Below are 55023 nucleotides of genomic sequence, written 5' to 3'. Positions count from 1 at the left end.
TTATTCAGAATATTTTTTGATATTATTCCTTCAATGGTTTTTAGTAGGAGTAATTCTATAATTAATCGCCCAAGAGCAAGCATGCAGACGGATTAGGATGAGTCGATCGTAATGATACCAGTGATTTCTAATTCACCCAGGCGTGCTACATTATGGGCAACCCCGGTTTCAGAACGCGAGGAGGCGTATGGCTATGACCAATGAGTTTGTGCGAGTCAGAACCGGGGAACATATCTTTTTTTAAAAACCATTAAACACCGATATAATATGATAAAATGAAATGGTGAATTATTGGTTAGCAAAACAAGAGCCTAGTGGGCCAAGAGGCTATAATTTTGAACAACTCAAAAAAGAAAAAACAACCGTATGGGATGGCGTTCATAATAATTTGGCATTAAAGCATATGCGGGAAATGAAATCAGGCGATTTAGTATTTTTTTATCATACAGGGGATGAAAGACAAGCCGTTGGAATTATGCAAATTACTTCAAAACCATATTCCAATCCTAAAGAAGATGTAGAGAGATTCATTGTAGTTGATGTGAAATATAAAAAAACATTGAAACGTCCAGTAACCCTTGATGAAATGAAAAAAGAGAAAAAATTCAAAGATTGGGAGTTAATTAGAATTTCAAGATTATCTGTTATGCCAGTACCCAAGCCCATCTGGGATGCAATTGTAAAGATGTCTCAAACCTAACAAAAATCGCTTTATTGATATAGTCGATTTATCTAATTTCTGTATGGCAACAGCTTATGTTTTAATAAACTGTGAACTAGGTTCTGAAGAAGCTATTATCAAGCAACTAAAGGGCTTAGAAGGTGTAAAAGAAGTTCATGGAACTTTTGGTGCATATGATATTTTGGCCAAGATCGAATCTGACACTGTTGAAAAACTTAGAGAAACAATTACCTGGAAAATCAGGAAAATTGAAAAGATTCGTTCAACTCTTACCTTGATGGGTATTGAAGGTCAAACATAAACACCTTTTTTTCTTATTATGATTCTGCATTTCATTTTTGTGGTGCCTGAGGAAGATCGTGAGAAACGACAATTTGAATTTGAATATGTTAAAAAAATGAGCAAATTTTTTCAGGTTTGGTTAAAAGAAAAATTTGATCAAGATTTTGAAATTCAATGTGATGAAATGATCACATCTCCTAGAAGCATTCTTCAACGACTTGATACACATACGTTAGTACGAGATCATCACCAACGAGGGGATGACATATACCATTTCTATCTAACTCATTTCAAACCTTGGTGGACTGATTGCACTTGTGATGGATACCATGCAGAAAATTTTGGAATGGCTTTTTGGCAATCTCCGAAAGAATCTAATGACACTTTATTCCTTGCAGAAAAAAATTGTACTACTGTATCACATGAATTACTTCATGAAATGTTAAGAATTACTGGACATAAAAAATTCATTCAGGATGTACATGATGTGTGGACCAAACATCTTTTTGAACAGTTAGAATTTGAACAGTATGGTGAAGATTTTAAAAAAACTAATGGTAAGCCGATGTTTTTAGCAATGGATACTTCTCAATTTAATTTAAAATAAAAATATTTACAATTAACATTTGGTTACTGAGTAAATGTTGTTTTCAAAATTTGCAGTTTTAAAATCTAATTTGTTTTCTGGATCATTGTTTCTTGATTTACTTAATGTTTCAAGTTCTACAAGAGCATCTGCTCTAAATCCTATTGAAGAACCATAAATTCCATCAGTTAACATAGTACCGTGATCTCCTTTTTTGATATCATCTACCATCTCATAAAATCTGGCTGTCTCTTTTTTGTTTACTGGATTTCCTTTTGCTTTGTTAAATGCAACTGCAATGTACATTCCATTGTTTTTTACTGCGATAGGAACTTTATGATTTTTACCTGAAGCACCTGGAATAGTATCGTTGACTATGACCTCACATTTATGATACATACTTGAAACATATGCGAAGAATCGATATTGAGCATATTTTCCTGCAGAATCTTCTTCACATCCGACAAAAACTTTGTGTAATAATTCTAAAGCATCATCATTCATACTTTGCAATCTGTCATCTATTCTTCCTCTTTCAAGCAATTCTGATTTGCATTCTTTTGCAATTAAAACTAAAATAAAATCAGGTAAATTGTAATTTTTGAGAGCTGCAACAAATGCCCCTGCTTGCGACATGCCAAATTTTGGGAATCCTTTATTGACCATAATTATACCTCAATTTAGAAAATTTACTACTACTCAGCACTGTATTAAAAAGCAGTATTTGGCTTATAATTGTTGAGAATTTGTATGCCTATTGAAAGAATTTTTTGAATTTTTCAATTGCAAATATTAAATTTGGGATTAATTTATCATGTTTTGTGGAAACTGACACTACTGAAGAACTTGTTTCTAATGTTTATTTGAAATTAAAAAATAATATTGTAAAATATAGAAATCTAGTTGGGAGACCATTAACACTTTCTGAAAAAATTTTATCTGGACATCTAAATGAAATTGACGATACTGTTTTCACAGGTGGAAAAGACTATGTCTTTTTAAAACCTGATAGAGTTGCATTACAAGATGTTACAGGCCAAATGGTAATGCTTCAATTTATGCAAGCAGGATTAAAACAAACCGCATTGCCTACAACTGTACATTGTGACCATCTCATCAGAGCCGAAGTTCAAGGTGATGTTGACATGAAAGTTTCCCTTGATGAAAATAGTGAAGTTTTTAAATTTTTACAATCTGCATCTGCAAAATATGGATGTGGTTTTTGGAAACCTGGTGCAGGAATTATTCATCAAGTAGTTCTTGAAAATTATGCATTCCCTGGTGGATTGATGATTGGTACTGATTCTCATACTCCTAATGCTGGAGGTCTTGGAATGATTGCAATTGGTGTTGGCGGATTAGATGCAGCAGAGACCATGGCTGGCTTGCCTTGGGAATTACTTTATCCTAAAAAAATTGGTGTAAAATTAACTGGAGCACTTACTGGATGGACTGCTCCAAAAGATATTATTTTAAAAGTTGCTGAGGAGCTAACAGTCTCTGGAGGTACAAACGCAATCGTAGAATATTTTGGACCTGGAACAAAATCTATCAGTTGTACAGGCAAAGCTACTATTACTAATATGGGAGCTGAAATTGGTGCTACTTGTTCGGTATTCCCATATGATGAAAGAATGGAGACCTATCTCAAATATACAAACAGAGAAGGTATTGCTCAACTAGCAAATCAAAACAAAGAATCTCTTATTGCAGATCCTGAAATAGAATCAAATCCAGAAAAATTCTTTGACAGAGTTATTGAAATCAATCTTTCAACATTAGAACCACATATTGTTGGTCCTCATACTCCTGATTTGGCAAGAACTATATCTGAATTATCTGATGATGTAAAATCTAATGATTACACTGATCCAATTTCTGTTGCATTAATTGGTAGTTGTACAAATTCTTCTTACGAGGATATGTCTCGAGCTGCAAGTTTAGCTGAACAAGCTAAATCTAAAGGCATCAAAGCAAAAATCCCTCTATTGGTAACTCCTGGTTCTGAACAAATTCGTGGTACTATAGAAAGAGATGGACAAATGAATTCTCTATTGGACATAGGTGCAACTGTTTTAGCAAATGCATGTGGTCCATGCATTGGTCAATGGAATAGACCCGAACTTGAAAAAGATCAACAAAATACTATTGTTACCACATTTAACAGAAATTTCCCAGGACGAAATGACGGTAAGAGAAATACTCTGAATTTTATTGGTAGTCCTGAAATGATTATTGCTTTAGCGTTAGGTGGTAGACTTTCATTTAATCCCTTAAAGGATGATCTAATTGCATCTGATGGAACAAAGTTCAAACTTGAACCTCCTAAACCTGCACCAGAAGTTCCTGAAGAAGGTTTTATGAGACCTGAAGGGATTTTCATTGCACCACCAAGTAATTCTGATGATATTGAAGTCATCATTGATCCTAACAGTAAAAGATTACAGCGTTTAGAGCCATTCTCAAAATGGGATGGTAATGATTTTGAAAACCTTCCGATTATGGTAAAGGCTAAAGGTAAATGCACTACTGATCATATTTCTCCTGCAGGAGCTTGGCTTTCTTTACGAGGACACTTGGATAATCTTAGTGATAACATGCTTTTGGGAGCAGTAAATGCTTTCAATGATCAAGTTGGACAGGGCAAGAATATTCTAAATAATAAACAAGAATCATTTTCACAAATTGCTAGACAATACAAAGAAAAACAAATGAGATGGGTAATTGTTGCTGATAATAATTATGGTGAAGGAAGTAGTAGAGAACATGCTGCAATGACTCCTCGCTTCTTGGGATGTGCAGCAGTTATCACAAAAAGTTTAGCAAGAATTCATGAAACAAATTTGAAAAAGCAAGGCATCTTGGCATTAACATTTAGTAATCCAGAAGATTACGAAAAAATTCTAGAAGATGATAAAATTAGTTTACTTGAACTAAATGAATTAGCTCCAGATAAACAAGTACGATGTGTCATTTCTCATCCTACTGGAGAGAAAGATGAAATTCTTCTAAATCATTCATACAATAAATCACAAATTGAATGGTTCAAGTCTGGATCTGCACTAAATGTATTGAGAAATAATCAATAGAATTTTCTAAAGTGGGCCCGATCGGATTTGAACCGACGATCGATGGTTTTGGAGACCATCGCCCTACCAGGCTAGGCTACGAACCCACAAGAACCGAAATATTTTGCTTGAATTTTAACCATTACTAAGATTTATTTGCAAATTGGCAGTATTTGCAGTGAAATGGTAAAACCAATTTACATTGCATTGGGTGCAATTCCAGTTATTGTTGCTCTTTTGCTTTCTACTCCCTTATTACTCAAAAATGAAATCCCTACATCAGCTGCTAATTATACCGATAATGTTGAAATTGAATATACTAAACATCAGTTAAAAAAAATTTCTTATGGTGTAACGGAGCGTGTTGGTGCACAAAAAACTGAAATTCTTTATATCAAAAATAATGGTGACATAAAATATTCTGTAACTGAACAAGGGTATCTAAGACCTGACGTTAGCTCAAAACTGGACGAAAACAAACTTAACAAAATTAAAGCACTCATTAAAGAAACTGGTTTTATTTCAATTCCTTCTGAGTCTTTTAAGATAATGGAAAATGCAACTGAATACCAAAAATCAAATGTTAAAGTTACACTAAACGGTCGTGTCAATCAAATCCATTGGCCACAACAAAATGTAACTGAAGATTTTATTCCACCAATAATCACTATGGTTGAATCTGAATTAGATTTGATTATGTCTGAATTTAGTGAATAGATACAAATAGTCTTTAGGAAAAATTAACACATGCTTCCCTTATCTGGTGAACGACTTGATGCTAAAGGAATAGTTTCAGATAAAATAAATTCAATTGATACTTTACGCGGTTCTTCCACTGTTAAACGTGGGTTTGCTCACATGCTTAAAAATGGAGTTGTAATGGATGTTACAAATGTAGAACAAGCTCAAATTGCTGAAGAAGCTGGGGCTGTCTCTGTTATGGTATTAGATAAACTACCATCTGAAGTTAGAAAAGCTGGCGGTGTTGCACGAACTGCAAGTATTAGAATAATTGAAGAAATTATGGATTCTGTTACAATTCCTGTGATGGCTAAATGTAGAATTGGTCATGTCAATGAGGCATTAGTTTTACAAGAAACTGATGTAGATATGATTGATGAATCTGAAGTTTTAACACCTGCAGATGAACTTCGTCATATTTGGAAATGGGACTTTACTACTCCAGTTGTTAATGGTGCAAGATCTTTGGCAGAAGCACTAAGACGAATTGAAGAGGGTGCATCCATGATTAGAACAAAAGGAGAACCTGGAACTGGAAATGTTGCAGAAGCTATCAAGCATATCAAAAAAGTAAATGACGAGTTGAGAACCATCAAATCAATTTATGATTCTGGAGATAATCAAGAATTAGTTAGAATGGCAAGAGAATTCAAAGTCTCTTATGATATTGTTGAACAAACTGCAAAACTTGGACGGTTACCTGTTGTTAATTTTGCTGCAGGTGGAATTGCAACACCTGCTGATGCTGCATATTTGATGTCTTTAGGCTGTGATGGTATCTTTGTTGGCTCTGGAATCTTCAATTCAGATGATGCAAAAGAAAGAGCAAGAGCAATAGTTTTGGCTACCACTTTCTGGAATGAATCAGACAAAGTCAAAGAAGCACAAAAAATGATTGATGAAAGACAATCTATGATAGGATTAGATGTTAACACTTTAGAATTACGTATGCAAGATCGTGGTGGCTCAGCATGAGTCTTACTGTTGGTGTATTATCCATTCAAGGAGATGTACAAGAGAATGTTTTGTCAGCTAAATCTGCAATTGATGAATTAGGACTAGATGGAAATGTTGTTGATGTTAGAACTCCTGAAGAAATTTCTCAATTGGATGGTTTGATCATTCCTGGTGGAGAAAGTACTACAATTGGTCACTTGTCTTTGGTAAATGGCTCTCAAAAGGTGATGAAAGAAAAAATTCAAAGTGGCATGCCTGTTCTTGGAATTTGTGCAGGAATGATTATGTTATCAAATACTGCAAAAGATAGGATAGTTGGTAAAACTGATCAGCCACTTTTAGATATTTTGGATATTAAATTGGAGAGAAATTCATTTGGAAGACAAAAAGAATCATTTGAATCTAATATCTCCATGGATTCTATCAACATTCCAAAGTTTAATGGAGTATTCATCAGAGCACCATCGGTATCTGATGTAGGATCTGATGTAGAAGTTTTATCAAAATTTAACGAACGAATAGTTGCAGTCAAAAAAGGCAATGTAATTGGTACTGCTTTTCATCCTGAATTAACTAAAGATACAGCATTGCACAAGTATTTCATTAATCTTGTGAATACATCAAAAAATTAATTCGTATAAGATGAATGCTGAGCAATTCTTTTTAAGTATAGTTTAGTCGAGCTGTTAAATGAACAAAAATTTTATTTTCTTTGGAATTTTAGCCTCAATTTTGATTGGTAGTTCTTTTGGACTATTTTCAATTGAAAATTCATTTGCAGAAGAAGATTTTTCTGAAAATCAAGAAAACTCAAAGGCATATCAAAAACAGTTAGATAAACAAGAAAAAGAAATCAAAAAAGCTGATGAACGAAAACAAAAACTAGAAGATAAACAAGAAAAAGAAATCAAAAAAGCTGATGAACGAAAACAAAAACTAGAAGATAAACAAGAAAAAGAAATCAAAAAAGATGATGAACAAAAACAAAAACTAGAAGACAAAAAAGCAAAATTAGATTCTGATAGAAAAAAACTTGAAGAAAAATTATCCAAAAAAATAAACAAATATGAAGAAAAATTAAAAGAAATTAAATTAAAATATCAAAATAAGATTGAATCTGGTTTTACAGGGGATGTTGAAAAACTTTCTGACAAAACTGCAAAACTAGAAGATAAAATTGCTAAAAAAACAGATCAAATTCGTAAAAAATTATTAGAAAAACAAGAAAAATTAGATTCTAGAACTCAAAAAATTCTTGATAAAATCAACAATGATGATTACTTGGGTGATAAAATTTCCACTTTAAATTCATTTGAAACATACGAATTAAAATTTGATTCAGTAACCCTTACTGGAATTCGTGATAAAACCCAATTATCTACGCTTGAAGGTTTTATGATTTTCAATACTTTTGACAAAAGTAAATCTAATCTAAAATTGGAATTAGAAGAATGCGGAATTACTGTGGATAGTATACCTTTCAACTGTGGATTTGGAAAAGCTCGAACAACTTCATCAGGTGATTCTGGCTTAAAGGATTCTTTGGTAGTCTTAGCCTTTTTAGAAGATGATGTGCTTGCGGAAGTTTATTCTACGCTCAAAATTTCATTAAATGCTGATTCTCCTATAAATGAAATTACTGATTCAACTCAAGTTTCGATTTTGAATCCTCAAAGTAAAATTTCTGGTATGTGGTTTCTTGATGGAACTGGTACACTAACAAAAACTGTTTCAACAACAGATGACACAACAGATGACACAACAGATGACACAACAGATGACACAACAGATGACACAACAGATGACAATTCAGCAGGAAATGATATTTCTGTAGAATTAACAGAAGATCTAACTATTGCTGGGAACTAAAGATGAACCATAAAAACTCATTATATCTTTTGAGTTCTCTATTTGTTTTGATTCTTTTTACATCGTTTCCATTCTCATATGGGGATGTTGGAACCGTTTCTGTTAATTCATTTGATGTAGATTATAATATTGAAAATGGAATTCTTGATACAATTTTTTTGGATCCTGATTTTGTTGAATTAATTCTCACAATGGATACTTCTTCTGATGGGACAGTTGAGATCACAATTCCAAGATCACTATTGGATGCAAAATTTGACACATTTGACGATGAATTTTTTATTTTAGTTGATGGTTTTGAAACAGATTATGCTGAAATAGATTCTACATCAGAATCTAGAACTCTTGTAATTCCATTCTTTGGAGGTGATTCTTTTATTGATATTATTGGAACCGATGCACTCAATCCTTTTTCTCTAGAACCTGAAATTCCACCTTGGATTAAGAATAATGCTGGCTGGTGGGCAGATGGTCAAATAGATGACACTGCGTTCATTCAAGGAATTCAGTATTTGATAACTGAGGAAATAATGAATATTCCTCAAACCGAGTCTGGTGAGATATCTGGAAATGAAATTCCACCTTGGATTAAGAATAATGCTGGCTGGTGGGCAGATGGTCAAATAGATGACACTGCGTTCATTCAAGGAATTCAGTATTTGATCACAAATGGTATTTTGCAGGTATAATCAGGCTCAACCCAACAAATTATGCATGGATTTCAAATCTTTCTTGAATGGTTCTAAAGATTTTGGAATTTCAATTTTGATTGAATCTTTTAATGATAGATTTTGAGATTTCTTCTCATTCCATACTTTGGAATTGAATTCTGAAATTTCTTTTGTAACATTACTTTGCTCTTCAATATTTTCAGGTTCAACATGTTTTTGTTTGTGAATGCTATCTTTTGAATACAGTTCTTTCCAAAGATGTTCTGTAATAAATGGAGTAATTGGTGCTAATAATTTTAAAATTGTTGATAATGTTTTATGTAATGTGAAGATTGCACCATCTCTTTCTTCATCTGAGAATTCAATTCCATAAGCTCTTGCTTTTACCATTTCAATGTAGTGAGCCGCAAATACATTCCAAGTAAATTCTCTAATTGCAATTGCTGGAATAAAAAAGTTATATTCTTCATATCCTTTTTTACATTCTTTAACTAACTTGTCAAGCTCTGATAAAATCCATTCATCTGTTGCAGAAGGTTTTCCTGATTCAATTACTGGAAAATTAGACAAAAATCTTGACACATTCCACAACTTACTGAGGAATTTTTTTGTTGATTCAATTTTTTGCTCGTTACATCTAAAATCATATCCGTGGTTAATTTCACTTGCACTCCAAAATCTAAAAGTATCTGCACCTAATTTCTCAATTACAGGTAGAGGATCTATTGCATTGCCTTTACTTTTACTCATCTTCATTCCTTTTTCATCTAGACCATAACCCATGATCCAAGCTTCAGACCATGGTTTCTTTCCTGTTAACTGTTCACATCTAAGAAGTGTATAGTACAACCACGTTCTGACAATATCTTTTGCTTGAGGTCTAATTGATGCAGGATATACTTTTTTGAAAAATTCCTCATCTCTGTTAAATTTACTAATGAAAAGTGGAGATACGCTAGAATCCATCCATGTGTCAAATGTTCGCTCTTCCCCAACAAATTCTGTGGAATCACACTTGGTACAATTATTGATTGGACATTTCTCATTCCAGGGTTTATAGTATTTTCCAGGCTCAGGAACATGAGGTTCTGAGCATTTTTTACAGTACCATATTGGAATTTCAGTGCCATAGTACCTTCGTCTTGAAATTGGCCAGTCAATGTTGATGGATTCCAGCCAATTCATCAGGATTTGCTTATGCATTGGCGGATGAAATTCTATTTCTTCTCCTAAACTCTTAATTTTTGGAACTGCTTCTTTTTGTTTTAGATAATATTCCTCCATTGGAATAATTTCAATTGGTGTTTTACTTCTCTCTGATACTGGAGTTCGGTGAACAATATCTTCAGTTTTTTCTAGAAATCCTTTGGTTTCCAAATCTTCTATAATTTTTGTTCTTGCTTGTTTTGGTTTTAATCCTGTATATTCACCTGCAGCTTCAGTCATTCTTCCATCTAACCCTATTGCAACAATTTCTTCTAACTCTAATTCTCTAAATAATGCAACATCGTTTTGATCACCATAACTACACACCATTACAGCACCTGAACCAAATTCTTGTTGGGCTGAATGATGTGTTCTTAATTCAACTTCTGCATTAGTAATTGGAACAATTATTTTCTTTCCAATGTATTGTGCATATCTTTCATCTTCAGGATTTACAATGATGGTTCTACATGCACATAGTAATTCTGGCCTTGTACTTGCAATGATTATCTCTTTATCTGTATCTTTAATTTTGAATTTCATGTAAACTAGTTTTGTAGATAAATCTTCATAGATTATTTCTGCATCTGCTATTGTTGTACCTGATACCCAATCGTAATTGTTTGGTCTGTTTGCAAGATACACTTGTCCTTTTTTCCATAAATCAATAAATGTTGATTGAGTTAGTGTCCTGTATTCTTGTGAATCTGTTCTATAGTAATTTGCAAAATCTCCACTAAGCCCTAAACTTTTCATAATGAGAATCATCTCTGCTTCCAAATCATCTAGTGCTTCTCTACATAGATTCAGAAATTCACCTCTTTCTGTTTCCCTCATTCTAATTTTGTGTTTTTTTTCAGTGTAGAGTTCTACTGGAAGTCCATTCCTGTCAATTCCTATAGGGAAATAGACATTTTTGCCTGCCATCCTTGCAGTTCTTGCAATCATGTCGATCTGTGAATAATGTGCTGCAGCACCAATATGCCAAGGCCTACCTGATGGATATGGAGGAGGCGTATCTATTGTAAAATTGTCCTCTTGTGGTATAAAATCATAAATTTTTTCTTCTTCCCATTGTTTTAGAATTCCTTTTTCTAATTCTGGGTTCCATGCTTTCTCTGATATTTTAGGTTCCATTTTCTAATTATCTTTCTATGTTTGAAATAATATGAGATCCTTTGTTGTAACCTTCATAGATGTAAACACCTACTGCCTCTACATTTGATGGCATTTTTGGTACTAGCAATTTAATAATTTCACTTGAAAGGTTTTCAACTGTGGCCTCACCTTCTAACAGATATGTTGTATTTTTTGGAACTTGTAATTCAAACATTCCTTTAGGTCCTTCAAATTGAATTTGATAATGTGAGTCATCTTCTTTCTTTAGATATTTTCTGTTTATGAAAAATTTATGATCAAATACATTGACTACTTCTTTGATGATTCTTTTAGCTTCGCCAAAATCTAAAAGAAGATTGTCTTTCATTTGTCCTACAAGTTCAACCATTACTGATGATGTATGTCCATGTAGGATGGAGCATTTTTCAACTAGGGGAAGAATATGTGCATAATCAAATGAGAATGATGCATCCTCTAAGAATATGGAACCTGTCTGTGGAGTCTTATCATAAAATACAACATCTTGTAATTCTTTAATCTGTGCAACATATTTTGCATGTCCTATTGCCATTACTTTATCTTCAGGAAAATCTTCTTTGACTTGTTTGTATTTTTCAATATCCTCATCTGTATCAATTACTTCTATCAATCCCTTTTCAGTTTTGAAATCAATTACAACATCTGTTCCATTCTTTAGTGTAATTTTGTGATTGTATTCATAATCTTGTTCAAGAAATGTAAGCATCTGTGCTACTGTTAACTCAGTTCGAGTTTTGAGCAAGTTTCCTTTCTTGTCGATATATCGAAAATCTGAATCTAATATTGTAGGACTTGAAGCCATGTGAAGTCAACTGACTTTGGATATAATATAAATTCTGTAATGATTGTGCCTAAAATTCTTCATTTACAGCTATTCCAAAGAATTTAGAATTTTAGCCAGATTGACATCGTTTTTTGTTATGCCTCCTGCATCATGAGTTGTTAATTCTATGGTGATTCTATTATACACGTTAAACCACTCTGGATGATGATTCATTTTTTCAATTTCCATTGCTGCCCTGGTCATAAAACCAAATGCTTGATTGAAGCTCTCAAATTGAAATTCCTTGTGTAGTTTTTCATTTACAACACTCCAGCCGGAGAGATTCTTTAATTGCTCCTCGATGTCTAGTTGTGATAATCGCATCATACTGTATCACATTTAATCTTAAATTAAAAGATTGATTCATTACCCTTTATGGGAAATGGGGAGTAAGTCAAAATGGATGATATGAACAAAGAGTTACTTGAGAATATTAAGAATTCTATTTCTGAAACTGTCCAAGTAAAGAAAATTGGAATCGCTTTTTCTGGTGGTGTTGATAGTACATTAATATCAAAAATTTGCTCCGATATGGATTTTGATATATCATTACTTACGATTGGATTTTCAGAATCCCATGATATTTTATTTGCAAAACATGTCAATGAATTTCTAAAATATCCTCATCATGTTTTAGAAATTGATCCAGACAAATTTTCATCTATTTCTTCAAAAATTAATCAAACAATAAAAACAGACAATCTATCTTGGAATGAAAATTGTATTGCTTTTCATTATGTTTCAAAACTTGCAAACTCTTTAGATCTTGATACTGTAATTACTGCAAATGGTATAGATGAATTATTTTGCGGCTACAATGCGTATAGAGAAGCATATTCTGGTGGAGAATCGCAAATCAATGAAGTGATGCTGGCTAAATTAGATAATGAACTAAAAATGATGAAGGCTGTAAATCAAGTTGCATCTGAATTTGGAGTGACCATACTCCAGCCATTACTCTCAGAAAAATTCATCAAATATGCAAAAACTGTTCCTATATCTGAAAAAATTCATGACTCTGAAGATCTATATCGTAAACACATTATTCGTAAATTAGCAAGTGAAGTCAACGTTCCAGAACTTTCTTGTACAAAACGAAAAAAGGCATTACAGTATGGTACTAAAATTCACAAAGCTTTGTTAAAAACTCGATAATGAAATAGAGTTCTTGAGAATGATTCAAGCCTTTTTGGGCCCTGAACTAAAACAATGATTCCCTTTGACGGACTTGAATCATATGATTTGTGCCTATGTTATTTGAAATAACATACAGTACCTAATGTATGAAAATCATAATTAAAATTCATTGAGACGTAGTACATTCCTAATCCGTATTGGAATAGTCTTATTGATTGCAAATACGGTTTTGGCATTTTTCTTCCCAACTGTATCATCTTCAATGAATGTTGATTTTAGTGGAAATGATTCTACAATATTTCAAAATCTATCTTCATATCTCTTGTTTATTGTTAAGATTATTACTAATTTAGCTGGATTTGGCTCTTTGATAGCAGGAATTGCAATATATTTACAAGACAAACGAACAGGGACGGTTAGTTATTTTTCTGTCCCAAACAGACCAGTTGATATAACTCGACAAACAATTTTTGCATTTATCCCTGGATTGGATTTGTATGCTTCTTACAAAGTAAAAAAATTAACAATCTATATCCTCGTAATCTTTGGAATTGCAATTCCTGCAATGATCTTGGTGTCATTTTTACCAGATTCTCAATATAATTATCTCCTTGTAGAAAGTATTGTACTACCTGTTGCAATTTATCTAATTAGGAAATGGTCAAAGAAATGGAACGATGACTTTATGAAACAATCACGGAGTAGTGCTATTCAATGACATTAGAAAATAGAAAAAAACGTAGTCCCTTATGGTATGAATTACCGATATTGTTTTCTATTCTTGGAGGATTGATCTCTTACTTTGCAATTCGAAAAGACGATCCCATCAAGGCTAAACGATGTATAATTGTAGGAATAGTATTTTCACTCCCAATCCTCTTTTCAATTGGTATGTTTTTGTTTAGTTTAGGGGGAGCATTTTATGTTGTTTCAAGTGGTAGTATGATGCCTGAATTAGAAGTTTATGATGTAGTTACTGCTGATAAAAATTTCCCATTTGAAAATTTGTCAGTGGGTGATATCATTGTATTTGATAGACCTTCTGATCATAATAGAATAATTTTACATAGAATTGTGGAGGTACTAAATGATAATCCACTTACCTTCAAAACTAAAGGTGATGCAAATCCTGCATCAATTCCAGGTACTGATTTTCCAATCACTGAATCAGAATATGTAGGAAAAATCAATAATATCATTCCTGATGTTGGAGGGATTACCCAAATTCTTCGCCCTCCTACTAATTTGATAATTTATCTAATTGAATTTGTAGTTTTTTTAATCCCAATAATCCTTCATATTAAATTTAGAAGAGAAAATAGGGTTTCAAACTAAAACAACAATTCCCTTTGAAAGCCTAGGATTATTTCATTGAAATTTGGATTTGTAATTACCAAGATTAGAAACTTTATGAGGTTATTATTGATCAAAATATCATGAAAAAATCATCTATTGCAATAATTATCAGCATCACAGTAATGGTGATTTTTGTAATATCGCAGACAAATAACTATAGTGAGAATGCAGAATACAAAAGTAAACGTACTGAATACATAGAAAATGCATCCACGGTTACCGTCACTGGAATTCTACAACATTGGAAACCAATTGATGGACCATCATACGCAGTTATTCCTGAAGAAGAAATGAATGTCAATATGAATAATGGTAGAATTTTTCTATATGGTGAAAAATTAAGTCCATCACTACACGATAAGAAAGTAACAGTTACTGGAAAATTAATTGAAAGTTATGTTGATTTTCAACTTGAGACATTAGGAATGGCATTTGGAGGAGATCCTGATTCTGCTGCAATTTTTGTATCAGGTATTGAAATAATTGAAAATGAATTAAATTCTATTCCATAATCTATACAGGATTAGAGTCCTGAACTAAAACACTAAGACTCTTTAACTGACTAAAATCAAAAGATTTTGCCTGTGACGAGTACGGCTCTCATAGAAATGAAAACTAGACTTTCTATATTTCACGCCTATCTGCGTCCATTTTCATCCCCAAAATGGCAGGTGAATTCAACTCTTAAGATATGGTAGTTCTAAAATCTCTTAAAGAAATTTCTTAACTGTATTTTGTACTGATCTTTCTACATTTTTTATGATTGCAGGAGATGCACCAAGGTGTTTCTCCGGTGAGAAGATAGAATCAATTTCTTTTTCAGTTAATTTTGAATTGAATGCTTTGTCGTTTTTTATTGCATCTTTGTAGAACATTCCTTTGTCATTTGCCTCAAATGCAACTCTTTGAACATCTCTGTATGCCTCAAATCTTGGAATTCCTTTTTTGATTAGAGCTTCCAAAACAAACTCTGCAAAGATTTGCCCCTTTGTGATGTATAGGTTATCTACAATTCTTTTCTCATTTACCATCAAGTTTGAAATAATTCTAGTCATAGTTTCAAGCATTTCATCAACTAGAATTGAAACAGTTGGAAGAATAAATCTCTCATTTGCTGAATTTGAAAGATCTCGCTCATGCCATAGTGGAATATTTTCAAATGCAACTGCAACTTGACTCCTTACTAGTTTTGATAATGATGACACTCGTTCACTTTTAATTGGATTTCTTTTAACTGGAACTGCACTACTGCCCATCTGTCCTTTCTTGAATTGTTCTGCAACTTCTCCAATCTCAGTTCTTTGTAAATTTCTAATCTCTATTGCAATTTTTTCCAAAGTGGCCCCAATTAATGCCAGTTCAAACACATATTCTGCATATCTTTCTCTAGGGACAACTTGTGTTGTAACTTCTGCTGGGAATAATTTTAATCGTTTAGCAGCTCTTTTTTGTACTTCAAGTGACTTTGCACCCATGAGAGAACCAGTTCCTACAACACCTAGTGTCTTGCAAATTAGAATTCTTTTCTTAATTTCTTCAATTCGTTCTACATGTTTTGCCATCTCTGCAGCCCAATTTGCAAACTTTAATCCAAATGAAATGATACTTGCATGCTGACCATGTGTTCGACCGACTGCTGGAATCTTTCCATGTTTTACAGCTTTTTTTGCAAGAATTGATGCCATCTTTGCGACTTTAGGTTCAATAATTTGTAATGCATCCCTCATTTGCATTGAGTTACTTGTATCAACTAAATCATTACTTGTTAATCCATAATGTATCCAAGGTCTTGCATTTTTACTACATTTCTCACTTAGTGATTCTACTAGTGCTGCAGTATCGTGATCACTTTTTGCCTCTAATTGTTTAATTCTTTTTGCAGTAATTTTTCCAGACATTGCAGCTCTGTGAATTTCTTTACCTATGCTTTTTGAGATCATACCTATTTCACTTTGAGAAATGGCAGCAGCCCCCTCGATCTCTAATTGATAGTCTACTTTTTTTTGCTCACTGAAAATATCCATCATTTCTTTGGTACCATAACGACCATTATCAATAGGTAAAATTGCCAATATTTCTAATCGGTACACATCGAAAATAAATCTACTTATGAATTTTGAACTTAATCCACTCTATCTCTTAATTGGTGACAATCACACAAGCAACCTTTTTCACAATTAACTCGCTTGCAATCAGAACAAATATTTTTTCTCCAGTATGGTGCCGTGTTCATACTAATACCTCTGTGTTGCCTTGAAAGTTCCTTTTTTCACTTGAAGAAGAATTTTAATCAAATACAAAGTCCAAATTCCCATTAAGATATAGTACAAAATACTTACATCCGGTTCCTCTGGAATTTCACTTGATTCTTCCTTTACTGGCATATCATATGGAGGCATGTATACAATTCCAAGTAGAATTGGAATTCCTAATAATACAATTATTGGCACTACCATGATTTTGTTAATTATATGGGCTGTAATTGGTATAGATTTTTGCTACTGAATGAAAATACATATCTCTCATATCTTCTTCCACGCAAACAGCTAACAAATTAACAATATCAGTTGATGTGATAATCCCAATCACTTTACCGTCATCGATGACTGGTAATTTTCTTATTCCTCTGTCATGCATTAAATCTGCTGCAGTTCTTACAGTTTCATCTGGATTGATTGAAAATAATGGAGTTGACATTATTTTTTTGATTGGAGTAGAAATTTGATATGCATGAGCTGCAATTTTAATTGCAAAGTCTCTATCTGTGACAATTCCTATTGGTAAGTTATCTTCCATTACGATAACTGCTCCAACTTTTGCATCTTCCATCATTTTTGCAGTTTCATTTACTGTTAATTTTGCATCAACAGAGATCACTGATTTGGTCATCACATCTGAGATAGTAATTGTTTTAGCATCTGCCATCTTAAGTTACTGTACCACTAATTCCATTTTATATGGTCTACTCAAATACCAAAGATGAAAATCATCTCAGATAATCTAAATTGACTTTAACTTCTTGTTCTCTTTCTTACAGTTGCTACTTTCTTTGATGATCTAGCTTCTTTTGTCTTTGCAGTTGATTTACTTACTTTACCTTCAGTTTTCATACTTTTACCGCTTCTTCTAGCTGCTCGAGAAGCTTTAGCTCTCAATGATTGCTCTTCTTTTTGTTTTTCCTTTTCCTTTTCTGTTAATTGTTTTCTTACCACAAATAATGAAATGATTTAATCATAGATAAACCAGATCATCAATTTCATGAATGGTTTTTCTAATTAATTGGATTGTTTTGAAATTATTTTACAAATCTTCTGATGATTTAAATTGGATTGAAGGGAATTTTCACCAATACTCATGTCTTCTAGTACACCAAGAAAAATTGGAGAGAACCAATACCAAATTGATGCTGATTCAAATCTTGGCATGAAAGTTCCTGTGAGAATCTATGCTGATGAGCCATTAATGCAAAAAATGCTCTCTGATAGGACAATAATGCAGGCAAAAAATGTAGCCTGTATTCCTGGTATAGTTAGTCATAGTACAGTTTTACCTGACGGGCATGAAGGCTATGGTTTTCCAGTAGGTGGGGTCGCAGCTATGGATGCAGAAGAAGGAATGATTAGTCCTGGAGGTGTTGGTTATGATATTAATTGTGGAGTACGTTTACTTCGTTCTAATTTATCTGAAGATTTAGTTCGTTCAAAACTAAAAGAATTGGTAACAGATCTTTTTAGCTCTATACCATCTGGTGTAGGATCTAAAGGTGCAGTAAAACTAACTCCTTCGGAACTTGATGAAGTTTTGGTAAGAGGAGTGGACTGGGCAATTGATCATGGTTATGGCTCATCTGATGATTCAGATGTTTGTGAAGAGAATGGAAAAATTCAAAATGCTGATCCAGACAAAGTTTCTGATAAAGCAAGAAAAAGAGGTGCACCTCAACTTGGAAGTTTAGGTTCTGGAAATCATTTTTTAGAAGTACAAAAAGTTGCAGAAATTCATGATGAAGAAGCAGCAAAGAGAATGGGAATAGAAGAAGGAACAATTACAGTTTTAATTCATTGTGGCTCTAGAGGATTTGGTCATCAGGTGTGTAGTGATTATCTCCGAGTGGCAGAGCAAGCTATGGAAAAATATAATATCAATTTACCTGATAGAGAACTTGCATGTGTCCCAAATAGTTCTGAAGAAGGTGAATCTTATAGAAAAGCAATGTTTTCTGCATTAAATTTTGCTTGGAGTAATAGACAAATGCTAACTCATTGGACGAGAAATTCTTTTCAACGTGTATTTAATCAATCAGAGTCTGATCTTGATATGAAACTAGTTTATGATGTTGCTCATAATATTGCTAAAGTTGAAAAACACAAAGTTGATGGAGCAGAACGTAATTTGGTAGTTCATAGAAAAGGTGCAACAAGAGCGTTTCCTGCAAATCGAAATGAAATTCCGTTAAAATACCGTGATTTAGGACAACCTGTTTTAGTTCCAGGCTCTATGGGTACTTCTAGCTGGATTTTACTTGGGAAACCAAATTCAATGAATTTGAGTTTTGGATCTACTGCTCATGGTGCAGGAAGAACAATGTCTCGTTCAAAGGCTAGAAGAAATTTTACTGAGGATGATGTTAAAAAATCACTAAATGACAAAGGCATATTCATCAAAGCCTTAACTAGAGATGGAGTTGTTGAAGAAACCCCTCAAGCCTACAAAGATGTTGATTCTGTAGTTAATGTCTCTCATAATTTGGGAATTGCCACAAAAGTTGCAAAATTAGTGCCTATTGGTGTGATTAAAGGTTGAGCGAAGAAGATTCTGAACTAGAAAGACTAAAGGCTAAACGACTAGCTGAAATGCAAAAAAATATTTCTACAAAACAAAACGTAGAGCCAACTCCTGATGCTGAAAAAGAAAAAGTTACTGAAAATCCGAGGGATTCTCTTATCAAAATACTTGGATTTAGAGGACTAGAAGTTTTACAAAATGCAGAATCTCAATTCCCCAATGAAACAAAAATGATAATTGAAAAATTATCTGAATTAATTAAAACTGGAGAAATTAATGAGAGTATTGATGGGGGAAAGTTATTGACATTGTTTAGATCAGTTGGTATCAATGTTAGAATGGCTACAAAAATTAATGTAGAACAAGATGGAAAATTTGTTTCTTTAACTGATAAACTTAGTAATCAACCCTCTGATGATGGTGATGAGTAATGAATATTGTTTTAGAAATTGGAACAAAAAATTATGCAGATGATCTACTAACAATCAAAAAAGCATTATCTCATATGGAAAGTCTTGTATCGGGTTATAATGGATATGTTCTAAGTGATCCTTTACCAAAATTTGGATGGACATTTTTTAAATTAGCAATTAAACCTAATTTACAAAGTGGAATTGAAGAAAAGTTTTCTGATATGATTAATAAATATCAGGCAAATGATCAAGCAGGAAAATTTGCAAAATTTATGACAGATTATTTTGTTTCTAAAGGTTGTGATATTAAAATAAAAATATCTGACTAAACTCTTCTTCCTCTTTTTCCACCTTTCTTTCTAGTGGTGTCATGAGGAATTGGTGTTACATCATCAATTCTTCCAATTTTAAATCCGCCTCTTGCTAATGCTCTAATTGCTGCTTGTGCACCTGGACCAGGAACTCTGGAACCAACTCCACCTACAGCACGAACTCTGATATGAAATCCCGTAAATCCTTTTGTTCTTGCAGATTCTACAACTGCATTTGCTGCTTTCATTGCGGCAAATGGTGATGATTCGTATCTATCTGCAGTTACATGAATTCCACCAGAACTAATTGATACTGTTTCTGCACCTGTAAGGTCGGTCATGTGAATAATTGTATTATTATAACTACTGTAAATATGGGCAATTCCCCATTTTTCAGGACCTTCTTTTTTTGTCTCTGGTTGAGCTTTTGATTCTTGAGCAGATTCGGTTTTTACTTCTTCTGCAGCTTCAGTCTCTTCAACTACAGCCTCAGTCTTTTCTACTGGTGCTTCTTGAATCTCAGCTTCTGTTTCTGACAATGTCTAATCAGGCCTTAAAGGGTTTAAAATACATTGATTTTTCAAAACTATCATAATTTAGGCACTATTAGATATCCAATGACTATTCATATACTGTAATCATCTGGATGCATTAAATGGCATCAATTCTGTTTTTGGCAATTGGTATAGCAGTTGCAACTGCATTAATGGCTTCAGTGGCAATTCATTTTTTGACCCCGATCGGCGATTCTGGTTTATCCCCTCAAGAACAAAGCTGTCAACTGATTGCTAATGAAGGATATAGAATTCATGCTACGTATCCTGATTCTACCCCTGATGAACTTCCTAATGATGATTTTAAACGCTTGATGTATCTAGATGAAATATGGATTACTGAATGTGTTAACGTTTTACCTGCAGAATCTATTTTTAGTATTGTAAATAATGTTGAACGTGATTTCTCATATGGGGAATAATTATTTGAAATGCTTCCAACCTTTATCTTGTAATTGAACTAAATTATTATCATTTTTAAGATACACACCTTTTCCTGAAGTGACAAAACCTATCTCTATAATTGGTATTTTCAATAATTTTGCATTCTTTACAATAGTTTTTTTATGGTTTTGAGATGCGGTGAAAACAAATTCATATTCTTCTCCACCATTGAATACAAAATTATTCAAATTCAATTTATGAGCTTTTACAAAATTCTCCAAATCTTTTGATGCTGGAATTTTAGTTATGATGAATTTATTTTTGCTTTGTTTTGCCATTTCATTTAATGTAGTAGATAAACCATCACTGGAATCCATTGATGATGAAAAATATTTCTTGTTTTTTATTCCAAAATTGAGTCTAGGTTTTGGTTTAATTACTGAATTAATTGATTTTTTCACAAAATCTGGCTTTCCTCTTTTTTTACCTAGAATCATATTCAATCCAGCTGCTGTATATCCGAATGGACCAGTAACAAATATCAGATCTTTTTTCTTTGAATTCCTTCTTGAAACTATTTTGTCTACAATTCCAAAAAGACATACGTTGAATACAATTTCCTTGCCTCCGTTTGTATCCCCTCCTAAAATTGAAATATTGAATTCTTTTGATGCTTTTCTAAAACCAGAAACAATTTCGTTAATTTTTGAGCGTGAAATAGTATTTGGAAGATTTATTGAAATCATTCCATATGATGGTTTGACCCCCTTTGAGGCAAAATCACTTACACATGCCACTATACTTTTCCTTGCAGCGTCAGATAATTTCATTTTAGATGGAATATCTGTACTTTGTACTAGCGTGTCAGTTTTTGCCACAATTTTATTTTTACCTAAATTAAAAACTTCTACATCTTCTGATTCGAATTTTTTTTTACCTAATCCCTTCTGAAAAATTTCAATTATTGATGTTTCATCTAATTTTTTCATAACTTTGATTTACCATTTTTATCGTATCCTTGACTATCTCTTTGCATTTTTCTTTATTATTTGATTCTGCTGAAACTCTAATGATGTCTTCTGTATTTGATTTTCTAATTAGCACCCAACTATCTTCATCGATAATTCCTTTGATTCCATCTAATGTAATTATTTCAGAATAATCTTTTGAAAAATTTGATTTCACTTCTTCGATAACTTTGTCATGAAATTCTGAATCAATGTCAGTTTTATCTCTAATCTGATTATAACTTTCCATAAAATTTAGTATCTCGTTAAATTTTGAACCATCTAGCATGGATGCAATTAGACCGCTTGTAAGAATCCCTTCTCTGCAATAATTGAATTCTGGTAAAATAAAACCTCCACTACTGCCTTCCCCTCCAGCTTGTGCATTATTCTCTAGCATGAGATCTATTACGTTTGCTTCTCCTACTTTGGATCTTTGTACAGTTCCTCCTTTCTCTTTGATGAATTTTTCAACTGATACACTAGTATCAATACTTAGAACGAATTTTTTGTAGCCTAACTCCAATGATTTTGCTACGCCTAAACCCAGTGTCACGTCTGGTGTTTGTTTTTTTCCGTCTTTAACAACTACCAATCGATCTCCGTCTAAATCAAATGCAAATCCGATGTCTTTTTTATTAGTCGTAGTAATTAATTCTGATAAATTATCTGATGTTGGATCAGGTCCTCTTGAGCACCCAGAAATATTTTCATTAATTACTTGAACATCACATCCAATTTCTCTTAGTAATAATGGAGCAAAATCTTTAGCAGCTCCTCCTCCAATATCTACTGCAATTTTTGGCCTGTTTTCCAATTTTCCTATGATTTTTTTTGCATCTTCTATGTATGATGTGGTAATTTCAGTTTCAATACCGATTTTTGTTTTTACAATATCCTGATGTTGGATGATTTGTGGAAGTTCATCCTCGTTTATCCCTCTGCCCTCAATGATGAATTTCATCCCATTCCATTCTAATGGATTGTGAGATGAAGAAATTACTAAACCTGCTCCGTAATTTCTTGCTTCTCTGAAAACTACTGGAGTTGGAACTGTTCCTAAATTAAAAACATCAATCCCATTTTTCATCAATGCTGCAGTTGCTGAGTTTTTTACCATTGAACCTGAAGGTCTAGTATCTTTTCCAATAACACATTTTTTTGATTTTATTAATGATGAAAAATTATTGCAAAATTCTAATACATCTTTTAGGTTAAGATCTTCTCCAAATATTCCTCTAATCCCTGAAATTGTTTTTTTCATTTAGTCCATTTCGGAAAGGCTTTTTATTAACTCTGATGGATTTACCCAAACGTGCCTTGGTAGCTCAGCCTGGTAGAGCGAACGCCTCGTAAGCGTTAGGTCGCGGGTTCGTACCCCGTTCAAGGCTTTGATAATTTTTTAAAAATGTCTAGATAATTGTTAATCTGATTCTTCGAAGGTTTCAATATCTGTTTCTAGTTCTTTTCCTAAACCTTCCCACCATTGTTTTGTTTGATCTACCAAATATTCCCCTCACAATTAACTTAGAATTGTCCTTTATAGATCTGTCGGTTGATTTACCATTGAGTAATTACTGATAATTTTTTAAAATATACTAATTTTCTTTTTGTTCTTCTTTCTTGTTTTTCATCTTTCTATAGATGATTATCATTAGTGTAGCACCTGCACAACCCCAAAATAATTCAGATGTTCCATTTTGTATCCCATATGGTATGAATACACCTACAAAACCTAATGTCATAATTGCAACAAGGGCCAACCCTATCATTTCAAGTAATTTTGCCATTTCTCTATTGATTTTTCTAAATCAAAAAGATATATGGTTTTGTAAATCAAGAAATTTGTGGATAAATATCTATTAGTTATTTTAATTTTCATGGTTGTGACTATACCCATTGCATTTGTTGAACCCTCGTCTGGAGAATTCCGTGATCCTCCAATTATTCCATTATTTTATGCTGCCATTGCAGGAATCATAATTATTTTTGCGTACAGCACATTCAAAGAAAGAAAAGAAAGACATGCAGCTAATGCAAAAAGAAGATCTAGAAAATAGATTTTAAAGTTCTAATCCAAATGAACCTGCAATACTTGAGAAATTCATGTAAGAGTCCAAGTATTGTCTGCCTTTGGAAGTAATTACAAAAGTATTCTTACCATCAAATTCTATCTTGTTGATTAGACCGGCTCCTGTCAAATTTTCCAAGAATTTTGATAATCTTGAATGTGATAGATTTGCCTTTGTAAGTAATGATGTTGTTTTGATGCCTTCTTGGCCAGACTGCTGAGTAGCATCTAGTAAATCTGCAACAATTTGCATACTGGTTCTATAGGAAGCCATACGTAACTAATTCTAAAACTATGATATAAGGGTATTACCATTAATTCAGATCAGATAAATAAGCTCTGGAATGATTTCCGTGCAATGTCTTCCCAATCCCCTATCCCTTGGTTTGATGACTTTGTAGGTGTTGCGTATAGATATTATGATTTGAGAATGAATGTAGTCCCATTATTTACTGATAGAAAAGAAGCAGCATCTATTTGGCATGATACAATTCATTCTTGGGTTGATCCATCAATTAAAATCCGATTTTTAGAGATTGATGACAATTATTGGTTTATCATGGGATCAGACTCTCAGAAACCTGATACGAATCTATCTTTTTTTAAAGAATTACCAAAATCAGAAAATTATGAACGATTCAAAAAAGGCCATGCAGGTGAAGCATATTTACGATTAGGAGTGTATGCAGACAAATCTTTAGATGATGTAAAAAAAGATGCAGTATGCAATTGTAGTCATGAAGCTCAAGATCATGATGAAGGTGACGGTGATGTTTGCTTGTTTAATTCATGTGATTGTAAGAAATTTTCAAGTTTTCAAGTTAATTTACTAAAAAAGAAAAAAACAATCACTGACATCAAATTTTTAGAAGAGAAAGATCTAAAAAATGATCCTCTTGTTTGGAATTGTATTAATACAAATAAACTTTCAAAATTAGAATAAAATTAATCTAAATGCTTGTTTACTCTAACGTGTTCCCCTGGATAATATTCATTGAGTTGTTTTGAATAACATTTACCACATAATGTACCGTCAATTTTCCATTCTTCCATTGCTTTAAAGTGCAATTCTATGGTTTCACTACAAATCACACATTTTTCTTTTTTACCCAAAGTGACATTGCTTTTTTAACTCGATATAAAAAACATTCCCGATTAAATCATACTTGAAAAAATTATGTTAAATATTACTGCTTTATATTCAATTTAGGTAGGCAGTCTGACCAATGTAAACCTCCTGCAAGATTTTTACTTGGTTGGGCTTCTACCTTTGAAATTAGAATAAACTAGTTGTGAGTTTTTTCAATGCTAAGATTTCATCTTCCCCTTGTCTGATTTTTTTATCAATTACACGAAGCATTGCATCATTCCATACATGTTGTGAGAAGAAGTTATGCTTGGTATTTGCCAATTCAATCTCATCATCAACTACTGTATCTTCAAGAAATTTAGTTACTACTACATCTGTAATCTTTAAAATTCTAGAATTTAGTTTGAAACTACGAAAAATAGGTTCTAATTTCCTAATGTCTCCTTTAAAATCACCATTTGATTCTAGAATTTTTTTATGAAGAATTCTAAAATACACTGCAACAAAAAATAAAGTTGCATATCTTTTTGTTTTATGCCCGCCTTGTTTTCCATATTTTAATGACTTTTTTGCATATTCTTTTACAAGATACGGATATAGCAAAATTCGATAATCGTCTTTGAGATTATCATTGAATATATCATCATACTTACTTCCTCTTGGAAGAAATTGCGCTGGTGAACTATATGCTTCTGTAGGTCTTTGTTCAATTCCTGCAACTAAAGATTGAATTGCATCTTTTGCAACAATAACTTTCTTATGATTATCTGGAAGATAACTATTGTATATTGCGTCTCCCACATATTCACATTGTTTTGATTTTGTTTTAGTATCAAAAGAACCTGCTTGAATTTCATAAAAATAACCACAACTTTTCAACTGCGATTTAACTGATTTATGAAAATCCATTAATGAAACTAAATCTTTTCCTCTAACTGAGTTTTGGGAATTTCTATACTTTGTAATGTTATTTTGTTCTTGTTCATCGTCTGCTTTGATTATTGTAACAGTCATTGAACCATCCATATTTTTTGTTCTCTTAGAATGATCAAGGATGGAATTTGATGTTTGTGCTCCGTTAACAATTTGGGGTGCATGTAGTTCAATCAAATTTTCTCCTAATTCTGAAAAATCACTAACTACAATAGTTATTCCATTGTTGTAAAAGAAAAATTTGCCTGGATTACTTTGCAATGTTTCTCTTAACCCTTTGTTAACTGTAGTTTTAAATTGCATCCATTGTCTAATGTTGGATTCAAAGACATAATCTCTATTCTTACTTACAAATTCTGTCAATTCACGTAGCTTTAAAATTCCTAGTATGGTGTTTTCGTGTCTTAACATCCTTTCTAATTTAATTGATGATTTTTTTCCTGCTGCTGGTTTTTTTATTCTATCCCATAATTTTTGAATTATTACTTTTTGATCAATGATTTCTACCAAATCATCTGAATAATCTACATCTTGATCTGTAACATAACAGCATTTTATCTTTAGATTTTTTTCTTTAATTTTAGTAACAAGTTGGGCAAGTTCAGGTCTCATGTTTACTACATCTTTTGCAAGTAATCTTTTTGCATCTTCTTTGAATTTAGCTATAGCTTCTAGAGAATGCGAGGTTCCATATTTTGATTGGAATAATCTAATAGTGTTATCTGAAAAATCTACTGGAAGGTAGGCATCAATTCCAAGATCATTTGCTCCATCTACAATTGCATCTGCAGCATCGTCTTCAGTAGCCTCAAAAACTCTTGTTAGAATCCATTGAAGAAAATTGTTTCCTTTCTCTACTTCGCTTTTTGAATTTTCAGCATATTCATGAATACTTTCTTGTATGTTCTCTGCAAATCCTTCCAGAGGTGGACTGGAATTCTTTTGAACTAATAATGTGTGAGAGCCAGGTATGTATTCTAACAATCCATTTCCGTTTTGAGCCAATTATGTCTTCTAATATGTTATATATTTAGAGAATTGGGTAATTATGTAATAACTCTGAAAAGGAAATGATGTGATTTGCTAAAAAAAATAATCTTAACTGGAATTGTAATTGTTTTTGTAATTATCATAATTGGTTTAGTTACTTTTGATTCTTCTATGGAGAAAATCCCTCAAGAACCTGAAGTAGTTGTTACAGGGGATGTTATAATGTCAACAAAATCTTCTCGTCCTGGATGTGAGGAGTTTGACAGATGTTACATTCCATCTATAATTACCATTGATTCTGGAAATCAAGTTACTTGGTTAAATGAAGATTCTGCATTTCATAGTGTTACTTCGGGATTTTATGGTGAGCCTTCTGATCTATTTGATAGTGGGCATTTAGATCCATACGAATCATTTACTTTTGATTTTAATGAAGAAGGCACTTATGATTATTTTTGTACTCTTCATCCTTGGATGCAGGGACAGGTCGTAGTAGGATAAAGGTACCCGAGGGAGTCGAACCCCCTTGTATAAGCTTTGCAGGCTCACGCATAACCGTTCTGCCAGAGTACCGTTTTAAAAAACACAAAATGAACAATTAAACTCTTTAGATTAGAATTTGTTAAATGGTTTAGAAGCCAACTTCACATCTTCCCCTTTTACCGTTTTTCTACTAGCATGGGAAGCCATATCTACTGCACTTTTAGCAATACCATCTGCAATTTCTTCAATTGTCCTTCTTAATTCTTCTGCAGACTCATCACTAACCCTCTCTGCACCTGCTTTTTTTAGAATTCTATACATTGCAGATAACCCTAATTCTGATGATTTCATGAATTTAGTTTTAATTTTTTCCGAAAAAAGATAATGAGTGAAAAAATATCACTAAGGAATCGATTTATACAGACTATTTGAATAATTTTTAAAGAAATGACTTGGTATTTTGATTCTCACATACATTTGTCTGATCCAGAATATGTTTCTGATATGGAATTTATCTTAAAACAAATGGAATTTTTAAAAATTAAAGCATGTTGTGTGTCTATGGATTACAATAATTCAATACAGACATTAGAACTTGCTAAAAAAAGCAATCTAATTTTACCATTCATAGGAATTCATCCTGAATGTGCAAATGAAGAACTAGAAAATATTTCCAAATTAATTGAAGATAATCATGATCATATTTCTGGGATAGGTGAAATTGGATTAGATCCAACTTATGTTACCAAAAATGAAGATGCAATAAAACAAAATAATGTATTTGAAACATTATTATCATTTGCTGAAAAATTCAACAAACCTGTATCCATCCATTCAAGAAAAAGTCTTGATGATGTTTTTGAAATTATGACTTCGTATGATACAAAACATGCATTATTGCATTGGTTTGATGGAAGTAAAAAACAACTTCAAAAAGCCATGGACATGGGATTTTTTGTATCTTTTGGACCAGTAATGATTTATGCAAATGATAAGCAAACTTTATTGTCAAAAACTGATGAATCTCAAATCCTTGTTGAAACCGATGGGCCTGTGAGATTTTCTAGATGTTTTGATATGAAATCCGGACAAATCAGCTTTATACCTAGTGTGATTTTTTGTGCTTCAAAAATTTTAGGTAAATCTTTTGATGATATGGCAACCTTGTTAGAATCAAATTCAAACTCATTTCTTGGAATATAGGTATAAAATACCCCCCTCATGTAATCGATTAGTGGATAGAATAAAGCGACTTTCATATGAAGTTCTAGTAGATCACAAAACCAAATTTGGTGAAGATTTTGCAGATAATAAAAAAGCCTTAGATCAAGTATCTATTGTACGTTCTAAAGGTTTGAAAAATGAAATTGCAGGTTATATTACTAAATTTATTAAAAAAGAAGTTCGTGAAGAAAAAGCCAAACAGGCTAGAATTACAGCATCAAAAGCTGAACAACAAGCAGAAGAAAAATCTGAAATAGAAATGACTGAAGATGTTGTGGTAGAAGGAGTAGAAACTGTTGAAGCAACAGAGACAGTAGTTGAATCAACTCCTGAAGAAATACCTTCTGAGACTGCTGAAGAAAAAACAGAATAATACATTAAATATAATTTCTCAATTTTAAATTAGATAGATATGTTTACTGTAAAATTTGTAGGTGGTGCAAAAAAATCTTTTCCAATAGAACAATTGAAAATTGAACAATCTAATCTGAGCATTCAGGAATTGATCAATTTATTATTAAAACTAAAACCTGCAGACACACCTGAACTTGACACTGATAATGTATTGATTGCAATTAATGGTGCTGATTCTTCTGCAATGGATGGAAAATCTACAATAATAAAAGAAAATGATCTTGTAAGTATTATCCCTGTAATTCATGGAGGAGCATCAAAAAAAATAAATTTTGAATTTTCTAAAAAAATAATCTATGCTATCGAAATTAAAGGTCAAAAAACAATTGATATGAAATTCATCGATAACATAAGAAAAAAATATCCTAAAATTATAATTCAGGCCGTATCTAGTAATTATATTCTAAACAACTATCATTTAAAAAAAATTGTTTCTTTGTCTATTGAATCTGAAAAAAATAATATTTTACTTTCAAACAAACTTGAAACTGATATTTTAATGAGATTTGCTTTAACTACACAAATTTCTGATGCAATTAAAAATGTTGGAATAAAACCTAATACAAATTTTACAATTATTGCAATTGGAAATAAAAAAACTCTAAATTCACTACATCTTGAATTAAAGTCAATATCAATTCCAATGTTTTCAAAAAATAATGAATCTTTTCTAAAAAAACGATTTAAAATAACAACAAAACATACTGATTCAATTATTTCAAAAAATCCTTTGGCAGATATTTTAGTTGAAAAAGCTGCTGTATTACTCTGACATACTTCGCTTAGTTTTCTCTGTACTTAGAATATCTGATTTTTTTAGGATAGACACTCCTGTTTTATTGCCTAAAATTTCAATTAATAGAACTTTATCTGGGAATTCTAGAGAGACTTTGTTTTTTATATTGTTAGCAATTTTTGTGATAATCTCTTTACTTGATAAATCTGAATTTCTTTTTTCAATTGATATTCTATATGTTTCCTCATCTAAAATTTGATTTGATAATTCTGCAACACTTTTTTCAATTTCTTCAATTTTTGATTCAATAACTTTCTGTATTGGAATGATTCTTTTACAATACCTTACACTCCATGGTTCATCTAGAAGCATTTCTTTAATTTTCCTTACAACTTCTATGGGATCAAGTTTTGTTTCGGCAGTCAATATTCCTGACATGTTGGTAATTGTAATCTTGACATCAGAATCCCCTAATTCTCCTAAAATATCGATTAATTCTTCTTCCGTTTCTGGTTCAAGGTGCCTAGGACAAGTAATTATTAGATTCATGATTGTAAAATTTCATCTTTAGTTAAAGAACCTTCCCGGATTATTTTGATCTGCTTATTTTCTATTTCTATAATTGTTGATTCTCCTTTACTTGTAATAATTCCACCATCAACAAAAATATCATAGTTTTCTAAATTTTCCAAACATTTTTCTGGATTTGTATATGGCAAATCTCCAGAAATATTTGCACTAGTTCCTACAAGAAAATTACATTTTTTTAATAATTCTAATGTACATTTATGATCAGGAACTCTAATTGCAATTTTATTTTTCAAGTTCAATGATTCTTTGATTTTTTTATCTGTAACTTTTAAAATCACTGTTAGTGGGCCAGGCCAAAATTTTTCAACAATTTTTTTAGTTAATTGATCAAATTCAACTATTTTTTCAGCAGTTTCTATTGAATATGTTAAAACTGGAACTGATTTGCTGATATCTCTGGATTTAATTTTATAGATTCTCTCTACTGATTCTTTGTTGTATGGATCACAACCTATCCCATAAACTGTGTCTGTTGGGAAAATCACAATTCCACCTTTACTGATTATTTCTGAAGCTTTCTCTATGCCTTCTTTGTTACAATTTACTTTCAATACACAATCACCATTTTTTTCTTTAATTATCATTTTCATTTGAATAAGTTTTTAACAGTTTACACACTTCTTTGAAAAGTATGTCCAGTACTGATTATGAAGATAATGATTTTGAAGATGATTTTGATGATAATTTAGCTGAATCTGAAGAAGTTACAGGTTAGATGCTTAATCCAAAATTATCTGCAAAGTTTGTAAATTTGTAATATGCTTGCAAGAATTCTCTACCTGGTTCACTAATTTTATATTTATTTGAACCTTGATTATCAACTTTTTCTAAAAGTCCTTGAGATACTAGAGTTTTCAATATGGTTGAAATTCTAGAATGTGAAATGTTAGCTTTTCTAATTAGATATGTAACTGATGCTCCATCTTCATCTTGTAAGTCATCTCTTGTTGTTGCTAAAATATCTCCAATAATTTTCATATGTGTTCTATATTCAGCCATTTGTACACTTTACAATTGTTATAATTTCTATGAGAGGGCACTGATATTTTCCAATATACTAAAAAGATAAAAGAATTTGACAAATTCAAAATACTGGAAAATTTTGAGCCTAGTGAATAATTATTCTAAATCTTTATCAAATTTTATCCTGGTTAATGGCACTTTGCTCACTGGAATGAATAATGCTATGAGTCCTCCAATTTTGATAATTATTGATGCTGAGTACAGGATTGATTCAGGGAATACAAATGAATACCATCCTACAAATTCTCCTAATGCTAAAAGCCCTAATCCTACAGACACTGAAATTGCCCCCTTGTTCCTATTTTCAAAATATGATAACATTGTTTCAATTGCCCCGTATGCTAAGAGAATAAATGATATTGATCTGAAAATATGCTCTAACTGAACAGATGACACTAAAAATAATGGAAATATTCCTACTGATCTAAAATAACTAGATTTTGGAAAGAATGATTTTATACTATGTGAAAATGCAATAAAAAAATATCCTACTGTTTGAATTGCAATTCCTAAAGTTTGAATCCATTTTTCTACACTACCTGTCTTTGTAACAAAGTCTTCTACCATGTATCCTGTCCATATGACAAAAAATCCTAAACTAATTGAAGAAAATGCAATTGTTAATCTAAATAATGTTGGACTCCCTGTATTTCTAAATCCAATATATGACATTATGCCAATAGCAAGTCCTACTAAAAATCCAACTAAGTTCAGAATATTTTCTAATAAAAACTCCAATGATGAATAGAATTATGTTTAACTAATTATTTTAATCTGATGAATCATTACACTATTTTGTTAATCCCATTCATCCAAAGAACCTGAAGATTGACCTTCTGTACTAGCTGCATAATCTCCTAAAATATCTGAATATTTTGGTTCATTATGAGCCACAAATTTTACATATTCTCCATAACTCATATCCAAATCACAAGAACCGCATTTCACAACTGAATAATCCATTGCCAACTCTGCATTTTCTTTGCATTTTGGGCATTTTATCTTCATGCAAAAGTATCTCTTTGATAATTATTATTGTTTTACATTCAATAAAAGATAAAAGGAGTTCATTATTCCTAATTCTTATGAGTAGAACTTGTACCAAATGTAAGAATTCTATTCCGGATAGTGAAGAGCTTGGAGTTGTTGCAGCAAAATACCCTACATGCAACAAATGCTGGGCTGAATGGAAAGAATATCAAATCATGGTTATGAATGAGATGAAACTTGACATGTCTATGCTGGATCATAGAAAATTATTGAAAAAACACGAGAAGATCTTTGTAGGTGTTTTGTCTCCAGAAGGAGAAGTGGTTGATTACACCAATGAAGATAACCGAAAACCTGAAGAACGACCAGGCGCCTAAAATTTTAAGTGTTTTTTAGCATTTTCAGGAACAATTATCATCATTCGTTTTTTTGAATTTTCATCTAAGTTATTAATTATTTTTTTAATTGTTTTTGCAAGAATTTCTCTCTCATTTTCTTCTAATGATAAAAATATCTCTAAAATCCCATCTACGTTGAAAGTGATTAATTTTTGTGGAGAATGAGCAACTTCTGTAATATATGCTGAAAATAATCCTTCCCTTTGCTCTTCAGATAATGTCGTTAAAATTTTGAGCCATGTTTTGAAAAGTTTTGCAAAATTAGGGAAAGGAATTGTAGGACCAGCCTCTAATGCATTGTTGATAACTTCCATTTTTTCTTCATCTGATAATGAAAAAAATTCTATCATTCTTTTTTTCAAGATTGGGTTTCTTAGAAAATCCGGTAAATTTGCCAAGTTGATAATAATATTTCCTGCAAAATTTTCACCGACCATCGATCTAAATTACTCAGTGTTGAATATAAAATCATGGAAAATACTTTAGCTTAAATAAACCAAATAGATGTTTAACAACATGACATCAACTGTAGTTGTTGGCGGATTTTTTGGAGATGAGGGAAAAGGAAAGATCATCTCATATTTGGCAATTAAAGATAATCCAAAAATAATTGTACGTGGTGGCGCTGGTCCAAATGCCGGTCATACAATTAGAGATGGAGATAAAGTGTATAAAGTTAGAATGCTTCCAAGTGGATTTCTCAATAAAAATGCCAAAGTAATGATTGGACCTGGTGTTGTAATTAATCCTGATGTTCTTAACAAAGAAATTCAAGATTTTGATGTAGCCGGACGTTCTTTTATTGATAAACACTGTGGAATTATTGAAGAAACTCATTTGAGTAGAGATTCAAAAGGGGAATTAAAAGAAAAAATTGGAAGTACGGGTTCTGGTACTGGACCTGCAAATGCTGACCGAGCTATGAGAATTTTAAAACTTGCAAAAGATTTTGATTCGTTATCTTCACTAATTGTAGATGTACCTTTAGAGGTAAATTCTGCACTTGATGCAAATGAGAATGTCTTAGTAGAGGGTACGCAAGGAACATTCCTTTCTCTCTGGCACGGAACATATCCGTTTGTAACATCAAAAGATGTTACTGCTTCTGGAATTTGTGCTGATATTGGCCTTGGACCGACCAAAGTAGATGAAGTATTAGTTGTTTTCAAATCATATGTTACGCGTGTTGGTACTGGACCGCTTGACAAAGAACTTTCACTTGAAGATGCAGAAAAAAAAGGCTGGTCTGAATTTGGTACTGTCACTGGTCGTCAAAGACGTGCTGCAGATTTTGATTTTGATTTAGCTAGGCGTGCAATCATGCTTAATGGTGCAACACAAATTGCTATAACAAAATTAGATGTACTCTTTACTGACTGTGCAGGTGAAACTTCTTTTGATAACTTATCTGTAGATGCAAAAGCATTCATTACAAATATTGAAAAAGAATTAAACACGCCTGTTACGATTATTGGAACTGGTCCTGATGTCAATGATATTATTGATAGAAGAAACTAGGCTCCTTTGTTTTGGATAAGTTTAATTTGATAACCAACAGCTAATCCCTGTGGACAAGTTACAAACAACTGATAAATTACAAACTACTGATAAATTACCACGTTACATCCAAGTCCATTCAACTTTAGAATTTACTAGGCTCGTTTGTGCATTAGAGCGTGCTCCTCGTGTTTCATTTTTACATGATTATAATGGAAAGAAAATTTTATCCGTACAAATGGATGTTTTAAAAGAAAAACCAATTGTATACTATACTCCTCTTCAAAACAATGGCCACTATCTTTGTTATGGGCTAAAAGGTGGTAAAGAAGAATCAGAAATTGTTGATACAACTTCAGATGCAAGCAAACTTTATTCTCCAATCGTTAGGATCAAATCATTACCTAAAACATTACAACCTGGTAATGGCACTTTGGATAGATATCAACCAATCCAATTAGAAGATATGTCCAGTCTTGCAAAACTTACTTGGGGAATTGAAGAGATTCCATTCCCATTGTTCTTATTTCCTCATAATGATAAGTGGTTAGTCGGGGTTTTCATGAATTTCAATGATGAAGGAACATCTTATTTTTGTCATGTGGTGTTAGATTCAGATCCACAAAAACCCTTTTTGAAATTTTCTACAGTTAATGGAACGGAACCAACATTTGTAGATAATCCATCTGAACATGGATATTCTTATATCAAAATAATAAAATTGAAAGACACTCATCCACTAGTAGATTATGGCCACCTTCAAAACTAGACTTTCACATATATCAAAAACTAATGGCAAAGTCATTCTTGCCAACGATTATGATCTATCTGTTAAAAATTTAGAATCAAAAACAATTCAAAACATAAAGCAATTACATCCATTTCTATGTGGTATTAAACTAAATTTTCATTTACTTTTACCCCTAGGTGGAAAAGAAATTCAAAAAATTAACAAAACTGCGCATAGATATGGATTACAAACTATTGCTGATATCAAACTAAATGACATTGGAAATACCAACAGAGTAACTGCTGAACATCTATGGAATTTGGGATTTGATGCAGTTATCGTAAATCCGATTATGGGTCTTGATAGTCTAAAAAATCTAGTAAAATCTGCTCATAAAAATAGTAAAGGAGTCATCACACTATGTCATATGAGCGCACCTGAGGCTAAATTATCATATGATATGGAAATTAAAATGGATAAAAAGCAACAATTGTACCAATTATTTTTGAATTGGGCTTTAACTGCAAAGGTTGATGGAATTGTGGTGGGAGCTACATTTCCAAAAATTATTCAATATTGTTCTAAACAAGCAGGAAAAAATTTGAGTATTTTTTCCCCTGGTGTTGGTACTCAAGGAGGTAGTGCAAATGAAGTAATTTCATCTGGAACTAATTATCTTATTGTAGGAAGAACAATCCTAAATTCTAAAAACCCAGTACAGGTTGCAAAAGAATTACAATTACAGAGTTTCGGAAAGTAGCATTTGTGCTCTTGTTAAAACCGTTTTTGCATTATCAAAAGTAGTTTTTTCCATTGCAGTGTTATAATCCATCCAGATATAGTCTAGATGCTCATGAGATATTTCTACATCTTTAGTATTTGTTTCAGCCAAGAAAAATACTACTTTTTTCTGAACTAATTCACCTTGATATTGAAAATTATATTCAATCCATTCTTCAAAATTATCTAAAAATTTCACATCTGTAATTCCTGTCTCTTCTTTTGTTTCTCTTATGGCTGTTTCATGAATTGTTTCACCTTTTTCCATTTTACCTTTAACAAAGTCCCAATGTCCTGAAGGATAATGTAATAGTAAAAATAATTTTTTAGCTCCTTCTTTTCTAAATAATACAATTCCTGCAGATGTCTCTTCAATCATTTTCCTAATCGTCTCTTCCTTTCTTGATATGTTCTAATTGCCCTCATTAAATCTATTTTTCTAAATTCTGGCCAAAAAATATCCATAAAGACTAATTCACTATAAGCACTTTGCCACATCAAAAATCCACTCAATCTCTTCTCCCCTGACGTCCTTAATACCATATCTGGTGATGATTGTGGTAAATGTGATGTGTAAAGATTTGATTCAATTTCTTTTTTGTTAATGTCTTCTACGCTTAGAGAACCATCTTTTATTTTACTTCCAATTTTTTTTACTGCGTCTACTAATTCATTTTGCCCTCCATATGCAAGTGCAATATTTAGAAAATGATTGTCATAATCTTTTGTAGCATTATCTAATTGCTGTAAAACTTTTTTAATTGATTCAGGTAATAGTTCTATTCTTCCAATTCCTTTAACTCTCATTTTACTTCTATGAATTCTTGGATCATTCAATAATTTTTCTAATCTCATTTGAATTAATTCATAGAGATATTTCAATTCATCATCATCCCTATCAAGATTTTCTGCAGAAAGTGCATACAAGGTTATAATTTTGATATCAAACTCTTCACACCAATCAAGAAGATTTTCTACGGCATCTGCTCCTTTCCAATGACCCTTTTTTGGCATTGAAAGATGCCTTTTAGCCCATCTTCTATTACCATCTAAAATTAATGCAACATGATTTGGAATATCTCCATTTTTAATTTCACTTTCTAATCTTTTACCGTATATCTTATAGAGTCCTGAAAGCTGAAAAACTAAATCTTTAATTTTACTAATATCTACTCACCATTTGATAATTCATACTTGATAGAAGATATCAGTGTTTTTCAGAAATTTAAATTATTGATTCACTTTTGAATGAATTTAGTCTGAAATCATCTCTTGATCTTTATGCTTTCTATATTTTTTAAAGAGAATTGTGGCTGAGACTAGTGTTGCTGCTAATCCTCCTAGTAATGGTGGAATTAGAGTGAGAGAAGGTTCATCATGTATCATAATGTTGGTAAATTGCAATACAGTTGGGTAGAGTGCACCTAACACAATAATTCTCAAAGTATCACTAATTTGTCTTGGAATTCCTCCAATCCAATTACTTAGTAATGTACCTGCAAATATTGAACCCAAACCAATCCATAAAATAGGTAATACACCTGATACGAACTGCCCTACAATTATTTTGTCTGTAATTATTGAAATTAATTGTACATTTGCTTCAACTAATTCTGTATCAACTGCGCTAATTCCAGCTGGCACTGATGAAAGAATTAGTAATACCCCTGCAACCATTGTAAACATTCTGATAAAACCCATCGGAGTTGGCTTTGACCAATTTGACCATACTCTATCAATATCAAATGCTCTAATTAAAAATGCACCACCCAAAATACTTACTAGTACTGCAAAAATTTCTGCAGTATAACCAAATACTGTTGCAACTCCACCAATTAACAATAGAATTCCTGGAACACCTAAAAAGAATTTTGAATATTTTGAATCATATGCAAGCATTTTAAGATATTTTCCAAAAACTGCATAAGAATATTCTACACTTCTACTTACTTTCATTACTACTCGCTGTACTGATACTACTGGTAATACATTTTGAATTACTGGTATGACACTTTCATCATCTTCTCCATCCGACACAATTACTGCACCGTTTGCAGAAAATTTTTTTAAAACTTTTCTTGTTTCAACTAGGATTTTTTCATCAGCTTGAACTCCTCTATCTTTAACTCCTGCAACAGTTACTACCTCTACTTGGTATCCTTTACTGATCAAATCTTCATATGTTTTAATTGCTGCAAAAATTGAATTTGAATCTGCATCCTCTGGATCTTCTAATGCTAATCTCTGTGCTGCTTCAATACATGCATCTCTTCCAACAACAGGTGTGACAATCCCTGCTTTCTCTCCCACATCATTATCTCTATCAATACAAATTACTAGTAATTTATTAGCAGTTGATGCATTTACGTCCTTTTCCACTTTGCCTGTTCGTTGAGACATTCTATTTCTCTCACAGAATTACCTTTTAACGATTTCCAACTTCTATGAATAGTAAAATTCGGTTTTGAGACTAGCTTGGTCTTGATTGATCAGACATTTTTACAAATTCTATAGACTCAGACTTTAACATGTCTATTTTTTCCAAAACCTCTCTCATTTCATCTTCACTATTTTCATTTTCAATCATTTTGGCTAAAACCTTAGTTTCTACAATATAGGAATTAAATGATTTCAAAGCCTCCATGTAATTGATGTAACTAGTTTGCCATTCTTCTGATGGTTTAGATGTTACAAATTCACTTATTTGCGTAGTTACTTGAGACGATGTAACTTCAGTTACTGAAATATAGTCTTGTGGTGAGATTTTTCCAGTTCTTAAATTCTCATATTCAATCTCAATTGATTCTTCTAAAACTTCATGGATGTTTTTAACTCCGTCTAGATAATTTTTATAATCTGATACGACAAAAGTTGTTTCGACATCTTGAGGAACAATCCATAACAAAAAACTTGCACCTGTAATTGCTGCTAGAATTATTGCAGTTACAGCTACTCCTTTTTTTGATGCCATTTTGTAATTTTACTAATAAGGAGTTTATAATTGGTAATAATTCATGAAATCCATGTTTATCAAACAAACATTGGAAAAAACATACTTTTTGAGAATACTGTTAAGGTTTTTTTTAAAAATGGTTATATTTTTTGTAAATAATGACAAAATAGATATTCTGATGCCTAAAAAAATTTACGCACATCTAGTCTATAGTGAAATAATTTTCACAGCCTCTGCCTAAATACCACAAAGTTTGATAAATTTCATAATGGTTCAAGCATATTGTGTAAAATGTAGAGCAAAAAGGGATATCAAAGATCCTAAAGAAACTACACTAAAGAACGGACGTCCTGCAGTAAAAGGTACATGTCCAACATGTGGTACGAACGTCTTCCGAATAGGAAAGATGGAATAACCTCACACAAGGTCCACACGATTTCTCTTTTTCAAAACCCATATAGGGTCAACCATGCATCATTTTTTAGTGACTAAATCAGACTACGAAAACCTACTCAAACGTATTCAGGATAAACTAGGTGACACTGACAAGGAATCTCAAACTAGATTTGAGCTTCCTGTTGTTGATGTAATGTGGGAGGGTCAAAAAACCTTTTTAAGAAATTTTTCAGAATTCCCAAAGGTTTTGCGAAGAGATCCTGACAAAGTTTTACAATATCTTTCAAAAGAATTTGCAGTTCCAGCAGAAAGACTTGGCGATAAAGCAATGTTTGTTGGTAGAAGGGCACCTGATGATTTCACGAGATTATTTCAAATTTATGTAAAAGACTATCTTGAATGTCCAACATGTAAAAGTCCTGATACAAAAATTCTAAAAGAAAATAGAATTTCATTTTTAATCTGTGAAGCATGTGGAGCAAAATCTACTTTGAAAGGTAAATATGCGTAATGCAATATTCGGTAAGAACTACGAATTATCAAAATCAATCAATGCTCAATATTTGCGATGCTGAGTTATTGGGGAAAAAAATTATTGAAGGTGACTTAACTATGCATATTAGTGAAAATTACTACGGAGAAAGATTTGTTGAAAAAGATGAAGCTGAATCTTTATTGAAAAACTCTTCCATTATTAATATGGCTGGAAAAGAAACTGTTTCATTATCTCTAAAACTAGGTATTGGTTCTGAAAATGCGGTAAAAATAGTTTCAGATGTTCCGTTTTTAATTATATTTAACATCTAAATTTGTTTGATTTGATTTTTACTTTACAAACTTTTTTAGTTTTAAACAGCAACCCCTTTTATCTAGTAGGAGTATATCTCTTCAATGACTGATACAATTAGCAAAAAATTAGAATCTAAATTAGATAATAAACTAAGATCAAAACGAAAACGCTCTCCTCTAGAAGATGGATTCAAAAAAGGAAAAGTAGTCAATGAAGTTTTGGATAAACCAACTGTCATGACTCTTTACAAGATGATCACTGATCATGTTATTGCTTATGTTAATGGTTCAGTTAGTGCAGGAAAGGAATCTGTTCTTTTTTGGGGAGTTGATGATGATGGTGCTAGTGTTGCATTAAAAATTTATTTGGTGAGTACTGCAAATTTTAAAAAACGTGAGCCCTATATCCTTGGAGATCCTCGTTTCTCTCATCTCAAAAAAGGGACAAAAAACCTTGTTTATCTATGGGCAAAAAAAGAACATCGAAATCTAACTCAATGTTATCAGGCGGGAATTCCAGTACCTAGACCATATTATGTTACAAATAATGTCCTTGCTATGGAATTTATCGGCGATGGTGGGGCCCCTGCAAAGCAATTACTAACTTCTGAAGTTGATGAAAATGACTATGCCCAAGCTATATCTATTTTAACTGATATATACAAAAAAGCAAAATTAGTTCATGGTGATTTTTCAGAATATAATATTTTCAAAACTGAAAAAGGTTTAGTTGTTTTTGATCTAGGTTCCGGTGTTGATCTTAGACATCCAAACGCCCATGAATTTCTTAAACGTGATATTAATAACATCGGAAGATTCTTCAATAAAAGAGGAATTCCTGTTGAAGATTCAGATAAAATATTTGAGGATATTGTAAAATGAGCTTTGAAAAATTAATTCGTATTCCAAATGATAGAATAGCAGTTTTAATTGGCAAATCTGGAAATGTGAAATCCAAAATTGAAGAAACTTGCTATGTTTCTTTAGAAATTGATGGTGACACTGGAGAAGTTTTTATCAGAACTCAAGGTGATGTTGATAAAATTCAACCATTCAAAGCTATGGAGATAGTTACAGCAATTGGAAGAGGGTTTTCTCCTGAAAATGCAATGACTTTGCTTGATGGTGAAAATGCATTACATGTAATAGATCTTAGAGAATTTGCAGGAAAATCTAATGCTAATGTTGAAAGGATAAAAGGGAGGATTATTGGAGAAGGTGGTAGAGCAAGACGAAACATGGAAAATCTTAGTGGTACTCATATCTCAGTTTATGGAAGAACTGTTTCAATTATTGGTGATTCAAGTAAATTACGTTTGGCAGTTGATGCTATATCTTCTATCTCAAGTGGAAGTATACATGGTGCAGTTTATACAAAATTAGAAGCAGCAAACAGAACTGCAAAACAGGAACGAATGAAATTGTGGGAAGATCAAGATGTCTTCTATTAAAGAAAAATTTAACCAAATCTCTCCTAGTGAATTTTTTTACAGCAATCGTGATTTAGCTGGATTTAGTAATCCTACAAGATCTCTTTATACTGCAGTAAGAGAATTTGTTGAAAATGCCTTAGATGCGTGTGATCAAAAAGGGATTCTTCCAGACGTACATTTAACCATCAAGGCAGTAGATCCTGAAAAACCCGATCCTAAACCATACATATTGACTGTAAAGGATAATGGACCTGGAATAGATGCAGAACATATTCCATTAGCCTTTGGAACAGTACTTTATGGTTCTAAATTTGGACTCAAACAAGCAAGGGGAATGTTTGGTTTAGGTGCAACTATGGCAATTCTTTATGGACAAATTACTACTAACAAACCTGTAATTGTAAAAAGTTCTGTAGATGGTGCTACTCAAGATACATTTGAATTATTACTTGATATTCAAAAAAATAAACCTGTAATTGTAAAACACACAACTAAAGAAGTTTCAAAACATGGTCTTAGTGTCAGTATTTGTTTAGAGGGTGACTATTCAAAAGCAGGAAACAAAATTAGAGATTATGTTTATGAAACATCTTTGATCACTCCATATGCTTCAATTACTTTTGATGATCCAAAGGATCAAAAATTTAGTCATCCAAGATTTGTAAAAGAAATTCCTCCACCTCCTACCATTATTCGTCCACATCCACATGGAATTGATGTAGAACGAATTAGAAGGATGATTGTAGAATCTCAATTTGAAATTCCAACTATTGATGATGCAATGATTGAAAAAGTTAGAAAGGATTTAGGATTGTCGGTAAAAAATCTTAGTTTCACTGCAATTATGGATAAAGCAAAGAAAAAATGGAAAACACTTCCACGTCAAGTGAGAGTTGTAATAGCTTTGATGTCATTTTTAAAAATGGATTTTGAAAAATTAAACAAAATTAGAATTGAAGATATTGATATGCCAAACAAAAAATTATTTTATTGGGATTTTGGCGATTCACAATCAAAATCAGTGGATATGGATCCTGAAAGTCAGTATTACAAACAATTAACCAATACTGTACAAGGAGAACCTCTAACAACATTTCTTACAAAAAGATTTCAAAGAATTGGACCTACTACTGCTGTAAAATTTGCAGAATTTGCAGGTTTTAAACCTGAAAAAAGAATGGGAACTTTATCAAATCAGGAATTAGTCAATTTGAGTGACTCACTTCAAAAATTTGAAGATTTCATGGCGCCTGATTCTAGTTGTTTAGCCCCATTGGGAGAGGACCCTTTGGAAAAAGGAATTAAAAAATTCTTCAATCCTGATTTTACTGCTGTAGTCCAACGTTCACCATCTGCATATTCGGGATTCCCGTTCATTATTGAGATGGGTATTGCTTATGGTGGGGATATCAAATCAGGTGGACCTCATGTTTATCGATATGCTAATAGAATTCCATTACTTTATGATGAAGGAAGTGATGTTGTACTAAAAGTTGTAAATGATACTGATTGGGGAAGGTACAAAGTCAAAGGAGATCCTCCGTTCATCATCGTATCTCATATTTGTTCAACTAGAATTCCATACAAAACTGCAGGAAAGGAAAATGTTGCAGATAGACCTGAAATTGAGCGAGAGTTAAGACTGGGATTACAATTATTGTCAAGAAAATTGGCAGCATACATGTCTAAACGTGGCCAAGCTGATATGGCTAAAAAGAGAGCAAATCTTTATGCAAAATATTTACCACAAATTGCAGAATTTTGTACAGAGCTTGCTGGAAAAAAGAAAGAACCTAATTACAAGAAACTATTAGAAGAAAACGCAGTTGAATCTAAACAATCAGTAGAGGAGGAGAATGAAATTGGCAACAAGTAAAAAAGAACAAACTAGGATTAAAGAACGAAGTAAAAAAGCTGATGCAAAACAAAAGAACATTCTTGAGATGCTTAAAAGCCATGGTGCAAAAATATATGATGACTTAGATAACGGACAATTTCCAAAATTCTCTATTCCAAGTAGATCAGTAAGTAACATTGTTTATGATAAAAAACTTAGACAATACATCCTTGGAACTAATGCTGCAGTTAGGAGTTCAAGAAACTCTGCACAGTTGAGATCTTTCACACAATTAATGTGGTTGGCATTTTTTGCAAATAGATTAACTCATGAAAAAAAGTCATCTACATTAAGAGATGTCTACTATTCATCACAAGCTTTTGCAATTGAATTTGAAGATCAATCTGAATCTGATAACATTATTGTGGATTTGGAGGCTGTAACTTCAAAGCCTAGAGAAGATTTTCACATATTCCCTGAAGAGAGAAGCTCCATTTTTGGAGATTTGACAATTGAATATACTATTCCTGGATATGAGGGTAAAACCATGAATTTATCAAACCATCCTGATGGATATTCAATTGGTCCTAGTTTGACCACTGCTGAATTAGTTGATACTAGTGCAGAAATTGTTATTGCAATTGAAAAAGGTGGTCTCTTTACTAGATTTGTTGAGGAACAAGTTGATAAAAAATTCAAATCTATTATTATCAATACGGGTGGACAAGCACCTCGTTCAACTCGAACTCTACTGAAAAGATTACATGAAGAAATGAAATTACCTGTAATTGTCCTAACTGATGGGGATGTGTATGGAGAACATATTGCAATGGTTATAAAATCTGGTTCAGCCAATGCTGCTCATCTTAGAGAATTAACTGTTCCAGATGCAAAATGGGTTGGAGTATGGGCTACTGATATTGAAAAATACAAGCTACCCACAATTCCAATGACTGAATCTGATATCAAGAGATGCTATGATCTACAAAAAGATCCTAGATATCAAGATGGGATTTGGAAAAAAGAGCTTGATGTATTTTTAAAATTAAAAAGAAAAGCTGAATTAGAGGCTTTCTCAAAATATGGTCTAACAAATATTACTGACAAGTATCTACCACAAAAATTAGAATTAGCAAAAAGTCTTTAATTATTTAATTCGTAGTGTTAATACACCATTTCTATATTTAAAATCAAATATTTGCATTTCATTTACTCCTTCTATTGGAACTTCTTTTGAAAATCCTGCTGTTCCACGAATATACAGAATCCCATCTACTAATCTAACGGCAATTTTATCTTCAGGACCTGGAACTTCTGCAACAAACACAAATTCTTCTTCACCTTTAATCAAATCATAAACCCAGTTCTTTGTTTCCTGTTCTCTAGCTTGTGTGTATGCTGGTTTTTGATCTTTAGCCATTTTCTTTAAAACTCTGACCCAATAAAACATTGTAACTGCTGCTGCACCAATAAGAATAAAACTAACAAATCCTGAATCTGCTCTTTGTGTCATGATATAGATAATTCCTAAAAATAAAATTACAATGATGGGAATTACAAAATTTAATGATTGATCATTTGAATATGCTCCCTTATAACTAGCCAAACAGTAAAAATTAATGTCTACCAAATATAAAGTATCTTTGGTTTTTATTACCATTTTTGAAATTTTGCCTATTGTCTGATAACAAGAAGTCTAAACTTTCAATTTCTCAAATTGCATTAAGAGGAACTATAATTGCAGTCATAGTTACAGTTCCATCAATCATATCTTTTATCATAACTTGGAAAATTTTAGATAATTTACTATATGCTGCAATATTGGGAGCAATTATTCATTTTATTGCAATGGGATTTTCTTTGAAAATCTCTAAAAAGATTCTAGCCAAAAAATAGTTTCATAGATCATGTTTTATGCTTTAACAATTCCTTTTAGAAATAATGTCTTATTCTGAAATTGAGCATGATTTAGTATCTGAAATACATTTAGATCATATTCAGGCTCAAGTTTTTTTACTAGTGACCTGTTCTGGTAAAATGTCATCACAATCCATTGCTGATAAATTAAAAATTTCCATTGATGAAGCCAAAAAAGCATCAAATGATCTAATGACTCTTGGTGCTTTTATTGATATCACTCCTACAGAATTTGAGGCCATGCATCCTAGATTTACAGCAGTAAACATGTACAGGAAGATGTGTGAGAGAGAAAATATTGAATTTAAACGAAATAAAATTGTTGATAATATTGGCGTAATTTTAGAAAAATCATATGATGATGCAAGAACTAAATAATACCAAAACTTGGTGAACAACATTGAGCATTGATACTGAGACCTGTAAGCATCAACCAGTCTATTTTGGTGTGGTAAATATCAACATTGATGAAAGAACTATTGGTTCTGTTGATGTTTGGAGATGTGGAGTTTGTAAGAAAAAATTCTGTGAAGAAAAACAACTTGGAATTGAAGAAATTGCTGAAACGGTAGGAATGCCAAAAATTGATCCTGATGCAAAATGGGGAGTGACTATTTGTAAATTACAACAGGGAAAATACAAATGGAAATTAGTAAAATTAAAAGAAAATGGGGAAATCAAACACGAATGCCTTGATGAAAAAGTGATTCCTCTTAAAATAAATAATTTCAAAATTGAAGATGAAAAACATTGGAGTTTTCTAATTGATGACAATGTTAACAAAGCTGTAGAAATTTAGTCTTTGAAATGGATCTTAAAGTTCACATAAATAATATACATGGGAGTCAAATGGCTGCAAAGATTACTGGTAAATTTACAATAGATGAAAATGAATTTCGTTTTACAGCTATTGCATTTGGTAGGATAGGCGGACAAAATATTGGTGCAAAACTTTCTCAAATTACTGAGAAAGAATTAGAAAAATTAGGATATAATGTTGATGAAGTAATTGATTTACTTCAGAGAAATCTACTTCAAGGTGATTTGACCCTTCCAGAAGGACTTACCAAAGAGTCCTTTGTTGATGATTAAAATTCTGCTTCTGCTAATGCCTTTTCACAAGAACAACTTCGTGTTTTAGGAATTTTATCAATTAACTCTGTTAGTATTTTTTTTGTTTTTTCTACATTTTTTGTTAGTGTTTCAATAACTTCTTTAGCTGTAACTGGTTTATCTGCCCAAACATCATAATCTGTAACCGTTGAAATTGAAGCATAACACATCTGTGCTTCTCTTGCTAGTTGGCATTCAGGAACAAGGGTCATTCCAATAATATCTGCTCCAGTTGTTCTGTAAAATTTTGATTCAGCTTTAGTTGAGAACCGTGGTCCTTCTATGCAAACGTATGTACAATCTTTATGCATTTTTAAACCTTGATTATCTGTTACTTGAAGAATTGATGATTGTAGTTCTGGACAGAAAGGATCAGCTACTGAGATGTGAATTACTCTGCCTTCTTCTGAAAATGAACCGTTTCTAGATTTTGTAAAGTCTATGAATTGAGTTGGTAATACAAAGTGACCTGGCGCTAATTCTTCTTTTAGACTTCCAACTGCAGATGGTGCAATAATTCTTGTAATTCCTAATTCTTTGAATGCCCAAATATTTGCTTTAAAATTAATTTTATGAGGTGGAATGGTGTGTTTTTTACCGTGTCTTGGTAGAAATGCAATTTTTCTTCCTTTAAACATTCCAACTGTAATTGTATCTGAAGGTTTTCCATATGGTGTATCTATATCAATCTCTTGTGCATTTTCAAGTAGACCTGAATCGTAAATTCCAGTTCCTCCAAAAATTCCAATCTCTACATCTTTTTCCATCAATATTTCACCAATGATTTACAATTGTATTTGTTAAGCCCTTTGATTCCATTAAGATCAACTAGTTCAATTATGAATGCAAATCCTACAATCTCTCCTCCTACTTTTTCAATTAATTTTGCAGATGCCTTCGCTGTTCCGCCTGTTGCAAGCAAATCATCGCAAATGAGCACTCTTTCACCTTCTTTTATGATGTCTTTTTGAATTTCTATTGTGTCTTTTCCATATTCAATTGTATATGCTAATTTTGTAGTTTTTCCAGGTAGTTTCCCTGCTTTTCTAATCATAACCATACCTTTGTTGTATCTAGAGGCTAAAATTGAGGCTAGTATGAATCCTCTTGATTCAATTCCAGCAAATACATCGATATCTTTTGGATGGAAATGCTTTGAAAATTCATCTGCAATATGTGATAATGCGGATGGATCTTTTAATACTGGACTAAAGTCTCTAAATAAAATTCCTTTCTTGGGAAAATTTGGATAGTCTGCAATTTTTTCTTTAAGATTCATTATGTTTCGCTTAACTAGGTGAAATAAAATTGTTTGAAATTATTCTATTTCAAAAGTTGATTCTGCAAAATTAAAGGCATCTGAAACTTTAATAGAATATGTTCCTGGTTCTGCATCTTTAGGAATAATCCATGGTTGATTAATTTCCCCTTGACTAGATGCAGGAAATGAAAGATTTTCTATCTTTTCACCATTTTTATCAAAAATCTCAATTTTTACTGTTTGTTGTCCTCCGTGGACCTTGATGGTCTTAGATTTACCGGCTGCTGCGTAATTTGGTCCATCTTCTACTGTTACAACTAAACCTTCTATTGAAGATGCAAGCACTTCAATTTCAGTATTATCAAAGTTAGAACCACTTTTTGCATTTATGGTCCAAATCCCTGGAATTGCATCTGAAGGTATTCTAAATGAGCTCTCAGAAATCTTTCCATTTTTATTTGAAAATGTCTCTTTAATCTTAATTTCTTTACCGTTAGGATCTAACAAAGTTAGTGTGAGAAGAACATTAGAACCTGTATCACCTAAAACTAATATTGGATCTCCTGGATTATAGTCAGTTTTAGTGGTATTGATTTCAATATCTCCTGAACCTACCACTAGTCCGACAGTGAATACTTCTGTATTTTGTGCAGAACCTTTAGTAACTACTGCGGTGTATACTCCAGATGCAAATCCTTTTAGATCAATTGTATGTGAACCACGACCATCTGGTTGAAGCTGAATAGAAACAGCATCTCCCTTTGTTTTATCTGAAGGATCAATTATCAGTAAATTGATTATCTCAGAAGCTTTTCCTGAAATTGTTATAAATGCAGTTTCACTTGTTTTATAATTGAGTTTATCAAATTCCAAGTTTACTGGAATCGTTGGTAATTGACCTAGACCCACATATGTAAATTCTTTTTCTTTATCTTGAGTGGCAATTAATGCATATGTTCCTTCTTGGGTTGTTTGGGTTGTTGGATATTCAAATTCTACTAGACCTGATTCATCAATTGAAATTATATCTGAAAAGACTTCTTTTCCTAATGGATCTTCTAATACAATTTCAATTGATTTGTTGGAAATTGCGGTTCCGTTGAATTTCATTATCTCTCCTGGCTCAAATTTTAAATTGGTTGGAGTGATGATAATTTTTTTATCAGATTCTACTGTCCAACTAATTGTTTTGTCTGATTTCCCATCTGTAATTACTCCGGTATATTTTCCAAATGGTCTATCTAAGGGAACGAGAAGTGGATCTAATTTCCAGTTTCCCTTACTATCAACTTCTGCTGTTCTTGTTCTGATTACTTCTCCCTCTGGAGAATTAATTGTAATTGTAATTCCTTTACCTGGAGTACCTGTTCCAAATATTTCTAGCAAGTCTCCTCTATTGACGATACTTGGAATTCCTTGAATTGTAAGTGGAATATCTTGTGATATGGGAATTCTATTCTCAACTTCACCTATTCTAAGACTAAGTTTCTTTTCTTCTCCTGCTTTATCTTTAATTTTGAAATCTATTCTGTCTGCTTTTTGATCTACTGGAATTTTCATTGTAGTCATAAAATGACCATTTTCATCTGTATCAAATGAACCAATTTTTTTCGAATCTATGTAGAAATCAAATTCTTGTGATGCTCCAAAATTATCTCCTGTAACTCTAATTGATGAACCTACATTTGGTTTCTCTGGAATTACTCTGAAAGTGGATTCTGCTCCCATACTTTTACTTGAATTTTCTGTATTTTGATTTGGTTTGGGATTTTTAACTACTGGTAATTCTTTTGCAACTGATATACCAGTTTCAATTTGAATATTTTTTTTATCAAGAACTTTCCAGTTGATGGCAGGATTTGGTTTATCGGTTTTTACACCAAACTTTACAGATTCTCCTGGTTTAACGGATTCTGTTGATGTAAAAATTATTACTCCTTGTGAATTTTTTTCCCCTGTCCATCCTTTTTCAGTTTTAAATGATTTAAAATTAAAATCACTTCCAAGCCAAATTCTTAAAGTATTGACTTCTTCCTTTGAGTCATTCTTTAATTCTAATATTGAGGTTTCTTCTAATGCAACACTTGTAATTGATATCTCATCAGCATATGCTTCTGATGGAAGTGAAATTACTGTTATGGAAAATAATAATGCAAATGAAAGGATAATTCCTCCCGTAGAGGATCTATTCATAAATTTTAAATTCATTTCTCTCACTTAAACCTTAAAGATTTTTCCCCAGTTTTCTATTTCTTAGTTTAGTGTTTTTCATGAGCAAACTTCTTAAATCTTAAGCCTTGGCCTTCTGAAATTTATCAAAGTCTGATTTTGTAGCTACATTTTGATATTGTCTAATTCGTTCAGCAATTAGTCTATACAATGATCTAAATTGATCTTTGGTTTTATCTGATAAGAAATCTGTCTCCTCAAGGGCAATCTTTTCACAAATGTATCTGGTTATTTCTTCATTGTCAAATTCTTCCCAATCATCATCACTATGTTCTTGCCATATTTTTCTTAATTTTTCTATAATCCCTTTACCCTCTTTAGATATGACGTCTTGAGGTGTAAGATTTGAAAAACCCTCTTGCCTAAGCTTGATTTCATAGGTTTGGTTTACTGGGTACAAATAATCTTCAAGTGCAATATAGTCTTCAATTGATTCTAATTTTTTCCCTTCTCTTTCAAAAAATATAGTCTGTATTGATGAAAATTCATTTGAAACCAATTGGGCTGAGATTTGTTTAGATTCTTCAGAATTATCTAGTAAAACAAATGTCCTATACCCGTGATTTCTGTAAAATATCGCTAATGGTAAAACTGAATTTTTATTATATGCTGCAATCACATTAAGAGGATTCATTGAAATGTTTGGATCCTGTAGGAATTTGTCAAATGCATTAAGATACATGGAATCAGATATTGTCTCAACGATGATTATTGGTCTGGAATTTGTTCCTATTTCTCTATCCACTATAGCTTCTACTTGTCCTCTACAAAGTCCATACAAAATTGGTGTTAGTGTTTTATCATCGGCATTCCAATAATCATAAAAAATTCTACTGAGATGTTTTCTCTTATCTAACTCAACTACAAGTAAATTGCCAGGTGTATAATCAAATATCATGAATGGTGAATGTGTTGCATACAAAACTTGATTTGAACCTGCTAAATTTTTCAATAAATCTGAAATTCCCATCTGCTGTGTTGGGTGAAGGTTTCTTGCAGGTTCATCTAAAAGTAATATTGCTTCTTTTAATTCTGCCCTTTGTGTTTCTGCAGCAAAATTTACAATAAATGAGAATGTCCATTTGAAACCTTCTGCTCTTCTATTCAATAAACCAGTATTGGTGATGGTTCCATCTTTATGTACATCAGAAATTACTACACTCATTATATTTCCAGGATTATATCTCAAATCAACATGAATTGGATCTCCTTTCCATGCTGGATTTAGTTTTTTAGATAATCTGTTACTTGCTGCATTGAGAAGCTTGATACATTTTGAAGGACTTTCTTTCACCTCATCTAACTCTTTAATGTCTAACTCTGCTAGATAGAAAAGATTTCTTACAGTTTCGGCCTTGTCAAATTCCTCTACAAATTCAATGGAATCTGCACGCTCCCCTCTTTCCTCTCTTAGATATTCATTGAGATTGATATTCCCATAGATTTTTTTGTAATCTGAAAAGTACACAAATCTTGGATGTAATTCTGCTGCAATAAAATTCTGCAATGCTGTTTTTTCACTTTCACCACTAAGAAGATTTGAAAATTGGTTTTCAGGACTTTCATAGATTTTTTCCCACTCTTCAATTACTTTGGGTTCTTGTATGGCAATTACATGAAACTGATTACTAAATTCTGCCATTCCACTATCAAAAGTTTCTTGATTTTTGGGAACTTGTTCCTCAAAGAATTTTGTATCGACTTGTATTCTTAGATGATTTGGAATAGTATCTAAAAATCCAAATATTTGTCTTGAGAAATTCTCCCATGAATTGAGACCTTTATTACTATCATCACTAAGCTCAATATCTTCAAATTCATACTGGACTCTGGGATTTTGATTTGTTCTAAATAATTTAATTTTTTTAATTTCTGGTAATCCTGGAAATTTTTCTTTAATGATGCTTATTTCATGTTGGTTTAAATCAAATACTCCCTCGGCTAATCGCATCTCATCTTTTAACTCTTCATTCATTTCATCGCAAAGATCTAATTCTGAAACTTGTTCATCTCTATTCAATAATGTCAATGCTTGAAGAATTGTAGTTTTTCCACTCTCATTTCTTCCAACAAATGCTGCTAAATCACCAACTGTTATCTCTCCAGAATCATGTATGCAACGATATGCTCTGGCTCTGAATTTTCTAAGTCGCATCTAGCGATATTTAGTTGGCTACGATTTAACTCATTCGTCAAAATGATCTGAATCTTTGAAATCTTGCTAAATAGATATAAGGGAATTGTAGATTTTAAAACAAAATGGCTAGCAAGCGAGTTTTTATTGTATTTGTTTTACCTGTGATTCTCTCAGTAATACTTGGTTCGGTAGTTTTGTCAGATGTTCTTGAGAAACCTGGTAGAGAGTTAAACATGTGGCCAATGTCTTACTCTGAAGGTGTAAGTATTTCTCATAGTTCTCCAATTGAAATCATTGGGCTGTCTAAACAATATTCTACTACAGAACCTGTTGAAATTCAGGTAAAAGTTACTGATTCTTCATTTAGTTGTGGAGATCTCTATATTACAATTTATTCATCTGGAACAACTAATGTAATTTTACAAGAAGGATTCTTTGAACAATGCTTTGAATCTGGAAGTAACACTATTCCTGTTGGTGATGAATTTTCTAAAGTGATTGATACTCCTGGTTCTTATGATATAGTCACAGAAATAGTCTCAAAACAGCTAAAGAATATCTCTACAAAAGGAACATTTACTATTAAATAGGAATGAAATTGTGTTGATACGTAAGAAGTTGGATTTAAAAAATAAGGTGATTTAATGGCAAAGAAAAAAGATACTCTAATTGAAGAAGCAGAAAAAATTAAGGCAGATCTTGATGTGTTAAAAAAGAAAAAGAAAATTCCAGATACAAAACCTGCAAAGAAAACTACAAAGAAAGCTGATGCTAAACCTACAAAGAAAACTACAAAGAAAGCTGATGCTAAACCTACAAAGAAAACTACAAAGAAAGCTGATGCTAAACCTGCAAAGAAAACTACGAAGAAAGCTGATGCTAAACCTGTAAAGAAAGCTGATGCTAAACCTGCAAAGAAGACTACAAAGAAAGCTGATGCAAAACCTGCAAAGAAGACTGCAAAGAAAGTAGAAAAGCCTGTTAAAGTAAAGAAATTAACTAAAAAAGAATTAGAAGAAGAAAAAAGAATTGCTGAATTAACCCTTGAAGAAGAATTAGAAGAGCAACTCTCAGATGAGGAGATTGAAAATTTCCAAATTGAAAAAGTTGACATGGAGAGATTGACTAACAAAGTTTGTGATATTTTAGCTGAGAAAGAATCTGATGGAATGTTTCAAAGTGAATTATGGAAGAAACTTAAACTCACTAATCAAGTTGGTTCTAGATTAGCATTAAAACTTGAAAGAATGGGTACAATTACCAGAGAAAAACTTCTTGAGAATAATCGTTGGACATACAAATTAATTTTAAAGAAAACTCCAATCAGTACTCAATCTATTGAAAATGCACCATGCTTAGTTTGTCCTGTTGAGCAGAAATGTTCACTTGAAGGGGAAATTAGTCCTACAAATTGTCAATTCATTGAGGATTGGGTTATTGCTGAATTGAAAAAACCTGTGAAGGCTAAATGAAACTAGCAGATGCACGAAAAGATTACTATCGTAGATTAGCTCATGAACAAGGTTTTCGTAGTAGAGCTGCATTCAAACTCCAAGAATTAAACAAATCATATCGTCTAATAGGACCTGGTTTCAATGTTTTAGATCTTGGTTGTGCACCTGGAGGTTGGACTCAGATGGCCATAAAATTAGTTGGAAACCAAGGAAAAATAATGGGAATTGATTTGTCTTATGTTGAAGAAATTCCTGGGGCTCATATAATTCGAGAAAATATTGAAGACGAACATGTTGTAGACCAGGTATTATCTTATTTTGGGCGTAAAGTTAATGCTGTAATTTGTGATCTTTCTCCTCAAGTAAGTGGAAATTGGACAGTTGATCATGCAAAGCAAATATCATTAAATTATGATTGCGCAAAAATAATGGATAAAGTTTTAGCTCACAAAGGAAATGCGGTATTCAAAATCTTTGATGGAGAGTTCTCAATGGAATTTAGAGATTATATCAAGAAAAAATTTGTTAGAATAAATCTTACAAAACCTGATGCAAGTAGGAAACAAAGTAGTGAATTGTATCTTGTATGTTTAGGTTTTATTGGATAGTTTCAAAAATTTTAATTATTTCTTTAATATTTGCATTAGTTTTGAATCCTGTTGGATTAAACACTGTAACACTAGCTAAAAAGTTATTTTCTATTAAACTTGAAATTGCTTTTTCTAATTTTGGTGGTGAGGTTTTCATTATTGATGCAACCTCATCTATTGTATAGTATGTTCCTGGCATTTCTGATTCAGATAAGCATTTACAAAGAATTTTTTCACAATTTTTGTCCGTTTCTAATTTAGAATTTTCTACTATCATATCTTGAACAAATTCTTTATCAAAAATCTTACCTATCCATAATGGTCCTGCTAAACTAATTTTTGAATTACACAATTTACATTCTTGCTCTTGCTCTAATACCATTTTTCTATTTCCACAATTTTTACAATGTACAATATATCCTAGATTCTCTTGTTGATCCGGTCTATTGAGAACTTTGACATATGTTCTATAGTAGTGCATTTCACTTTCCACAAACATTGGAATAACAGTTACACCTAGTCTTGCTGCAACTGCTCTGAGAGATCCTAAAATTAATCTAATTGCAATTTCATTTCCGTATTCTGTTCTAACTGGGATTCCTCCATACTTTCTTTTACATGCAGATTGAAAGAGGCCATTTAGCACTTGAAGATCTGTGGCTGCAGTTGATAGTATGCCTCCATGCATGGTTGCTCTAATCCCACAGTCAAAAAATGCCGCAGGTGATCCAAAAGGATCAATATCTACAATTGAGCCTCTTTCTCCTTTTTTTGAATAATTACTGAAAAATCTACATACTTCTTTTTCAGAAAATTCTACATTTTTTATCTCATTTAGATTTGCAGAATACTCTGCCATTTTGAGTGCAGATGGATTAAGATCATTAATTACAATCTTTTCAACATCTAATTCCTTTGCTACTCGTAATCCTCTAGCTCCTAATCCTGAAAGTCCTTCTAAGAAAATTTTTGGA

73 protein-coding genes and 2 tRNA genes (1 of these 75 running past the window's edge) are annotated in these 55023 nt (G+C 32.2%); 42 read left to right on the top strand and 33 right to left on the bottom strand.

The features are described 5' to 3' along the window. The first annotated feature begins 280 nt into the window (after positions 1 to 280). From C5F49_RS07955 to C5F49_RS07945, 3 genes are read left to right on the top strand one after another with little or no spacing between them, the layout of a single operon-like run. Positions 281 to 700 (top strand): EVE domain-containing protein, encoded by a 420-nt coding sequence (locus tag C5F49_RS07955; protein ID WP_179362454.1) that lies wholly within the window; start codon positions 281 to 283, stop codon positions 698 to 700. Positions 701 to 743: 43 nt separating this feature from the next. Next, a complete protein-coding gene (locus tag C5F49_RS07950; protein ID WP_179362453.1) occupies positions 744 to 983 on the top strand; it encodes an Lrp/AsnC ligand binding domain-containing protein in 240 nt (79 codons plus the stop codon). A gap of 18 nt (positions 984 to 1001) precedes the next feature. Continuing rightward, positions 1002 to 1571: a hypothetical protein gene (locus C5F49_RS07945; RefSeq protein WP_179362452.1), complete on the top strand. Its 570-nt coding sequence runs from the start codon at positions 1002 to 1004 to the stop codon at positions 1569 to 1571. 12 nt (positions 1572 to 1583) lie between these two features. On the opposite strand, the gene C5F49_RS07940 is transcribed toward C5F49_RS07945, so the two are convergent. Further along, positions 1584 to 2216, bottom strand: a complete 633-nt coding sequence (locus C5F49_RS07940) for a hypothetical protein (protein WP_179362451.1) — start codon at positions 2214 to 2216, stop codon at positions 1584 to 1586. Between the two features lie 155 nt (positions 2217 to 2371). On the opposite strand from C5F49_RS07940, the gene C5F49_RS07935 reads away from it, so the two are divergent. Next, positions 2372 to 4639, top strand: coding sequence for an aconitate hydratase (locus tag C5F49_RS07935; RefSeq protein ID WP_179362450.1), 2268 nt, complete (start codon positions 2372 to 2374; stop codon positions 4637 to 4639). A 12-nt stretch (positions 4640 to 4651) separates the two neighbouring features. Here C5F49_RS07935 and C5F49_RS07930 read toward each other — a convergent pair. Beyond that, positions 4652 to 4725 (bottom strand) — tRNA-Trp (locus C5F49_RS07930). Between the two features lie 76 nt (positions 4726 to 4801). On the opposite strand from C5F49_RS07930, the gene C5F49_RS07925 reads away from it, so the two are divergent. The 5 genes from C5F49_RS07925 to C5F49_RS09805 are packed head-to-tail and all read left to right on the top strand — an operon-like array spanning position 4802 to position 8874. After that, entirely contained in the window at positions 4802 to 5335 is a 534-nt protein-coding gene (locus C5F49_RS07925; protein WP_179362449.1) for a hypothetical protein, read from the top strand. A gap of 30 nt (positions 5336 to 5365) precedes the next feature. Then, the gene (gene pdxS, locus C5F49_RS07920) at positions 5366 to 6334 is read left to right on the top strand and encodes a pyridoxal 5'-phosphate synthase lyase subunit PdxS (RefSeq protein WP_179362448.1); all 969 of its coding nucleotides are present in this window, start codon (positions 5366 to 5368) and stop codon (positions 6332 to 6334) included. Continuing rightward, positions 6331 to 6948, top strand: coding sequence for a pyridoxal 5'-phosphate synthase glutaminase subunit PdxT (gene pdxT, locus C5F49_RS07915; RefSeq protein WP_179362447.1), 618 nt, complete (start codon positions 6331 to 6333; stop codon positions 6946 to 6948). Before pdxS ends, pdxT begins: the two co-directional genes overlap by 4 nt. 58 nt (positions 6949 to 7006) lie before the next feature. After that, positions 7007 to 8185 carry a hypothetical protein gene (locus C5F49_RS07910; protein WP_179362446.1) on the top strand — a complete coding sequence of 393 codons (1179 nt, stop codon included), beginning with the start codon at positions 7007 to 7009 and terminating at the stop codon, positions 8183 to 8185. Between the two features lie 47 nt (positions 8186 to 8232). Further along, positions 8233 to 8874: a hypothetical protein gene (locus tag C5F49_RS09805; RefSeq protein WP_425489621.1), complete on the top strand. Its 642-nt coding sequence runs from the start codon at positions 8233 to 8235 to the stop codon at positions 8872 to 8874. 6 nt (positions 8875 to 8880) lie between these two features. Here the strand turns inward: C5F49_RS09805 and C5F49_RS07900 are convergent, their stop codons facing one another. The 3 genes from C5F49_RS07900 to C5F49_RS07890 all read right to left on the bottom strand — a co-directional run bounded on the left by C5F49_RS07900 (position 8881) and on the right by C5F49_RS07890 (position 12370). Then, complete coding sequence (locus tag C5F49_RS07900; RefSeq protein ID WP_179362444.1) at positions 8881 to 11199, bottom strand: valine--tRNA ligase; 2319 nt, start codon at positions 11197 to 11199, stop codon at positions 8881 to 8883. Between the two features lie 7 nt (positions 11200 to 11206). Beyond that, on the bottom strand, positions 11207 to 12022 hold the full coding sequence (locus C5F49_RS07895; protein WP_179362443.1) for a 6-pyruvoyl trahydropterin synthase family protein: 816 nt from the start codon (positions 12020 to 12022) through the stop codon (positions 11207 to 11209). A 69-nt stretch (positions 12023 to 12091) separates the two neighbouring features. After that, positions 12092 to 12370 (bottom strand): 4a-hydroxytetrahydrobiopterin dehydratase, encoded by a 279-nt coding sequence (locus C5F49_RS07890; protein ID WP_179362442.1) that lies wholly within the window; start codon positions 12368 to 12370, stop codon positions 12092 to 12094. Between the two features lie 72 nt (positions 12371 to 12442). Between C5F49_RS07890 and C5F49_RS07885 the strand changes: the two genes are divergently transcribed. From C5F49_RS07885 to C5F49_RS07870, 4 genes are all read left to right on the top strand, one after another. Next, positions 12443 to 13198, top strand: coding sequence for an asparagine synthase C-terminal domain-containing protein (locus C5F49_RS07885; protein WP_179362441.1), 756 nt, complete (start codon positions 12443 to 12445; stop codon positions 13196 to 13198). A gap of 193 nt (positions 13199 to 13391) precedes the next feature. After that, complete coding sequence (locus C5F49_RS07880; protein ID WP_179362440.1) at positions 13392 to 13898, top strand: hypothetical protein; 507 nt, start codon at positions 13392 to 13394, stop codon at positions 13896 to 13898. After that, positions 13895 to 14515, top strand: coding sequence for a signal peptidase I (locus tag C5F49_RS07875; RefSeq protein WP_179362439.1), 621 nt, complete (start codon positions 13895 to 13897; stop codon positions 14513 to 14515). The genes C5F49_RS07880 and C5F49_RS07875 overlap by 4 nt, the downstream gene beginning before the upstream one ends. 101 nt (positions 14516 to 14616) lie before the next feature. Continuing rightward, complete coding sequence (locus C5F49_RS07870) at positions 14617 to 15048, top strand: hypothetical protein (RefSeq protein ID WP_179362438.1); 432 nt, start codon at positions 14617 to 14619, stop codon at positions 15046 to 15048. A 198-nt stretch (positions 15049 to 15246) separates the two neighbouring features. On the opposite strand, the gene purB is transcribed toward C5F49_RS07870, so the two are convergent. The 4 genes from purB to C5F49_RS07850 form a co-directional block, all read right to left on the bottom strand. Continuing rightward, entirely contained in the window at positions 15247 to 16608 is a 1362-nt protein-coding gene (purB, locus tag C5F49_RS07865) for an adenylosuccinate lyase (protein ID WP_179362437.1), read from the bottom strand. A 162-nt stretch (positions 16609 to 16770) separates the two neighbouring features. Continuing rightward, positions 16771 to 16992 carry a hypothetical protein gene (locus tag C5F49_RS07860; protein WP_179362436.1) on the bottom strand — a complete coding sequence of 74 codons (222 nt, stop codon included), beginning with the start codon at positions 16990 to 16992 and terminating at the stop codon, positions 16771 to 16773. A 7-nt stretch (positions 16993 to 16999) separates the two neighbouring features. After that, on the bottom strand, positions 17000 to 17461 hold the full coding sequence (locus C5F49_RS07855; protein ID WP_179362435.1) for a CBS domain-containing protein: 462 nt from the start codon (positions 17459 to 17461) through the stop codon (positions 17000 to 17002). Between the two features lie 86 nt (positions 17462 to 17547). Continuing rightward, positions 17548 to 17748, bottom strand: a complete 201-nt coding sequence (locus tag C5F49_RS07850; protein ID WP_179362434.1) for a hypothetical protein — start codon at positions 17746 to 17748, stop codon at positions 17548 to 17550. A gap of 142 nt (positions 17749 to 17890) precedes the next feature. Between C5F49_RS07850 and C5F49_RS07845 the strand changes: the two genes are divergently transcribed. The 3 genes from C5F49_RS07845 to C5F49_RS07835 are packed head-to-tail and all read left to right on the top strand — an operon-like array spanning position 17891 to position 20063. After that, complete coding sequence (locus tag C5F49_RS07845; RefSeq protein ID WP_179362433.1) at positions 17891 to 19339, top strand: RtcB family protein; 1449 nt, start codon at positions 17891 to 17893, stop codon at positions 19337 to 19339. After that, on the top strand, positions 19336 to 19752 hold the full coding sequence (locus C5F49_RS07840) for a DNA-binding protein (protein WP_179362432.1): 417 nt from the start codon (positions 19336 to 19338) through the stop codon (positions 19750 to 19752). Before C5F49_RS07845 ends, C5F49_RS07840 begins: the two co-directional genes overlap by 4 nt. After that, entirely contained in the window at positions 19752 to 20063 is a 312-nt protein-coding gene (locus C5F49_RS07835) for a hypothetical protein (RefSeq protein ID WP_179362431.1), read from the top strand. Before C5F49_RS07840 ends, C5F49_RS07835 begins: the two co-directional genes overlap by 1 nt. Here the strand turns inward: C5F49_RS07835 and C5F49_RS07830 are convergent. Next, on the bottom strand, positions 20060 to 20584 hold the full coding sequence (locus C5F49_RS07830) for a 30S ribosomal protein S11 (protein WP_179362430.1): 525 nt from the start codon (positions 20582 to 20584) through the stop codon (positions 20060 to 20062). The genes C5F49_RS07835 and C5F49_RS07830 overlap by 4 nt on opposite strands. A 116-nt stretch (positions 20585 to 20700) precedes the next feature. Between C5F49_RS07830 and C5F49_RS07825 the strand changes: the two genes are divergently transcribed. Beyond that, positions 20701 to 21021, top strand: coding sequence for a hypothetical protein (locus tag C5F49_RS07825; RefSeq protein ID WP_179362429.1), 321 nt, complete (start codon positions 20701 to 20703; stop codon positions 21019 to 21021). Here C5F49_RS07825 and thiL read toward each other — a convergent pair whose 3' ends face one another. Both thiL and C5F49_RS07815 read right to left on the bottom strand, forming a co-directional pair. Continuing rightward, the gene (gene thiL, locus C5F49_RS07820) at positions 21022 to 21972 is read right to left on the bottom strand and encodes a thiamine-phosphate kinase (protein WP_179362428.1); all 951 of its coding nucleotides are present in this window, start codon (positions 21970 to 21972) and stop codon (positions 21022 to 21024) included. It abuts the gene before it with no gap. Further along, complete coding sequence (locus C5F49_RS07815; RefSeq protein WP_179362427.1) at positions 21956 to 23254, bottom strand: phosphomannomutase; 1299 nt, start codon at positions 23252 to 23254, stop codon at positions 21956 to 21958. Before C5F49_RS07815 ends, thiL begins: the two co-directional genes overlap by 17 nt. Before the next feature lie 53 nt (positions 23255 to 23307). On the opposite strand from C5F49_RS07815, the gene C5F49_RS07810 reads away from it, so the two are divergent. Further along, positions 23308 to 23381: transfer RNA gene (locus C5F49_RS07810), tRNA-Thr, on the top strand. 207 nt (positions 23382 to 23588) lie between these two features. Here the strand turns inward: C5F49_RS07810 and C5F49_RS07805 are convergent. Continuing rightward, positions 23589 to 23780, bottom strand: coding sequence for a hypothetical protein (locus C5F49_RS07805; RefSeq protein WP_179362426.1), 192 nt, complete (start codon positions 23778 to 23780; stop codon positions 23589 to 23591). Positions 23781 to 23837: 57 nt separating this feature from the next. Here C5F49_RS07805 and C5F49_RS07800 point away from each other — a divergent pair, with 57 nt between their 5' ends. Continuing rightward, positions 23838 to 24050, top strand: coding sequence for a hypothetical protein (locus tag C5F49_RS07800; protein ID WP_179362425.1), 213 nt, complete (start codon positions 23838 to 23840; stop codon positions 24048 to 24050). A 3-nt stretch (positions 24051 to 24053) separates the two neighbouring features. On the opposite strand, the gene C5F49_RS07795 is transcribed toward C5F49_RS07800, so the two are convergent. Then, the gene (locus C5F49_RS07795; RefSeq protein WP_179363640.1) at positions 24054 to 24314 is read right to left on the bottom strand and encodes a winged helix-turn-helix domain-containing protein; all 261 of its coding nucleotides are present in this window, start codon (positions 24312 to 24314) and stop codon (positions 24054 to 24056) included. A 105-nt stretch (positions 24315 to 24419) separates the two neighbouring features. Between C5F49_RS07795 and C5F49_RS07790 the strand changes: the two genes are divergently transcribed. After that, positions 24420 to 25004 (top strand): hypothetical protein, encoded by a 585-nt coding sequence (locus tag C5F49_RS07790; protein ID WP_179362424.1) that lies wholly within the window; start codon positions 24420 to 24422, stop codon positions 25002 to 25004. 2 nt (positions 25005 to 25006) lie between these two features. Here the strand turns inward: C5F49_RS07790 and C5F49_RS07785 are convergent, their stop codons facing one another. Both C5F49_RS07785 and C5F49_RS07780 read right to left on the bottom strand, forming a co-directional pair. Next, positions 25007 to 25174, bottom strand: a complete 168-nt coding sequence (locus tag C5F49_RS07785; protein WP_179362423.1) for a hypothetical protein — start codon at positions 25172 to 25174, stop codon at positions 25007 to 25009. 163 nt (positions 25175 to 25337) lie between these two features. Then, a complete protein-coding gene (locus tag C5F49_RS07780; RefSeq protein WP_179362422.1) occupies positions 25338 to 27089 on the bottom strand; it encodes an AIPR family protein in 1752 nt (583 codons plus the stop codon). A 75-nt stretch (positions 27090 to 27164) separates the two neighbouring features. On the opposite strand from C5F49_RS07780, the gene C5F49_RS07775 reads away from it, so the two are divergent. Continuing rightward, positions 27165 to 27575, top strand: a complete 411-nt coding sequence (locus C5F49_RS07775; RefSeq protein WP_179362421.1) for a cupredoxin domain-containing protein — start codon at positions 27165 to 27167, stop codon at positions 27573 to 27575. A 111-nt stretch (positions 27576 to 27686) separates the two neighbouring features. On the opposite strand, the gene C5F49_RS07770 is transcribed toward C5F49_RS07775, so the two are convergent. Then, positions 27687 to 27908: a histone family protein gene (locus C5F49_RS07770; protein WP_179362420.1), complete on the bottom strand. Its 222-nt coding sequence runs from the start codon at positions 27906 to 27908 to the stop codon at positions 27687 to 27689. Positions 27909 to 28004: 96 nt separating this feature from the next. Between C5F49_RS07770 and C5F49_RS07765 the strand changes: the two genes are divergently transcribed. From C5F49_RS07765 to cgi121, 3 genes are read left to right on the top strand one after another with little or no spacing between them, the layout of a single operon-like run. Then, positions 28005 to 28760, top strand: coding sequence for a TatD family hydrolase (locus C5F49_RS07765; RefSeq protein ID WP_179362419.1), 756 nt, complete (start codon positions 28005 to 28007; stop codon positions 28758 to 28760). Between the two features lie 31 nt (positions 28761 to 28791). Then, positions 28792 to 29154, top strand: a complete 363-nt coding sequence (locus C5F49_RS07760; protein ID WP_179362418.1) for a hypothetical protein — start codon at positions 28792 to 28794, stop codon at positions 29152 to 29154. Positions 29155 to 29193: 39 nt separating this feature from the next. Beyond that, entirely contained in the window at positions 29194 to 29967 is a 774-nt protein-coding gene (gene cgi121, locus C5F49_RS07755; RefSeq protein WP_179362417.1) for a KEOPS complex subunit Cgi121, read from the top strand. Here cgi121 and C5F49_RS07750 read toward each other — a convergent pair. The 5 genes from C5F49_RS07750 to C5F49_RS07730 form a co-directional block, all read right to left on the bottom strand. Further along, the gene (locus C5F49_RS07750; protein WP_179362416.1) at positions 29959 to 30480 is read right to left on the bottom strand and encodes a THUMP domain-containing protein; all 522 of its coding nucleotides are present in this window, start codon (positions 30478 to 30480) and stop codon (positions 29959 to 29961) included. The genes cgi121 and C5F49_RS07750 overlap by 9 nt on opposite strands. Continuing rightward, entirely contained in the window at positions 30477 to 31073 is a 597-nt protein-coding gene (locus tag C5F49_RS07745; RefSeq protein WP_246275322.1) for an L-threonylcarbamoyladenylate synthase, read from the bottom strand. The genes C5F49_RS07750 and C5F49_RS07745 overlap by 4 nt, the downstream gene beginning before the upstream one ends. A 160-nt stretch (positions 31074 to 31233) precedes the next feature. Then, entirely contained in the window at positions 31234 to 31521 is a 288-nt protein-coding gene (locus C5F49_RS07740) for a winged helix-turn-helix domain-containing protein (protein ID WP_179362414.1), read from the bottom strand. A gap of 120 nt (positions 31522 to 31641) precedes the next feature. Continuing rightward, complete coding sequence (locus C5F49_RS07735; RefSeq protein ID WP_179362413.1) at positions 31642 to 32283, bottom strand: hypothetical protein; 642 nt, start codon at positions 32281 to 32283, stop codon at positions 31642 to 31644. A 60-nt stretch (positions 32284 to 32343) separates the two neighbouring features. Continuing rightward, positions 32344 to 32553: a hypothetical protein gene (locus C5F49_RS07730; RefSeq protein WP_179362412.1), complete on the bottom strand. Its 210-nt coding sequence runs from the start codon at positions 32551 to 32553 to the stop codon at positions 32344 to 32346. Positions 32554 to 32630: 77 nt separating this feature from the next. Between C5F49_RS07730 and C5F49_RS07725 the strand changes: the two genes are divergently transcribed. Continuing rightward, the gene (locus tag C5F49_RS07725) at positions 32631 to 32912 is read left to right on the top strand and encodes a Fe(2+)-trafficking protein (RefSeq protein WP_179362411.1); all 282 of its coding nucleotides are present in this window, start codon (positions 32631 to 32633) and stop codon (positions 32910 to 32912) included. Here the strand turns inward: C5F49_RS07725 and C5F49_RS07720 are convergent. Further along, the gene (locus C5F49_RS07720) at positions 32909 to 33370 is read right to left on the bottom strand and encodes a hypothetical protein (protein ID WP_179362410.1); all 462 of its coding nucleotides are present in this window, start codon (positions 33368 to 33370) and stop codon (positions 32909 to 32911) included. The two genes, C5F49_RS07725 and C5F49_RS07720, sit on opposite strands and share 4 nt — an antisense overlap. Before the next feature lie 79 nt (positions 33371 to 33449). On the opposite strand from C5F49_RS07720, the gene C5F49_RS07715 reads away from it, so the two are divergent. Genes C5F49_RS07715 through pyrF form a run of 3 tightly spaced genes read left to right on the top strand, consistent with a single transcriptional unit; the run spans position 33450 to position 35920 of the window. Next, on the top strand, positions 33450 to 34451 hold the full coding sequence (locus tag C5F49_RS07715) for an adenylosuccinate synthetase (RefSeq protein ID WP_179362409.1): 1002 nt from the start codon (positions 33450 to 33452) through the stop codon (positions 34449 to 34451). A 49-nt stretch (positions 34452 to 34500) separates the two neighbouring features. Further along, complete coding sequence (locus C5F49_RS07710) at positions 34501 to 35199, top strand: hypothetical protein (RefSeq protein ID WP_179362408.1); 699 nt, start codon at positions 34501 to 34503, stop codon at positions 35197 to 35199. Next, positions 35180 to 35920: an orotidine-5'-phosphate decarboxylase gene (gene pyrF / locus C5F49_RS07705; RefSeq protein WP_179362407.1), complete on the top strand. Its 741-nt coding sequence runs from the start codon at positions 35180 to 35182 to the stop codon at positions 35918 to 35920. Before C5F49_RS07710 ends, pyrF begins: the two co-directional genes overlap by 20 nt. Here pyrF and C5F49_RS07700 read toward each other — a convergent pair. The 4 genes from C5F49_RS07700 to C5F49_RS07685 form a co-directional block, all read right to left on the bottom strand. Then, positions 35900 to 36319 (bottom strand): bis(5'-nucleosyl)-tetraphosphatase, encoded by a 420-nt coding sequence (locus C5F49_RS07700; protein ID WP_179362406.1) that lies wholly within the window; start codon positions 36317 to 36319, stop codon positions 35900 to 35902. The two genes, pyrF and C5F49_RS07700, sit on opposite strands and share 21 nt — an antisense overlap. Further along, on the bottom strand, positions 36316 to 37017 hold the full coding sequence (gene uppS, locus C5F49_RS07695) for a polyprenyl diphosphate synthase (protein WP_281361129.1): 702 nt from the start codon (positions 37015 to 37017) through the stop codon (positions 36316 to 36318). The genes C5F49_RS07700 and uppS overlap by 4 nt, the downstream gene beginning before the upstream one ends. A gap of 177 nt (positions 37018 to 37194) precedes the next feature. Then, the gene (locus C5F49_RS07690) at positions 37195 to 38340 is read right to left on the bottom strand and encodes a DUF373 family protein (RefSeq protein WP_179362405.1); all 1146 of its coding nucleotides are present in this window, start codon (positions 38338 to 38340) and stop codon (positions 37195 to 37197) included. 70 nt (positions 38341 to 38410) lie between these two features. Further along, positions 38411 to 38911 carry a hypothetical protein gene (locus C5F49_RS07685; RefSeq protein ID WP_179362404.1) on the bottom strand — a complete coding sequence of 167 codons (501 nt, stop codon included), beginning with the start codon at positions 38909 to 38911 and terminating at the stop codon, positions 38411 to 38413. A 250-nt stretch (positions 38912 to 39161) separates the two neighbouring features. Here C5F49_RS07685 and C5F49_RS07680 point away from each other — a divergent pair, with 250 nt between their 5' ends. From C5F49_RS07680 to C5F49_RS07650, 7 genes are all read left to right on the top strand, one after another. Then, positions 39162 to 39308 (top strand): DUF5679 domain-containing protein, encoded by a 147-nt coding sequence (locus C5F49_RS07680; protein ID WP_014965714.1) that lies wholly within the window; start codon positions 39162 to 39164, stop codon positions 39306 to 39308. A gap of 69 nt (positions 39309 to 39377) precedes the next feature. After that, positions 39378 to 39800, top strand: coding sequence for a translation initiation factor IF-2 subunit beta (locus C5F49_RS07675; protein WP_179360519.1), 423 nt, complete (start codon positions 39378 to 39380; stop codon positions 39798 to 39800). After that, a complete protein-coding gene (locus tag C5F49_RS07670; protein ID WP_179362403.1) occupies positions 39800 to 40096 on the top strand; it encodes a DUF424 domain-containing protein in 297 nt (98 codons plus the stop codon). Before C5F49_RS07675 ends, C5F49_RS07670 begins: the two co-directional genes overlap by 1 nt. An 84-nt stretch (positions 40097 to 40180) precedes the next feature. Further along, the gene (locus C5F49_RS07665; protein ID WP_179362402.1) at positions 40181 to 40960 is read left to right on the top strand and encodes a serine protein kinase RIO; all 780 of its coding nucleotides are present in this window, start codon (positions 40181 to 40183) and stop codon (positions 40958 to 40960) included. After that, a complete protein-coding gene (locus C5F49_RS07660; RefSeq protein ID WP_179362401.1) occupies positions 40957 to 41529 on the top strand; it encodes a KH domain-containing protein in 573 nt (190 codons plus the stop codon). The genes C5F49_RS07665 and C5F49_RS07660 overlap by 4 nt, the downstream gene beginning before the upstream one ends. Then, the gene (locus C5F49_RS07655; RefSeq protein ID WP_179362400.1) at positions 41516 to 43387 is read left to right on the top strand and encodes a DNA topoisomerase VI subunit B; all 1872 of its coding nucleotides are present in this window, start codon (positions 41516 to 41518) and stop codon (positions 43385 to 43387) included. The genes C5F49_RS07660 and C5F49_RS07655 overlap by 14 nt, the downstream gene beginning before the upstream one ends. Further along, a complete protein-coding gene (locus tag C5F49_RS07650; RefSeq protein WP_246275321.1) occupies positions 43374 to 44495 on the top strand; it encodes a DNA topoisomerase IV subunit A in 1122 nt (373 codons plus the stop codon). The genes C5F49_RS07655 and C5F49_RS07650 overlap by 14 nt, the downstream gene beginning before the upstream one ends. Here the strand turns inward: C5F49_RS07650 and C5F49_RS07645 are convergent, their stop codons facing one another. Continuing rightward, on the bottom strand, positions 44496 to 45008 hold the full coding sequence (locus C5F49_RS07645; RefSeq protein ID WP_179362398.1) for an Hsp20/alpha crystallin family protein: 513 nt from the start codon (positions 45006 to 45008) through the stop codon (positions 44496 to 44498). A 17-nt stretch (positions 45009 to 45025) separates the two neighbouring features. On the opposite strand from C5F49_RS07645, the gene C5F49_RS07640 reads away from it, so the two are divergent. The 4 genes from C5F49_RS07640 to C5F49_RS07625 are packed head-to-tail and all read left to right on the top strand — an operon-like array spanning position 45026 to position 46357. Continuing rightward, entirely contained in the window at positions 45026 to 45244 is a 219-nt protein-coding gene (locus C5F49_RS07640) for a hypothetical protein (RefSeq protein WP_179362397.1), read from the top strand. Between the two features lie 45 nt (positions 45245 to 45289). Beyond that, positions 45290 to 45643: a hypothetical protein gene (locus C5F49_RS07635; protein ID WP_179362396.1), complete on the top strand. Its 354-nt coding sequence runs from the start codon at positions 45290 to 45292 to the stop codon at positions 45641 to 45643. Between the two features lie 22 nt (positions 45644 to 45665). Further along, positions 45666 to 46064 carry a hypothetical protein gene (locus C5F49_RS07630; protein WP_179362395.1) on the top strand — a complete coding sequence of 133 codons (399 nt, stop codon included), beginning with the start codon at positions 45666 to 45668 and terminating at the stop codon, positions 46062 to 46064. 8 nt (positions 46065 to 46072) lie between these two features. Further along, a complete protein-coding gene (locus C5F49_RS07625) occupies positions 46073 to 46357 on the top strand; it encodes a hypothetical protein (protein WP_179362394.1) in 285 nt (94 codons plus the stop codon). Here C5F49_RS07625 and C5F49_RS07620 read toward each other — a convergent pair. The 4 genes from C5F49_RS07620 to C5F49_RS07605 form a co-directional block, all read right to left on the bottom strand. After that, positions 46354 to 47145, bottom strand: a complete 792-nt coding sequence (locus C5F49_RS07620) for an S-methyl-5'-thioadenosine phosphorylase (protein WP_179362393.1) — start codon at positions 47143 to 47145, stop codon at positions 46354 to 46356. The two genes, C5F49_RS07625 and C5F49_RS07620, sit on opposite strands and share 4 nt — an antisense overlap. Further along, on the bottom strand, positions 47145 to 47657 hold the full coding sequence (locus tag C5F49_RS07615; RefSeq protein ID WP_179362392.1) for an adenine phosphoribosyltransferase: 513 nt from the start codon (positions 47655 to 47657) through the stop codon (positions 47145 to 47147). The genes C5F49_RS07620 and C5F49_RS07615 overlap by 1 nt, the downstream gene beginning before the upstream one ends. 39 nt (positions 47658 to 47696) lie before the next feature. Next, positions 47697 to 49832 carry a biofilm-associated protein gene (locus C5F49_RS07610; RefSeq protein ID WP_179362391.1) on the bottom strand — a complete coding sequence of 712 codons (2136 nt, stop codon included), beginning with the start codon at positions 49830 to 49832 and terminating at the stop codon, positions 47697 to 47699. 97 nt (positions 49833 to 49929) lie between these two features. Then, complete coding sequence (locus C5F49_RS07605; protein WP_179362390.1) at positions 49930 to 52023, bottom strand: AAA family ATPase; 2094 nt, start codon at positions 52021 to 52023, stop codon at positions 49930 to 49932. A gap of 104 nt (positions 52024 to 52127) precedes the next feature. On the opposite strand from C5F49_RS07605, the gene C5F49_RS07600 reads away from it, so the two are divergent. From C5F49_RS07600 to C5F49_RS07590, 3 genes are read left to right on the top strand one after another with little or no spacing between them, the layout of a single operon-like run. Next, complete coding sequence (locus C5F49_RS07600) at positions 52128 to 52595, top strand: hypothetical protein (RefSeq protein WP_179362389.1); 468 nt, start codon at positions 52128 to 52130, stop codon at positions 52593 to 52595. 54 nt (positions 52596 to 52649) lie between these two features. Continuing rightward, a complete protein-coding gene (locus tag C5F49_RS07595; RefSeq protein WP_179362388.1) occupies positions 52650 to 53477 on the top strand; it encodes an RPC34 RNA polymerase subunit family protein in 828 nt (275 codons plus the stop codon). Further along, positions 53474 to 54067, top strand: coding sequence for an RlmE family RNA methyltransferase (locus C5F49_RS07590; protein WP_179362387.1), 594 nt, complete (start codon positions 53474 to 53476; stop codon positions 54065 to 54067). The genes C5F49_RS07595 and C5F49_RS07590 overlap by 4 nt, the downstream gene beginning before the upstream one ends. Here C5F49_RS07590 and C5F49_RS07585 read toward each other — a convergent pair. Next, positions 54057 to 55023 carry the 3' portion of a tRNA (guanine-N1)-methyltransferase gene (locus C5F49_RS07585; RefSeq protein WP_179362386.1) on the bottom strand. 182 nt of this gene lie beyond the right edge of the window, so the window shows 967 of its 1149 coding nt (coding positions 183-1149); its start codon lies off the right edge, out of view; its stop codon occupies positions 54057 to 54059. The two genes, C5F49_RS07590 and C5F49_RS07585, sit on opposite strands and share 11 nt — an antisense overlap.

This window comes from Nitrosopumilus oxyclinae (genome assembly GCF_013407165.1).
Classification (GTDB): domain Archaea; phylum Thermoproteota; class Nitrososphaeria; order Nitrososphaerales; family Nitrosopumilaceae; genus Nitrosopumilus; species Nitrosopumilus oxyclinae.
Note: the sequence above shows the minus strand (reverse complement) of the source record. Positions and strands in the feature narration are given on the sequence as shown.

Bases quoted from the DNA above. Each gene is read 5' to 3' on its own strand.
- C5F49_RS07805 (WP_179362426.1), bottom strand. From the start codon at position 23,780: ATGGCAAAATTACTTGAAATGATAGGGTTGGCCCTTGTTGCAATTATG.
- C5F49_RS07940 (WP_179362451.1), bottom strand. From the start codon at position 2,216: ATGGTCAATAAAGGATTCCCAAAATTTGGCATGTCGCAAGCAGGGGCA.
- pdxT (WP_179362447.1), top strand. From the start codon at position 6,331: ATGAGTCTTACTGTTGGTGTATTATCCATTCAAGGAGATGTACAAGAG.
- C5F49_RS07725 (WP_179362411.1), top strand. From the start codon at position 32,631: ATGAGTAGAACTTGTACCAAATGTAAGAATTCTATTCCGGATAGTGAA.
- C5F49_RS07730 (WP_179362412.1), bottom strand. From the start codon at position 32,553: ATGAAGATAAAATGCCCAAAATGCAAAGAAAATGCAGAGTTGGCAATG.
- C5F49_RS07750 (WP_179362416.1), bottom strand. From the start codon at position 30,480: ATGAATCTAATAATTACTTGTCCTAGGCACCTTGAACCAGAAACGGAA.
- C5F49_RS07700 (WP_179362406.1), bottom strand. From the start codon at position 36,319: ATGATTGAAGAGACATCTGCAGGAATTGTATTATTTAGAAAAGAAGGA.
- C5F49_RS07605 (WP_179362390.1), bottom strand. From the start codon at position 52,023: ATGCGACTTAGAAAATTCAGAGCCAGAGCATATCGTTGCATACATGAT.
- C5F49_RS07765 (WP_179362419.1), top strand. From the start codon at position 28,005: ATGACTTGGTATTTTGATTCTCACATACATTTGTCTGATCCAGAATAT.
- C5F49_RS07815 (WP_179362427.1), bottom strand. From the start codon at position 23,254: ATGAAAAAAACAATTTCAGGGATTAGAGGAATATTTGGAGAAGATCTT.
- C5F49_RS07890 (WP_179362442.1), bottom strand. From the start codon at position 12,370: ATGATGCGATTATCACAACTAGACATCGAGGAGCAATTAAAGAATCTC.
- C5F49_RS07720 (WP_179362410.1), bottom strand. From the start codon at position 33,370: ATGGTCGGTGAAAATTTTGCAGGAAATATTATTATCAACTTGGCAAAT.
- C5F49_RS07925 (WP_179362449.1), top strand. From the start codon at position 4,802: ATGGTAAAACCAATTTACATTGCATTGGGTGCAATTCCAGTTATTGTT.
- C5F49_RS07595 (WP_179362388.1), top strand. From the start codon at position 52,650: ATGGCAAAGAAAAAAGATACTCTAATTGAAGAAGCAGAAAAAATTAAG.
- C5F49_RS07590 (WP_179362387.1), top strand. From the start codon at position 53,474: ATGAAACTAGCAGATGCACGAAAAGATTACTATCGTAGATTAGCTCAT.
- C5F49_RS07740 (WP_179362414.1), bottom strand. From the start codon at position 31,521: ATGGCTGAATATAGAACACATATGAAAATTATTGGAGATATTTTAGCA.
- C5F49_RS07910 (WP_179362446.1), top strand. From the start codon at position 7,007: ATGAACAAAAATTTTATTTTCTTTGGAATTTTAGCCTCAATTTTGATT.
- pdxS (WP_179362448.1), top strand. From the start codon at position 5,366: ATGCTTCCCTTATCTGGTGAACGACTTGATGCTAAAGGAATAGTTTCA.
- C5F49_RS07690 (WP_179362405.1), bottom strand. From the start codon at position 38,340: ATGTCTCAACGAACAGGCAAAGTGGAAAAGGACGTAAATGCATCAACT.
- C5F49_RS07900 (WP_179362444.1), bottom strand. From the start codon at position 11,199: ATGGAACCTAAAATATCAGAGAAAGCATGGAACCCAGAATTAGAAAAA.
- C5F49_RS07895 (WP_179362443.1), bottom strand. From the start codon at position 12,022: ATGGCTTCAAGTCCTACAATATTAGATTCAGATTTTCGATATATCGAC.
- C5F49_RS07835 (WP_179362431.1), top strand. From the start codon at position 19,752: ATGAATATTGTTTTAGAAATTGGAACAAAAAATTATGCAGATGATCTA.
- C5F49_RS07875 (WP_179362439.1), top strand. From the start codon at position 13,895: ATGACATTAGAAAATAGAAAAAAACGTAGTCCCTTATGGTATGAATTA.
- C5F49_RS07955 (WP_179362454.1), top strand. From the start codon at position 281: ATGGTGAATTATTGGTTAGCAAAACAAGAGCCTAGTGGGCCAAGAGGC.
- C5F49_RS07845 (WP_179362433.1), top strand. From the start codon at position 17,891: ATGTCTTCTAGTACACCAAGAAAAATTGGAGAGAACCAATACCAAATT.
- C5F49_RS07855 (WP_179362435.1), bottom strand. From the start codon at position 17,461: ATGGCAGATGCTAAAACAATTACTATCTCAGATGTGATGACCAAATCA.
- C5F49_RS07825 (WP_179362429.1), top strand. From the start codon at position 20,701: ATGGCATCAATTCTGTTTTTGGCAATTGGTATAGCAGTTGCAACTGCA.
- cgi121 (WP_179362417.1), top strand. From the start codon at position 29,194: ATGTTTACTGTAAAATTTGTAGGTGGTGCAAAAAAATCTTTTCCAATA.
- C5F49_RS07680 (WP_014965714.1), top strand. From the start codon at position 39,162: ATGGTTCAAGCATATTGTGTAAAATGTAGAGCAAAAAGGGATATCAAA.
- C5F49_RS07790 (WP_179362424.1), top strand. From the start codon at position 24,420: ATGTCTTCCCAATCCCCTATCCCTTGGTTTGATGACTTTGTAGGTGTT.
- C5F49_RS07870 (WP_179362438.1), top strand. From the start codon at position 14,617: ATGAAAAAATCATCTATTGCAATAATTATCAGCATCACAGTAATGGTG.
- C5F49_RS07655 (WP_179362400.1), top strand. From the start codon at position 41,516: ATGTCTTCTATTAAAGAAAAATTTAACCAAATCTCTCCTAGTGAATTT.
- C5F49_RS07610 (WP_179362391.1), bottom strand. From the start codon at position 49,832: ATGAATAGATCCTCTACGGGAGGAATTATCCTTTCATTTGCATTATTA.
- C5F49_RS07795 (WP_179363640.1), bottom strand. From the start codon at position 24,314: ATGCAAATTGTTGCAGATTTACTAGATGCTACTCAGCAGTCTGGCCAA.
- C5F49_RS07645 (WP_179362398.1), bottom strand. From the start codon at position 45,008: ATGGTAATAAAAACCAAAGATACTTTATATTTGGTAGACATTAATTTT.
- C5F49_RS07620 (WP_179362393.1), bottom strand. From the start codon at position 47,145: ATGGAAAAAGATGTAGAGATTGGAATTTTTGGAGGAACTGGAATTTAC.
- C5F49_RS07635 (WP_179362396.1), top strand. From the start codon at position 45,290: ATGTCTTATTCTGAAATTGAGCATGATTTAGTATCTGAAATACATTTA.
- C5F49_RS07685 (WP_179362404.1), bottom strand. From the start codon at position 38,911: ATGGCATCAAAAAAAGGAGTAGCTGTAACTGCAATAATTCTAGCAGCA.
- pyrF (WP_179362407.1), top strand. From the start codon at position 35,180: ATGGCCACCTTCAAAACTAGACTTTCACATATATCAAAAACTAATGGC.
- C5F49_RS07665 (WP_179362402.1), top strand. From the start codon at position 40,181: ATGACTGATACAATTAGCAAAAAATTAGAATCTAAATTAGATAATAAA.
- C5F49_RS07945 (WP_179362452.1), top strand. From the start codon at position 1,002: ATGATTCTGCATTTCATTTTTGTGGTGCCTGAGGAAGATCGTGAGAAA.
- C5F49_RS07670 (WP_179362403.1), top strand. From the start codon at position 39,800: ATGCAATATTCGGTAAGAACTACGAATTATCAAAATCAATCAATGCTC.
- C5F49_RS07615 (WP_179362392.1), bottom strand. From the start codon at position 47,657: ATGAATCTTAAAGAAAAAATTGCAGACTATCCAAATTTTCCCAAGAAA.
- C5F49_RS07660 (WP_179362401.1), top strand. From the start codon at position 40,957: ATGAGCTTTGAAAAATTAATTCGTATTCCAAATGATAGAATAGCAGTT.
- C5F49_RS07715 (WP_179362409.1), top strand. From the start codon at position 33,450: ATGACATCAACTGTAGTTGTTGGCGGATTTTTTGGAGATGAGGGAAAA.
- C5F49_RS07885 (WP_179362441.1), top strand. From the start codon at position 12,443: ATGGATGATATGAACAAAGAGTTACTTGAGAATATTAAGAATTCTATT.
- C5F49_RS07860 (WP_179362436.1), bottom strand. From the start codon at position 16,992: ATGGTAGTGCCAATAATTGTATTATTAGGAATTCCAATTCTACTTGGA.
- C5F49_RS07950 (WP_179362453.1), top strand. From the start codon at position 744: ATGGCAACAGCTTATGTTTTAATAAACTGTGAACTAGGTTCTGAAGAA.
- C5F49_RS07600 (WP_179362389.1), top strand. From the start codon at position 52,128: ATGGCTAGCAAGCGAGTTTTTATTGTATTTGTTTTACCTGTGATTCTC.
- C5F49_RS07625 (WP_179362394.1), top strand. From the start codon at position 46,073: ATGGATCTTAAAGTTCACATAAATAATATACATGGGAGTCAAATGGCT.
- C5F49_RS07770 (WP_179362420.1), bottom strand. From the start codon at position 27,908: ATGAAATCATCAGAATTAGGGTTATCTGCAATGTATAGAATTCTAAAA.
- thiL (WP_179362428.1), bottom strand. From the start codon at position 21,972: ATGAAAAAATTAGATGAAACATCAATAATTGAAATTTTTCAGAAGGGA.